The organism is Saccharothrix tamanrassetensis (assembly GCF_014203665.1).
GTDB classification, from domain to species: Bacteria; Actinomycetota; Actinomycetes; order Mycobacteriales; family Pseudonocardiaceae; genus Actinosynnema; species Actinosynnema tamanrassetense.
This window is the reverse complement of sequence record NZ_JACHJN010000004.1, coordinates 114,656-170,682: the sequence shown is the minus strand read 5'-3', so window position 1 is coordinate 170,682 and position 56,027 is coordinate 114,656. Positions and strand designations below refer to the sequence as shown.

At 70.9% G+C, this 56,027-nt stretch carries 60 protein-coding genes (2 of these 60 running past the window's edge); 37 read left to right on the top strand and 23 right to left on the bottom strand.

Going from position 1 to position 56,027, the window contains the following annotated elements:
* A protein-coding gene (locus FHS29_RS13850; protein WP_184691037.1) for an ABC transporter ATP-binding protein crosses the window boundary here: on the bottom strand, positions 1-34 show its 5' portion. It extends 977 nt beyond the left edge of the window; only the first 34 of its 1,011 coding nucleotides appear in the window; its start codon is at positions 32-34; the stop codon falls past the left edge of the window.
* 234 nt (positions 35-268) lie between these two features.
* Positions 269-1,399, bottom strand: a complete 1,131-nt coding sequence (locus tag FHS29_RS13845; protein ID WP_184691036.1) for a LolA family protein — start codon at positions 1,397-1,399, stop codon at positions 269-271.
* Positions 1,400-1,554: 155 nt separating this feature from the next.
* Between FHS29_RS13845 and FHS29_RS13840 the strand changes: the two genes are divergently transcribed.
* Genes FHS29_RS13840 through FHS29_RS13830 form a run of 3 tightly spaced genes read left to right on the top strand, consistent with a single transcriptional unit; the run spans position 1,555 to position 4,380 of the window.
* Positions 1,555-2,277: a response regulator transcription factor gene (locus FHS29_RS13840; protein WP_184691035.1), complete on the top strand. Its 723-nt coding sequence runs from the start codon at positions 1,555-1,557 to the stop codon at positions 2,275-2,277.
* Entirely contained in the window at positions 2,274-3,542 is a 1,269-nt protein-coding gene (locus FHS29_RS13835; protein WP_184691034.1) for a sensor histidine kinase, read from the top strand. The genes FHS29_RS13840 and FHS29_RS13835 overlap by 4 nt, the downstream gene beginning before the upstream one ends.
* 16 nt (positions 3,543-3,558) lie before the next feature.
* Positions 3,559-4,380, top strand: coding sequence for an NUDIX domain-containing protein (locus tag FHS29_RS13830; RefSeq protein WP_312864908.1), 822 nt, complete (start codon positions 3,559-3,561; stop codon positions 4,378-4,380).
* A gap of 172 nt (positions 4,381-4,552) precedes the next feature.
* On the opposite strand, the gene trpS is transcribed toward FHS29_RS13830, so the two are convergent.
* Positions 4,553-5,518: a tryptophan--tRNA ligase gene (trpS, locus tag FHS29_RS13825; RefSeq protein WP_184691033.1), complete on the bottom strand. Its 966-nt coding sequence runs from the start codon at positions 5,516-5,518 to the stop codon at positions 4,553-4,555.
* A gap of 195 nt (positions 5,519-5,713) precedes the next feature.
* Between trpS and FHS29_RS13820 the strand changes: the two genes are divergently transcribed.
* On the top strand, positions 5,714-6,013 hold the full coding sequence (locus FHS29_RS13820; protein WP_184691032.1) for a YciI family protein: 300 nt from the start codon (positions 5,714-5,716) through the stop codon (positions 6,011-6,013).
* 45 nt (positions 6,014-6,058) lie between these two features.
* On the opposite strand, the gene FHS29_RS13815 is transcribed toward FHS29_RS13820, so the two are convergent.
* Positions 6,059-6,205, bottom strand: a complete 147-nt coding sequence (locus FHS29_RS13815) for a hypothetical protein (RefSeq protein WP_184691550.1) — start codon at positions 6,203-6,205, stop codon at positions 6,059-6,061.
* A gap of 162 nt (positions 6,206-6,367) precedes the next feature.
* On the opposite strand from FHS29_RS13815, the gene typA reads away from it, so the two are divergent.
* The 10 genes from typA (at position 6,368) to FHS29_RS13765 (ending at position 18,677) form a co-directional block, all read left to right on the top strand.
* Positions 6,368-8,269: a translational GTPase TypA gene (gene typA, locus FHS29_RS13810; protein WP_184691031.1), complete on the top strand. Its 1,902-nt coding sequence runs from the start codon at positions 6,368-6,370 to the stop codon at positions 8,267-8,269.
* Between the two features lie 232 nt (positions 8,270-8,501).
* A complete protein-coding gene (locus FHS29_RS13805; RefSeq protein ID WP_246440297.1) occupies positions 8,502-10,169 on the top strand; it encodes an ABC transporter family substrate-binding protein in 1,668 nt (555 codons plus the stop codon).
* Between the two features lie 303 nt (positions 10,170-10,472).
* Positions 10,473-12,302, top strand: coding sequence for an ABC transporter family substrate-binding protein (locus tag FHS29_RS13800; RefSeq protein ID WP_184691029.1), 1,830 nt, complete (start codon positions 10,473-10,475; stop codon positions 12,300-12,302).
* A 144-nt stretch (positions 12,303-12,446) separates the two neighbouring features.
* Positions 12,447-13,445 (top strand): ABC transporter permease, encoded by a 999-nt coding sequence (locus FHS29_RS13795; RefSeq protein WP_184691028.1) that lies wholly within the window; start codon positions 12,447-12,449, stop codon positions 13,443-13,445.
* Positions 13,438-14,391: an ABC transporter permease gene (locus tag FHS29_RS13790; protein WP_184691027.1), complete on the top strand. Its 954-nt coding sequence runs from the start codon at positions 13,438-13,440 to the stop codon at positions 14,389-14,391. The genes FHS29_RS13795 and FHS29_RS13790 overlap by 8 nt, the downstream gene beginning before the upstream one ends.
* A gap of 41 nt (positions 14,392-14,432) precedes the next feature.
* Positions 14,433-15,593 (top strand): ABC transporter ATP-binding protein, encoded by a 1,161-nt coding sequence (locus FHS29_RS13785; protein ID WP_184691514.1) that lies wholly within the window; start codon positions 14,433-14,435, stop codon positions 15,591-15,593.
* Positions 15,590-16,642 carry an ABC transporter ATP-binding protein gene (locus FHS29_RS13780; protein ID WP_184691026.1) on the top strand — a complete coding sequence of 351 codons (1,053 nt, stop codon included), beginning with the start codon at positions 15,590-15,592 and terminating at the stop codon, positions 16,640-16,642. Before FHS29_RS13785 ends, FHS29_RS13780 begins: the two co-directional genes overlap by 4 nt.
* Positions 16,643-16,712: 70 nt before the next feature.
* Complete coding sequence (gene mshB, locus FHS29_RS13775) at positions 16,713-17,543, top strand: N-acetyl-1-D-myo-inositol-2-amino-2-deoxy-alpha-D-glucopyranoside deacetylase (RefSeq protein ID WP_184691025.1); 831 nt, start codon at positions 16,713-16,715, stop codon at positions 17,541-17,543.
* On the top strand, positions 17,540-17,929 hold the full coding sequence (locus tag FHS29_RS13770) for a hypothetical protein (RefSeq protein ID WP_246440296.1): 390 nt from the start codon (positions 17,540-17,542) through the stop codon (positions 17,927-17,929). The genes mshB and FHS29_RS13770 overlap by 4 nt, the downstream gene beginning before the upstream one ends.
* Complete coding sequence (locus FHS29_RS13765) at positions 17,913-18,677, top strand: hypothetical protein (protein ID WP_184691024.1); 765 nt, start codon at positions 17,913-17,915, stop codon at positions 18,675-18,677. The genes FHS29_RS13770 and FHS29_RS13765 overlap by 17 nt, the downstream gene beginning before the upstream one ends.
* Positions 18,678-18,810: 133 nt before the next feature.
* Here the strand turns inward: FHS29_RS13765 and FHS29_RS13760 are convergent, their stop codons facing one another.
* On the bottom strand, positions 18,811-19,545 hold the full coding sequence (locus FHS29_RS13760; RefSeq protein ID WP_184691023.1) for a GNAT family N-acetyltransferase: 735 nt from the start codon (positions 19,543-19,545) through the stop codon (positions 18,811-18,813).
* Between the two features lie 146 nt (positions 19,546-19,691).
* On the opposite strand from FHS29_RS13760, the gene fdxA reads away from it, so the two are divergent.
* From fdxA to FHS29_RS13745, 3 genes are read left to right on the top strand one after another with little or no spacing between them, the layout of a single operon-like run.
* Positions 19,692-20,018 (top strand): ferredoxin, encoded by a 327-nt coding sequence (gene fdxA / locus FHS29_RS13755; RefSeq protein ID WP_184691022.1) that lies wholly within the window; start codon positions 19,692-19,694, stop codon positions 20,016-20,018.
* On the top strand, positions 20,015-21,100 hold the full coding sequence (gene dapC, locus FHS29_RS13750; RefSeq protein WP_184691021.1) for a succinyldiaminopimelate transaminase: 1,086 nt from the start codon (positions 20,015-20,017) through the stop codon (positions 21,098-21,100). Before fdxA ends, dapC begins: the two co-directional genes overlap by 4 nt.
* The gene (locus tag FHS29_RS13745) at positions 21,101-21,322 is read left to right on the top strand and encodes a hypothetical protein (protein WP_184691020.1); all 222 of its coding nucleotides are present in this window, start codon (positions 21,101-21,103) and stop codon (positions 21,320-21,322) included. It abuts the gene before it with no gap.
* Here FHS29_RS13745 and dapD read toward each other — a convergent pair whose 3' ends face one another.
* Positions 21,323-22,294 (bottom strand): 2,3,4,5-tetrahydropyridine-2,6-dicarboxylate N-succinyltransferase, encoded by a 972-nt coding sequence (gene dapD, locus FHS29_RS13740; RefSeq protein ID WP_312864907.1) that lies wholly within the window; start codon positions 22,292-22,294, stop codon positions 21,323-21,325.
* A gap of 25 nt (positions 22,295-22,319) precedes the next feature.
* Between dapD and dapE the strand changes: the two genes are divergently transcribed.
* The 3 genes from dapE to FHS29_RS13725 are packed head-to-tail and all read left to right on the top strand — an operon-like array spanning position 22,320 to position 24,713.
* A complete protein-coding gene (gene dapE / locus FHS29_RS13735) occupies positions 22,320-23,387 on the top strand; it encodes a succinyl-diaminopimelate desuccinylase (RefSeq protein WP_184691018.1) in 1,068 nt (355 codons plus the stop codon).
* A gap of 22 nt (positions 23,388-23,409) precedes the next feature.
* Positions 23,410-24,180, top strand: coding sequence for an LOG family protein (locus FHS29_RS13730; protein WP_184691017.1), 771 nt, complete (start codon positions 23,410-23,412; stop codon positions 24,178-24,180).
* Positions 24,177-24,713: an LOG family protein gene (locus FHS29_RS13725; protein WP_221455974.1), complete on the top strand. Its 537-nt coding sequence runs from the start codon at positions 24,177-24,179 to the stop codon at positions 24,711-24,713. The genes FHS29_RS13730 and FHS29_RS13725 overlap by 4 nt, the downstream gene beginning before the upstream one ends.
* 110 nt (positions 24,714-24,823) lie before the next feature.
* On the opposite strand, the gene FHS29_RS13720 is transcribed toward FHS29_RS13725, so the two are convergent.
* Positions 24,824-25,195: a DUF3224 domain-containing protein gene (locus tag FHS29_RS13720; RefSeq protein WP_184691015.1), complete on the bottom strand. Its 372-nt coding sequence runs from the start codon at positions 25,193-25,195 to the stop codon at positions 24,824-24,826.
* Between the two features lie 35 nt (positions 25,196-25,230).
* A complete protein-coding gene (locus tag FHS29_RS13715) occupies positions 25,231-26,721 on the bottom strand; it encodes a CocE/NonD family hydrolase (RefSeq protein WP_184691014.1) in 1,491 nt (496 codons plus the stop codon).
* Positions 26,722-26,889: 168 nt separating this feature from the next.
* Between FHS29_RS13715 and folP the strand changes: the two genes are divergently transcribed.
* A complete protein-coding gene (folP, locus tag FHS29_RS13710; protein ID WP_184691013.1) occupies positions 26,890-27,759 on the top strand; it encodes a dihydropteroate synthase in 870 nt (289 codons plus the stop codon).
* 18 nt (positions 27,760-27,777) lie between these two features.
* On the opposite strand, the gene FHS29_RS13705 is transcribed toward folP, so the two are convergent.
* Genes FHS29_RS13705 through FHS29_RS13690 form a run of 4 tightly spaced genes read right to left on the bottom strand, consistent with a single transcriptional unit; the run spans position 27,778 to position 32,905 of the window.
* Positions 27,778-29,394 carry an amino acid ABC transporter ATP-binding/permease protein gene (locus FHS29_RS13705; protein ID WP_246440294.1) on the bottom strand — a complete coding sequence of 539 codons (1,617 nt, stop codon included), beginning with the start codon at positions 29,392-29,394 and terminating at the stop codon, positions 27,778-27,780.
* Positions 29,391-30,890: a thiol reductant ABC exporter subunit CydD gene (gene cydD, locus FHS29_RS13700; protein ID WP_184691012.1), complete on the bottom strand. Its 1,500-nt coding sequence runs from the start codon at positions 30,888-30,890 to the stop codon at positions 29,391-29,393. The genes FHS29_RS13705 and cydD overlap by 4 nt, the downstream gene beginning before the upstream one ends.
* On the bottom strand, positions 30,877-31,728 hold the full coding sequence (locus FHS29_RS13695) for a cytochrome d ubiquinol oxidase subunit II (RefSeq protein ID WP_184691011.1): 852 nt from the start codon (positions 31,726-31,728) through the stop codon (positions 30,877-30,879). The genes cydD and FHS29_RS13695 overlap by 14 nt, the downstream gene beginning before the upstream one ends.
* Before the next feature lie 13 nt (positions 31,729-31,741).
* Entirely contained in the window at positions 31,742-32,905 is a 1,164-nt protein-coding gene (locus FHS29_RS13690) for a cytochrome ubiquinol oxidase subunit I (RefSeq protein WP_184691010.1), read from the bottom strand.
* Between the two features lie 89 nt (positions 32,906-32,994).
* Here FHS29_RS13690 and FHS29_RS13685 point away from each other — a divergent pair, with 89 nt between their 5' ends.
* From FHS29_RS13685 to FHS29_RS13665, 5 genes are all read left to right on the top strand, one after another.
* Complete coding sequence (locus tag FHS29_RS13685) at positions 32,995-33,333, top strand: PadR family transcriptional regulator (RefSeq protein ID WP_184691009.1); 339 nt, start codon at positions 32,995-32,997, stop codon at positions 33,331-33,333.
* The gene (locus FHS29_RS13680) at positions 33,315-33,998 is read left to right on the top strand and encodes a permease prefix domain 1-containing protein (RefSeq protein ID WP_184691008.1); all 684 of its coding nucleotides are present in this window, start codon (positions 33,315-33,317) and stop codon (positions 33,996-33,998) included. Before FHS29_RS13685 ends, FHS29_RS13680 begins: the two co-directional genes overlap by 19 nt.
* A gap of 85 nt (positions 33,999-34,083) precedes the next feature.
* Entirely contained in the window at positions 34,084-34,395 is a 312-nt protein-coding gene (locus FHS29_RS13675) for a DivIVA domain-containing protein (RefSeq protein WP_184691007.1), read from the top strand.
* Positions 34,382-34,786, top strand: coding sequence for an SRPBCC family protein (locus FHS29_RS13670; RefSeq protein ID WP_184691006.1), 405 nt, complete (start codon positions 34,382-34,384; stop codon positions 34,784-34,786). The genes FHS29_RS13675 and FHS29_RS13670 overlap by 14 nt, the downstream gene beginning before the upstream one ends.
* Complete coding sequence (locus FHS29_RS13665) at positions 34,783-35,337, top strand: DNA-3-methyladenine glycosylase I (protein ID WP_184691005.1); 555 nt, start codon at positions 34,783-34,785, stop codon at positions 35,335-35,337. The genes FHS29_RS13670 and FHS29_RS13665 overlap by 4 nt, the downstream gene beginning before the upstream one ends.
* On the opposite strand, the gene FHS29_RS13660 is transcribed toward FHS29_RS13665, so the two are convergent.
* Positions 35,324-36,103: an enoyl-CoA hydratase-related protein gene (locus FHS29_RS13660; protein ID WP_184691004.1), complete on the bottom strand. Its 780-nt coding sequence runs from the start codon at positions 36,101-36,103 to the stop codon at positions 35,324-35,326. The two genes, FHS29_RS13665 and FHS29_RS13660, sit on opposite strands and share 14 nt — an antisense overlap.
* A gap of 14 nt (positions 36,104-36,117) precedes the next feature.
* Positions 36,118-36,897, bottom strand: coding sequence for a PaaX family transcriptional regulator (locus FHS29_RS13655; RefSeq protein ID WP_184691003.1), 780 nt, complete (start codon positions 36,895-36,897; stop codon positions 36,118-36,120).
* Between the two features lie 262 nt (positions 36,898-37,159).
* Between FHS29_RS13655 and FHS29_RS13650 the strand changes: the two genes are divergently transcribed.
* Positions 37,160-37,327: a DUF3117 domain-containing protein gene (locus FHS29_RS13650; protein ID WP_012783412.1), complete on the top strand. Its 168-nt coding sequence runs from the start codon at positions 37,160-37,162 to the stop codon at positions 37,325-37,327.
* Between the two features lie 91 nt (positions 37,328-37,418).
* A complete protein-coding gene (locus tag FHS29_RS13645) occupies positions 37,419-38,840 on the top strand; it encodes a leucyl aminopeptidase (RefSeq protein ID WP_184691002.1) in 1,422 nt (473 codons plus the stop codon).
* 226 nt (positions 38,841-39,066) lie between these two features.
* Here the strand turns inward: FHS29_RS13645 and FHS29_RS13640 are convergent, their stop codons facing one another.
* A complete protein-coding gene (locus FHS29_RS13640) occupies positions 39,067-40,533 on the bottom strand; it encodes a hypothetical protein (RefSeq protein ID WP_184691001.1) in 1,467 nt (488 codons plus the stop codon).
* Positions 40,534-40,638: 105 nt separating this feature from the next.
* A complete protein-coding gene (glgA, locus tag FHS29_RS13635) occupies positions 40,639-41,799 on the bottom strand; it encodes a glycogen synthase (RefSeq protein WP_184691000.1) in 1,161 nt (386 codons plus the stop codon).
* Positions 41,800-41,903: 104 nt separating this feature from the next.
* Between glgA and glgC the strand changes: the two genes are divergently transcribed.
* Complete coding sequence (glgC, locus tag FHS29_RS13630) at positions 41,904-43,118, top strand: glucose-1-phosphate adenylyltransferase (RefSeq protein ID WP_184690999.1); 1,215 nt, start codon at positions 41,904-41,906, stop codon at positions 43,116-43,118.
* On the opposite strand, the gene FHS29_RS13625 is transcribed toward glgC, so the two are convergent.
* Positions 43,105-43,494 carry a cupin domain-containing protein gene (locus FHS29_RS13625; protein WP_376774428.1) on the bottom strand — a complete coding sequence of 130 codons (390 nt, stop codon included), beginning with the start codon at positions 43,492-43,494 and terminating at the stop codon, positions 43,105-43,107. The genes glgC and FHS29_RS13625 overlap by 14 nt on opposite strands.
* 44 nt (positions 43,495-43,538) lie before the next feature.
* Here FHS29_RS13625 and FHS29_RS13620 point away from each other — a divergent pair, with 44 nt between their 5' ends.
* Positions 43,539-44,504 carry a helix-turn-helix domain-containing protein gene (locus FHS29_RS13620; protein WP_184690997.1) on the top strand — a complete coding sequence of 322 codons (966 nt, stop codon included), beginning with the start codon at positions 43,539-43,541 and terminating at the stop codon, positions 44,502-44,504.
* Between the two features lie 144 nt (positions 44,505-44,648).
* On the opposite strand, the gene FHS29_RS13615 is transcribed toward FHS29_RS13620, so the two are convergent.
* Positions 44,649-45,275 (bottom strand): O-methyltransferase, encoded by a 627-nt coding sequence (locus tag FHS29_RS13615; RefSeq protein ID WP_184690996.1) that lies wholly within the window; start codon positions 45,273-45,275, stop codon positions 44,649-44,651.
* Between the two features lie 207 nt (positions 45,276-45,482).
* Here FHS29_RS13615 and sigE point away from each other — a divergent pair, with 207 nt between their 5' ends.
* The 4 genes from sigE (at position 45,483) to tatB (ending at position 48,866) form a co-directional block, all read left to right on the top strand.
* Positions 45,483-46,055 carry an RNA polymerase sigma factor SigE gene (gene sigE / locus FHS29_RS13610; RefSeq protein ID WP_184690995.1) on the top strand — a complete coding sequence of 191 codons (573 nt, stop codon included), beginning with the start codon at positions 45,483-45,485 and terminating at the stop codon, positions 46,053-46,055.
* Positions 46,052-46,675 (top strand): anti-sigma factor family protein, encoded by a 624-nt coding sequence (locus FHS29_RS13605; RefSeq protein ID WP_184690994.1) that lies wholly within the window; start codon positions 46,052-46,054, stop codon positions 46,673-46,675. The genes sigE and FHS29_RS13605 overlap by 4 nt, the downstream gene beginning before the upstream one ends.
* Positions 46,676-46,868: 193 nt before the next feature.
* Positions 46,869-48,398, top strand: coding sequence for a S1C family serine protease (locus FHS29_RS13600; protein WP_184690993.1), 1,530 nt, complete (start codon positions 46,869-46,871; stop codon positions 48,396-48,398).
* Positions 48,399-48,443: 45 nt separating this feature from the next.
* Positions 48,444-48,866: a Sec-independent protein translocase protein TatB gene (tatB, locus tag FHS29_RS13595; protein WP_184690992.1), complete on the top strand. Its 423-nt coding sequence runs from the start codon at positions 48,444-48,446 to the stop codon at positions 48,864-48,866.
* A gap of 602 nt (positions 48,867-49,468) precedes the next feature.
* Here tatB and FHS29_RS13590 read toward each other — a convergent pair.
* Complete coding sequence (locus FHS29_RS13590) at positions 49,469-50,605, bottom strand: Mrp/NBP35 family ATP-binding protein (RefSeq protein ID WP_376774427.1); 1,137 nt, start codon at positions 50,603-50,605, stop codon at positions 49,469-49,471.
* 135 nt (positions 50,606-50,740) lie between these two features.
* Between FHS29_RS13590 and FHS29_RS13585 the strand changes: the two genes are divergently transcribed.
* Positions 50,741-51,202 carry a MarR family winged helix-turn-helix transcriptional regulator gene (locus FHS29_RS13585; protein ID WP_184690991.1) on the top strand — a complete coding sequence of 154 codons (462 nt, stop codon included), beginning with the start codon at positions 50,741-50,743 and terminating at the stop codon, positions 51,200-51,202.
* 31 nt (positions 51,203-51,233) lie between these two features.
* On the opposite strand, the gene FHS29_RS13580 is transcribed toward FHS29_RS13585, so the two are convergent.
* Together FHS29_RS13580 and FHS29_RS13575 are read right to left on the bottom strand one after the other, a co-directional pair.
* Positions 51,234-51,743, bottom strand: a complete 510-nt coding sequence (locus FHS29_RS13580) for a DUF1003 domain-containing protein (protein WP_184690990.1) — start codon at positions 51,741-51,743, stop codon at positions 51,234-51,236.
* Complete coding sequence (locus FHS29_RS13575) at positions 51,736-52,989, bottom strand: magnesium transporter MgtE N-terminal domain-containing protein (protein ID WP_184690989.1); 1,254 nt, start codon at positions 52,987-52,989, stop codon at positions 51,736-51,738. Before FHS29_RS13575 ends, FHS29_RS13580 begins: the two co-directional genes overlap by 8 nt.
* 118 nt (positions 52,990-53,107) lie before the next feature.
* On the opposite strand from FHS29_RS13575, the gene FHS29_RS13570 reads away from it, so the two are divergent.
* Positions 53,108-53,950, top strand: a complete 843-nt coding sequence (locus FHS29_RS13570) for a PhzF family protein (protein WP_184690988.1) — start codon at positions 53,108-53,110, stop codon at positions 53,948-53,950.
* Here FHS29_RS13570 and FHS29_RS13565 read toward each other — a convergent pair.
* On the bottom strand, positions 53,937-54,803 hold the full coding sequence (locus FHS29_RS13565; protein ID WP_184690987.1) for an aminoglycoside phosphotransferase family protein: 867 nt from the start codon (positions 54,801-54,803) through the stop codon (positions 53,937-53,939). The two genes, FHS29_RS13570 and FHS29_RS13565, sit on opposite strands and share 14 nt — an antisense overlap.
* Positions 54,800-55,135, bottom strand: coding sequence for a hypothetical protein (locus tag FHS29_RS13560; RefSeq protein WP_312864906.1), 336 nt, complete (start codon positions 55,133-55,135; stop codon positions 54,800-54,802). Before FHS29_RS13560 ends, FHS29_RS13565 begins: the two co-directional genes overlap by 4 nt.
* A 113-nt stretch (positions 55,136-55,248) precedes the next feature.
* Between FHS29_RS13560 and FHS29_RS13555 the strand changes: the two genes are divergently transcribed.
* A protein-coding gene (locus FHS29_RS13555; RefSeq protein ID WP_184690986.1) for an HpcH/HpaI aldolase/citrate lyase family protein crosses the window boundary here: on the top strand, positions 55,249-56,027 show its 5' portion. 181 nt of this gene lie beyond the right edge of the window; 779 of the gene's 960 nt are visible here — the first part of the coding sequence; its start codon is at positions 55,249-55,251; its stop codon lies off the right edge, out of view.

The window sequence follows — 56,027 nt, the reverse complement described above, 5'->3', positions numbered from 1 at the left end:
CCGACTCCGCCCGCGCGCTGGTCGAGGTGGTCATGCGGTGTTCTCCCGTGGTCGGTCCGCAGCCTGGTGCGCTGCGGCGCGTGTTCGCCTGTCCTGGCGGGCCATGAAGTCCGTTCCCTGGTGGTCTCGGCGGCGGAAGCCGCGCCGGTGGCAGGCGTTCTGCCCGCGTCGGGAGCCTCGGCGGGCCGTGGTCGTCCACCGGCCCGGCCTGGTGCCCGCCGGAGGAGGGCCGACACCGGGGGTTGAGGCCCGGCGCCGGCCCCGGTGGCTACTTCACCTTGGCGATGGCCTCGGTGAGCACCTGCTCCGGTACCGCGCCGAGGGCCACCCGGCCGTCGTCGGCCAGCAGGACGCCACCCACCTTGGTGGTGATCAGGGTGCCGCTGCCCCAAGGACCGCTGACCTGCTTGCCCAGCTGCTTGAGCAGGCCCTGCACGTCGACGTTCTCCGGGTTGTCGCGGCCTTCCCACTCACGCCCGGACCGCTGCCCCTCGGCCAGGCCGGCCAGGGCGTCGGTCGGGACCTTCGCGGTCAGCACGACGTCCCAGCCCTCACCGTGGGTCTCGGGCTTGGCTTCCGCGAGCGCGCCCTGCGCCAGCGCCTTCTCCTCCTCCGTCGGACCGCCGACCTCGGGCACCTCGACCTTCGCGCCCGGCGGCGGGGTGAAGGCGAACAGACCGGCGTCCTGCGGGCCGACGTTCAGCTCGGTGAAGCCGACCTGCACGGCCGGGTGGTCGGTGCCGTTGGTCAGCACCGCCAGCCGCAGCGGGAGGCGCAGCTCCGAGTCGACGGCGACGCGCACCTCGCGCAGCACCGTCCGCTCGGTCGGCTTCGGGGTCAGCACCAGCTCGTAGACCGACCGGCCCGCCACCCGCGCCGTGCCGTCGACGCTGACGTCGCTGAACTCCTTGATCCGGTCCACGACCTCGCGGGACAGCGACACCGGGTCCGGCGGGGCGGACCGCTGCCCCTCCGGGTCCAGGTCCAGCTTCGGCTCGGCCACCTGGCCGTGCGGCAGCTTCGTCACGGTCTGGTCGGCCGAGTTCCACAGCCAGCCGGTCTGCCCGTCGTCGACGAACGTCCGCTCGGCGTCCCGCGCCGGCAGCTGCACCCGCACCCGGCCCCCGCCGTCGGTCCACATCCGCAGCTTCGACTCGCCGTCGGACAGCTGCGGCAGGCCCGCGATGCCGGGGATGCCCAGGTCGTTGCTGACCTCCACGGCACCGCCGAACGCGGCGGGCTCGGCGGTCAGCACCGACTCGACCAGGGACTCCGCGCTGACGTCCGGCAGGACGGGGGCAGGCCCCGCACCGGCGGGCATCGCGAGCACCCCCAGGCCCGCGGCTCCGGCGATGACGCCGACCGCCGCGGCGGCCACGGTCACCCTTCTCCGGTTCATGTCCCCTCCTCCATGGGCGTCGGCCGACCGGGTGCCGGTCCGACACCACAGACGTTCCTCGGGTCGGGCTGAGATCACGCTGAGAGCGGCGCCGACCCTGAGAACGGACTGAGGATCCCGCGCCGATTGTCCTCCTCACCGGGCATCCTGTGGGCGTGAGGCCACGGGTGCTGGTAGTCGACGACGAGGTGGGCGTGCGGCGCGCGCTGGAACGCGGCCTGTCCGCGGAGGGCATGGAGGTGGTCACGGCCGCCGACGGCCCGAACGCGCTGCGGGTGGCGCTGACCGGGGCGTTCGACGTCGTGCTGCTGGACATCATGCTGCCGGGGCTGAGCGGCTACCGGGTGCTGCAGCGGATGCGGGCGGAGGGGGTGCGGACACCGGTCCTGATGGTGTCGGCGAAGGACGGCGAGGTGGACCAGGCCGACGGCCTGGACCTGGGCGCGGACGGCTACCTGGTCAAGCCGTTCAGCTTCGTGGTGCTGGTGGCCCAGGTCCGCGCGCTGCTCCGGCGCAACCAGGCCGACCTGGCGCGGCGCAAGCTGAAGCTGGGCGACCTGGTGGTGGACCGCGCGGTGCGCGAGGTGAGCTGGGCGGGCGAGCCGGTGAGCCTGTCGCCGCGCGAGTACGCGGTGCTGGACGTGCTGGCCAGCCGGGCGGGCTCGGTGGTGACCAAGGACGAGCTGCTGCGCACGGTGTGGGGCGACGAGCAGGCGGCGACCCGCAACGCGGTCGAGGTCTACGTCGGCTACCTGCGGCGCAAGCTGGACGCGATGGGTGCCGGGGAGGTGGTGCGCACCGTGCGGGGCCACGGCTACCTGGCCTCGACGCCCGACCTCGACGCGGCGCTGGACTCGACGGCCGCCAGGCGCAGGTGAACCCCCGCCGCTGGTGGCTGCGGCGCACGCTGCGGTTCCGGATCACCGTCGTGTCGACCGGCGTGGCGCTGCTGTGCCTGCTCGCGCTGACCCTGCTCGCACCGAGCCTGATCGGCATGGTGCAGGTCAGCGCGGTGGACGCGGAGCTGGACCGCGCGCAGGCGGTGCGCGTGCTGGACACCGCGGGCAACCCGCTGGACGGCGGGCCCCGGCCCGCCCTGACCGCGCAGGACATCCGGCAGCTCAAGGCCGGCGAACGGGTGTTGCGGGTCGACGGCGCCGGCGCCCACCGCTGGGTCGGCCGGGTGGTGTTCGCCGCCGACGGCACCCCGCAGCTGCACGTCGCGGGCGACACCCTGGTCGGCTACGGCGAGGCCAACGAGCTCGGCACGAGGTGGCTGGCGGTGGCGGCGGTGCTGGTCGCGGTCCTGGTCGGCATCGCGACCTGGCTGTCCGTGCGGTCCTCGCTGCGCCCGGTGGAGCGGATGCGGGTCGCGGCGGCCGAACTGCCCAGGGGTCAACGGTTGCCGGTGCCGGCCGCGCGGGACGAGTTGCAGGCCCTCGCCGAGGCCCTCAACGCCCTGCTCGCCCGGCGCGACGAGGCCACCGAGCGGCTGCGCCGGTTCACCGGGGACGCCGCGCACGAGCTGCGCTCCCCGGTCACGTCGGTGCGCGCCCAGGCCGAGGTGGCGGTGGCGCACCCGGACCCGGACTTCTCCATCGAGGTGCTGGAGTCCGTGGTGGAGGAGTCGGAACGGCTGTCCAACCTGGTGGACGCGCTGCTCATGCTGGCCCGCGCGGACACCGGCGAGCTGCCCCGCTCCGAGCCGGTGGACCTGGTGCTCCAGTCCCAGGCCGCGGTCGAGCGGATGAACCGGACCGGGCTGCTGGTGTCGATCCACGCCCCGGTCGGCGCGTGCCTGATCCAGGCCGCCCGCACCGAGGTGGAGCTGGTGCTGGACAACCTGCTCCGCAACGCGACCCGCTACGCGCAGACGTTCGTCCGGATCTCGGTGCTGCCCGCGCCGCGCGAGATCCGGCTGCTGGTGGACGACGACGGGCACGGCATCGCGCCCGAGCACCGGGAGAAGGTGTTCGACCGGTTCTACCGGGTGGAGTCCGACCGGGGCCGGGCCACCGGCGGGTTCGGGCTGGGCCTGGCCCTCGTCGCGCACCTCGTGACGCGCCGCCGGGGCACGGTCCGGGCGGTGGAGTCGCCGGAGGGCGGCGCGCGCCTGGAGGTGCGCTGGCCCGCCTACCGGTGATGGCAGGATCGGACCTGTGCCCGAGCTTCGAGCGACCACGCTGGTCGACGCCCCGCTGCGGACGGTCGCCGCGGCGCTGTTGGACGCCCGACTGCTGGCGCGGTCGATCCGCGGCCTGGGCGTGCGCATCGGCGGTGGGCCGGTGCTGTACGTGGGTGCCGAGCTGGCCGGTTCGGTCGGTCCGGTGAACGGCACGCTGCTGGTCACCAGGGCGGACACCACGGGCGTGTCGGCGGAGCTGGTCGGCGGGCCGCTGCCGAGGTTCGTGCTGATCACGGACCTGCTGCACACCGGGGGCGGCACGATGGTGGTCGACTCGGTGGAGTGGACCAGCCCCGGCGGGCCCTTCGGGCGGCTGGCGGACGTGGTGGTGGGACGCGGGCTGGCGCTGAAGGTGCTCCAGGCGCGGGCCTCGGCGGTGTCCGCGCGGAGTCGGCAGCTGGTGGGCGCGAAGGTGGTCGTGGGCGCGGCGATCGTGCGCGACGGCCTGCTGCTCGCGCAGCAGCGCGGCTACCCGGAGCACCAGGCGGGCTGCTGGGAGCTGCCGGGCGGCCGGGTCGACCCGGGGGAGGACGACCACACCGCCGTGGTCCGGGAATGCGACGAGGAGCTGGGCGTGGCGGTGGTGCCGGGCGAGCAGGTCGGCCCGGACGTCCCGTTGCAGGCCGACCACCTGCTGCGGGTGTTCCGCGCGGACCTGGTGCGGGGCGAGCCGCAGGCGCTGGACCACCGGGCGGTGCGCTGGGTCGGTGCGGCCGAGCTGGACGGCCTGGACTGGCTGCCCGCCGACCGCGTCCTGCTGCCCGCCCTGCACGAGCTGCTGGAACCACGCGACTGACCTGTACGGCACCCCGCGCGACCGGCCCGTCCCGGATCAGGTGACCGGCTCGTCGGAACCACCCGACCGGCTCGTGCCGAACCCGCGCGACCGGCCCGTCCGGGACCGGCTCCGGTCGGACCGGGCCCACGAACCCGGTCACCGGCAGCCGGTCCCGTCCGCCGGGAACCCTTCAGCCGAGGCCGGTCATCCGCAGCGCCGCGTCCAGGCGGTGGCCGGCGCGCTCACGGGACCGTTCCGCGCCGTGCGCCCGCACCCGGTCCAGCTCAGCGGGGTCGTCGAGCAGCGCCTGGGTCCTCTCCCGCACCCCGCGCAGCTCCTCGACCACCGCCTCCGCCGTGGCCTCCTTCAGCTCGGCGTAGTCGGACAGCGACGACGCCAGCTCCTCCGGGTCCTTTGCCGTGCACGCGGCCAGGATCTCCAGCAGGTTCGCCACGCCAGGCTGGGTGTCCGGCGCGTACCGCACGACCCCGATGTCGTCCGTCACGGCCCGCTTGATCTTGCGGCGGACCAGGTCGGGCGTGTCCAGCACGAACACCGTGCCGGCCGCGTCCTTCGCGGTCTTCGCCATCTTGCGGGACGGGTCCGCCAGGTCGCGGACCCGCGCCGCGGTCGGCGGCACCACGGACTTCGGCATCACGAAGACTTCCCCGTAGGTGCCGTTGAACCGCCGCGCCAGCACCCGCGCCAGCTCCACGTGCTGCGCCTGGTCGTCACCGACCGGCACCTCGTGCGCGCCCTGGAGCAGGATGTCGGCCGCCATCAGCACCGGGTAGGTGAGCAGGCTCAGCCGCACCGACGACCGCCCGGCGGACTTCTCCTTGAACTGGATCATCCGCGCCGCCTCGCCGTACGTGCAGGTGCACTCCAGCACCCAGGTCAGCGCGCCCAGCTCGCGGACCAGGTCGGACTGCACCGACACGGACCGCGGATCGACGCCGGCGGCGATGAGCACCGCCAACTGCTCCCTGGTCAACGAGCGCAATCGGGCCGGGTTGTGCGACGAGGTCATGGCGTGCAGGTCGCTGATGAAGTACACGTCCTCGTCGGTGCCCTCGGCGGCCCACCGCCGGATCGCGCCGAGGTAGTTGCCCAGCTGCACGGGGCCGGACGGGGTGATCGCGGACAACCTGATCATGGGGGCTTCCCTTCGAGGTGTGCCCACCCGGACCAGCCCCCGAACGCACGAAGGCCGCCCCGAGCGGGCGGCCAGCGTTCGTCAACGCACAGTTCTCACGGCCGCCGGTAGGCGGACCACCAGAACGGGTAGAAAGTGCGCATAGCCGCGATCATAGCGTGTTTCACCGGTGTGTCGCGGGTCTACGATTTTTCTATGTACGTCGTGCTGCTGGAGTACATCAAGCCACTGGCCGAAGTCGACTACGCACTACCGGAGCACGTGGACTGGCTGAACAAGCAGTACGAAGCCGGTCGCTTCCTCGCCTCCGGGAGGCAGGTGCCCAGGGTGGGCGGGGTGATCATCGTCCGGCCGATGCCGCGCGGCCGACTGGACGCGCTGCTGGCCACGGATCCCTTCGCGCAGCAGAAGCTCGCCCGCTACCGGGTGGTGGAGTTCGAGGCCACCAGGACCGCCCCGGAGCTGGCGAAGGTCAACGAGGCCGTGTCGACCTGAACGGCCGAACGGACCCGCCACCCGGCGCAACCGGGTGGCGCGGGATCAGTCGGCCTTCTTGCGGGCTTTGCGCGCCGCTTTCTCCGCCTTTTTGATCGCCTTCTGGCGTGCTTTCAGCAGCGCGGGCACCGGGCACCGTCGGCAGCGCGGCGTGGACCGGCAGCACTTCTTCTTCACCTTGGCCTTGCCCACGTGATGCCTTCCACTCGTCCGGGTGTCCACACAGTAGGTGAGGCTGACCTCACCCTGCGCTGCTGTGTGGTATTGGCGGCCCGCCCGGTAGGCTGTACAAGGCTGCGCGCGATTCCTGTCCGGCGCCTGCCCATCCTCGACAGACAGCTCTAGGAGTTCCGCGTGCCCACGGCCACCGCGTCGATCAAGGAAACGCTGGTCCGCAACGACCTGCGCAACGTGGCGATCGTCGCGCACGTTGACCACGGCAAGACCACTCTGGTCGACGCCATGCTCCGCCAGTCCGGCGCCTTCTCCGAACGCGCCGAACTCGTCGACCGGGTCATGGACTCCGGCGAGCTGGAGCGCGAGAAGGGGATCACGATCCTCGCCAAGAACACCGCGGTGCGCCGGCGGACGGCGGACGGCGTGGTCACCATCAACGTGGTGGACACCCCCGGCCACGCCGACTTCGGCGGCGAGGTCGAGCGCGGCCTGTCCATGGTCGACGGCGTGGTGCTGCTGGTGGACGCCTCCGAGGGCCCGCTCCCGCAGACCCGGTTCGTGCTGCGCAAGACGCTGGCCGCGGGCCTGCCGGTGATCCTGGTGGTGAACAAGGTCGACCGCCCCGACGCCCGGATCTCCGAGGTCGTCGACGAGGCCCACGACCTGCTGCTGGATCTGGCCACCGAGGTCGGCGCGGACGACTCCGTGCTGGACCTGCCGGTGGTCTACGCCTCGGCGCGGGCCGGCCGGGCGTCGCTCAACCAGCCCGCCGACGGCGGCCTGCCGGACGAGGAGAACCTCGACACGCTGTTCGAGGTGCTGTTCACGCACATCCCCGCGCCGACCGGTGACGCCGACGCCCCGCTGCGCGCGCTGGTGACCAACCTGGACGCGTCCTCGTTCCTGGGCCGGATCGCGCTGTGCCGCATCGAGGCCGGCCGCATCCGCAAGGGCGAGACGGTGGCGTGGTGCCGCGAGGACGGCTCGGTGCAGAAGGTGCGCATCACCGAGCTGCTGATCACCGAGGCGCTGGAGCGCGTCCCGGCCGAGGAGGCGCGGGCGGGCGACCTGGTCGCCATCGCCGGCATCCCGGAGATCACCATCGGTGACACGCTGGCCGACGTGGACAACCCGGAGCCACTGCCCCGGATCACCGTGGACGAGCCCGCCATCTCGATGACCATCGGCGTGAACACCTCGCCGCTGGCCGGTCGCGGCGGCGGCACCAAGCTGACCGCGCGGCTGCTCAAGGCCCGGCTGGACTCGGAGCTGGTCGGCAACGTGTCGGTGCGGGTGCTGCCCACCGAGCGGCCGGACACCTGGGAGGTGCAGGGCCGCGGTGAGCTGGCGCTGGCCATCCTGGTCGAGCAGATGAAGCGGGAGGGCTTCGAGCTGACCGTCGGCAAGCCGCAGGTGGTCACCAAGACCGTGGACGGCAAGCTGCACGAGCCGTTCGAGCGGCTGACCATCGACGCGCCCGAGGAGCACCTGGGCGCGATCACCCAGCTGCTGGCCAACCGCAAGGGCCGGATGGAGAACATGTCCGGCCACGGCAGCGGCCGGATCAAGCTGGACTACGTGGTGCCGTCGCGCGGCCTGATCGGCTTCCGCACCGAGTTCCTCACCGAGACCCGCGGCACGGGCATCGCCAACGCGGTCTCCGAGGGCTACGCCCCGTGGGCCGGCGAGATCCGGACCAGGCACAACGGCTCGCTGGTGGCCGACCGGTCGGGTTCCATCACCGCGTACGCGATGATCCAGCTGGCCGACCGGGGCACGTTCTTCGTGGAGCCGGGCGCGGACGCGTACGAGGGCATGGTCGTGGGCGAGAACCCGCGCGCCGAGGACCTGGACGTGAACGTCTGCCGCGAGAAGAAGCTGACGAACATGCGCACCTCCACCGCCGACGTGATGGAGACGCTGGCCCGGCCGCGCAAGCTGTCGCTGGAGGAGGCGCTGGAGTTCTGCGCCGCCGACGAGTGCGTGGAGGTCGCGCCCGAGGTCGTCCGGGTCCGGAAGGTCATCCTGGACGCCAACCAGCGCGGTCGCGAGCGCAACCGGCTCAAGCTCCGCGGCTGATCACAGCGCTGCTCACCGCCCCGAACGCGCCCCCCGGCATCCTCGCCGGGGGGCGCGTTCGCGTCACGCCCGCAGCGCACCCCATTAATAAGGTGCGACCGGCTCCCGCGAGGACGCGCCGGCGTGCCGACTCGCCGGTGACCGAGCCCACGCCGATGCAGGAGGGGCAGGTCCGACACGCACGACTTCTTCTGGCACGCTCGTGTGCATGACTCGGTCTGGGGGGAACCGCATGCGCGCGGCCGTTGTCGCAGTGGCCGCGCTGTTCGCGCTGTCGGCGTGCTCGGTGACGCCGCCGCCCCCGCTGGTGCCGTCCACGCCGGGCATGACCATCGTGCCGAAGGAGAAGCTGAACGAGGTCGTCGTCGGGGTGGACGACGTGAAGGGCAGCTACAACCCGCACACCCTGGCCGGGCAGTCGACGGTCACCACGGCGCTCTCGTCGCTGCTGCTGCCCAGCACCTTCCGGCCGAACACCGACGGCAGCCCGCGCATCGACCTGGACCTGCTGGTCGGCGCCGAGGTCACCAAAGCCGAGCCGTACACCGTCACGTACACGATCCGGCGGGACGCCTCCTGGTCGGACAGCGCGCCGATCGCCGCCGAGGACTTCGTCTACCTGTGGGAGCGGATGCGCGCGGAGCCGGGCGTGGTCGACCCGGCCGGCTACCGGCTGATCGACGACATCGCCTCCCGCGAGGGCGGCAAGGTGGTGGAGGTCGTCTTCGGCACCCCCTACCCCGGCTGGCGCAGCCTGTTCGCCAACCTGCTGCCCGCCCACCTGCTCAAGGACGCGCCGGGCGGGTGGGCCGCCGCGCTGACCGACAGCTTCCCGGCCACCGCCGGCCCGTTCGCGGTCCGCACGCTCGACCAGCCGCGCGGCGAGATCATCCTGGAGCGCAACGACCGGTTCTGGGAGCGGCCGACCGCGCTCGACCGGGTGGTGCTGCGCCGGGCGAGCCAGCACGACACCGTCGAGGCGCTCAAGACGGTCGACGACCAGGCCGCGCTCATCCGGGCGGACGCGATCGCGTTGAAAGACATCGAGGAGCTGGCCCGGACAACGTCCCTGACAACGTCGGTCGTGCCGCGGCCGGAGGTCGTGCAGGTCCTGGCCCGGCCGGCCGCGCCGCAGATGGCCGACGTCCGGGTCCGGCAGGCGGTGCTGAACGCGCTCGACCGGGACGAGCTGATCGCCATCGGCAGCCACAACGGCCCGAGCGCGCAGCTCAAGGCGGACTCCCAGGTGGTGCCGCCGACCAAGGCCGGCTACCTGCCGACCTACCAGCCGAACCCGACGCCGCCCGGCCGGCTGCTCGCCGAGGCCGGCTACACCCAGCAGAACGGGCAGTGGGTGCGGGACGGCAAACAACTCGTGCTCACCATCGCCGCACCGGCCGGTGTCGAGCCGTATGTGACCATCGCGAGCCAGGTTCAACGTCAGTTGTCATTGTCCGGAATCGCTGGACGCGTCCTTACAACGCCGCCCAATCAGTTGTTCGGACGTGATCTCGCCGGCACCGCGACAACGAGCGCCGAGGTGGTCGACATTGCGGTGGTGCCGCGCGTGGACACCGGTGATTCGGCCGCCACGCTCGCTTCCACATTCGGTTGCCGCACCTCGTCGGGGGATGGCGGTACGCCCATTCCGGCGAATCTGTCGGGTTTCTGCGACCAGTCCGTGCAGACCTCGATCGAGGACGCGCTGACCGGCCGGGTGCTGCTGTCCGACGCCCTCGCGCGGATCGAGCCGGTGCTCTGGCAGCAGGCCGTCGCGCTGCCGTTGTTCCAGGTAGCAGACCTGCTGGTGGCCCTGCCGCAGGCTCAGAACGTGACCGCCGGGGCCCCGTTCGCCGGGCCGCTGAGCGGTGCCGCCACCTGGCGGCGGGAAGGCCGTTGACCGTTAACTGGTCTGATTGAGTGAAGTTCACCCTGGTTCGAGGTGCGTTCCCGGGGCAATATTGACAGTATTCCCGTCGTCCGGTTAACGAACGCTCCCACGCGGTAACGACGGAGTAGCTTGCTGCTACCAGCGTGTCACCCTTTGGTCACGATCGGCCTTGGGGGAGTGACCCTGCTTGCGGCGACTTCTTATCGTGCTGCAACGGTGTGTCGGTTCGGGGCGCGTTTGGCACATCACGGTTATGGGTGGAGTTCGGCGCAAACGCCCGGCTCCAACCCAGTGCTAGGAGGGCACGTGTCGATGAGGAGATCAAAGGCTGTCTCGGCGCTCGCGCTGCTGACCGGCGCCGCACTCGTGCTGAGTGCGTGCGGTGGCGGCGGAGCCGGTGAAGGCGACCAAGGTGGCCAGCAGAACGCCGACCCCGGCAAGATCGGCGGCCAGGACGAGCTGTTCAAGCGTCCCAAGGTGGACGACATCGGTGAGATCGCGGTCGCGGTCGAAGAGGGCTTCCACAACTACAACAACAACATCGGCGCGACGAACAACTTCTCCAGCACCATCGCGCTGTCCAACGTGCAGCCCTCGCCGTACATCACGGACCTGTCGTCCGACGGCAAGGTCATCATCAAGATCGATGGCGACCTGATGGAGTCGATCAAGGTCACGTCGAGCGACCCGCAGACGATCGAGTGGAAGGTCAACAAGGCCGCGGTCTGGTCGGACGGCAAGCCGATCGACTGCGACGACTTCCACCTCAAGTGGCTGGCCGGCAGCAGCAAGGCCACCATCAAGGGCGAGGACGGCTCCGAGGCCTCCATCTTCGACACGTCGCCCACGGGTTACGAGGACGTCGAGAAGCTCGAGTGCTCGAACGACGACAAGACCATCACCACCACCTTCTTCAAGGACAAGCCGTTCGCGGACTACCGCTCGCTGTTCTCGATGGTCGGTAGCGACGGCCTGCTGCCGGCGCACATCCTGGAGGAGAAGTCCGGCGTCACCGACATCACCAAGGTGACCCCGGCGCAGAACGACGACACGGTCAAGAAGGTCGCCGACTTCTACACCAAGGGCTGGCTGGGCTTCGACGCCTCCGTCGCCCTGTCCGGCGGCCCGTACCTGATCGAGTCCACAGACCTGAAGGACCAGACGGTCCTCGTCCGCAACCCGAAGTGGTGGGGCGAGAAGCCCGCCGCGTCGAAGGTCATCCTCAAGACCAACACGGACGCCCAGTCGGCGGCCCAGCAGCTGCAGAACAAGGAAGTCGTCGTGATCGCGCCGCAGGCCGACCCGGCGGTCGCCCAGCAGCTGCGCGGCGACAGCTCGTTCAAGGTCTTCGCGGCCGGTGGCCAGACCTTCGAGCACGTCGACTTCAACATGAGCCGCCCCTTGTTCAAGGACAACAAGGAGCTGCGCCTGGCGATCGCCCAGTGCTTCGACCGCGAGGACCTGGTCGAGAAGCTGGTCAAGGACGTCGACCCGAACGCCAAGCCGCTCGGCTCGCTGGTGTTCATGCCGAACGAGGTCGGCTACGAGGACCACTACAGCGACGTCGGCAAGGGTGACGTGGCCGCGGCCAAGAAGACCCTCGAGGACGCCGGCTGGAAGCAGGGCGCCGACGGCATCTACACCAAGGGCGAGTTCCGGGCGTCCTTCAAGCTGGGCCACAAGATCGTCCAGCGCCGTGCCGACACCGTCCGCATCCTCCAGGACAAGTGCCGCCAGGCCGGTATCGAGATCGTCGACGACCAGGCCGCCGACTTCAACGACAAGCGCCTCCCGACGTCCGAGTTCGACGCGGCGCTGTTCGCGTGGGTCGGCCAGCCCGTCAAGGCCGGTGCGTTCGGCAACTACGCCCAGAAGGAAAAGGGCGGCACGGGCAACTACAACCTCTACGACTCGGCCGTGGTGACCGAGAAGTGGAAGGCCGCCAACGGCCTGCTCGACTTCCAGAAGCGCATCCAGGCGATGAACGACGTCGACAAGCAGATGCGTGACGACATGCACAGCGTGCCGCTGTTCCAGCTGTCCGACTTCGCCGCCTCCACGGCGGACATCTCGCCGATCTCCTACATCGGTGTCGGCGGTGGCGTGACGTGGAACCTGTACGCCTGGCAGATCAAGAAGTAAGTCGAGCTGCCACCAGCTCGCGACGCTAACTGATTCATCCGACCGGGGGGCCGGTGCCACAAGCACCGGCCCCCCGGCCGGCGTCCGCGTCAGGTAGGCTGGCCCGCTTGCGGCGGGGGCGCCTAGGGAGACTAGAGACCTGTCATGTTCCGTTACATACTCCGGCGGTTGTTGATCTCGATTCCGCTGTTGATCGTCGCTTCATTCCTCTGCTTCGGACTCGTCAACGCCATGGGCGATCCCCTGGGCGAGTGGAAGCTCCAGAAGCCCCGGACACAGGCGGAGATCACCGCCGCCTACGATCGCACCGGCTACAACAAGCCGTTCTTCGAGCGTTATGTCACCTGGGCGGGCGACTTCGTGACCGGCGACTGGGGCGAGTCCGTCGTCCCGGGCAACGCGGGCAAGCCCGTGAAGGAGAACGTGCTCGACGCCTTCAGCGTGACGCTCCGGCTGATCCTGGGCGCCGAGATCATCGCCCTGATACTCGGCATCGCGGTCGGTGTCATCGGTGCGGTGAGACAATACTCGATCTTCGACTACACAGCGACCGGAATATCCTTCGCGATGTTCTCGATGCCGCTGTTCTGCGTCGCGCTCGTGCTCAAGGCCGGTGGTATCCAGTTGAACAACTGGCTGGAATCGCTCGGCGCGGACCGCTGGATCATCACCGCCGGACCACCCGGTGACGGTTTCAAGGGCAGCATCGGCGAACAGATCTTCCAGTACTCCGGCGCGTACGTGCTGCCGACCATCTGTCTCGTGGTCATCCAGTTCGCGCTCTACAGCCGCTTCCAGCGCGCGTCCATGCTGGAGACGCTCAACGCCGACTACGTGCGCACCGCACAGGCGAAGGGCATCTCGCAGGGCCGCGCCATCTTCAAGCACGCGTTCCGCAATGCGCTCATCCCCATCATCACGGTGTCCTCGCTCAACATCGGCGCCAACTTCGGTGGCGCGGTGATCACCGAAACCGTCTTCGGCTGGTCGGGCATGGGCAAGTTCCTCATCGAGGCGATCACGAGGATCGAGCCCTACGAGGTGCTCGGCTTCATGATGGTGACGGCCGTGTTCATCATCGTGTTCAACCTGATCGCGGACGTGCTGTACGCGGTCCTGGACCCGAGGATCCGCCTTGACTGAGATCGGTTCCCCCGTGGCCGCGCCCGCCGCGCCGACCACCGGCGGCGAGGTCAGCCAGTTCGACAACACCGCGGCCAAGAAGCAGTGGCAGGTCATCCTCAAGCGGTTCACCAGGCACAAGGCGGCGCTGGTCGGCCTGGTGATGTTCGTGCTGCTGGCGCTGTTCGCGTTCTTCGGCGGGCTGCTCTGGAAGCACCCCTACACCGAGACCGACCGCCGGTACCTCCCGCCCAGCGGCGACCACCCGTTCGGGACCGACCGCCTCGGCTTCGACATGGTCGCGCAGATCATCCGCGGTATGCAGTTCTCGCTCCAGATCGCGATCTTCGTCGCGGTGCTGTCCACGGTCATCGGCGTGGTGCTCGGCGCGCTCGCCGGCTACATGCGCGGTTGGGTCGACGCCCTCATCAGCCGGTTCATCGACCTGATCCTGGTGATCCCCGGCCTGGTCATCGCGGCCGTGCTGGTGCGCAACAGCTTCGTGGCGTCGGTGGCGGGCGGCGGTGGCAGCAACTGGCTGATCGTGGCCCTCTACCTGGGCCTGATCATGTGGCTGTCGATCGCCCGCGTCATCCGCGGCATGGTGCTCTCGCTGCGCGAGAAGGAGTTCGTGGAGGCCGCCCGCGCGCTGGGCGCGTCGACCTTCCGGATCGTGTTCCGGCACATCCTGCCCAACACCGTGGACGTGATCATTGTCAACGCCACGCTGGCCATCGCGCAGGCGGTGCTGCTGGAGGCCGCGCTGTCGTTCATCGGCCTCGGCGTGCAGAGCCCGGACACCTCGCTGGGCCTGATGATCAGCCTGAACAAGAACGAGCTGACGTTGCACCCGTGGCTGTTCTTCACCCCGTTCCTGTTCATCGTGCTGATCTCGCTGTCGGTCAACTTCATCGGTGACGGTCTCCGGGACGCCTTCGACCCGCGTCAGAAGAGGGTGAAGGCATGAGCGAGTTCGACGTTACCGCCGCCGGAGGTGGCAATCAGATCATGGCCGAACCGGAGTTCTCCTTCGACGACGCGGCAGGCGACAAGCTGCTCAAGGTCGAGAACCTGTCGGTGGACTTCCCGACCGACGACGGCGTCGTGCACGCCGTGCGGGACGTGTCGTTCACCCTCGGCGCGGGCGAGGTGCTGGGCGTCGTCGGCGAGTCGGGCTCCGGCAAGTCGGTCTCGTCGATGGCGATCATGGGCCTGCTGCCCAAGACCGCGAACATCGGCGGCTCGATCAAGTTCAAGGGCCGCGAGCTGGTGGGCCTGGACTACAAGCAGATGCAGCCGGTGCGCGGCAACGGGGTCGCGATGATCTTCCAGGACCCCATGACGTCGCTGAACCCCGTCTACACGGTGGGCTGGCAGCTGGCCGAGGCCTACCAGGCGCACCACAACGTGTCGAAGAAGGCCGCGTGGGCCAAGGCGGTCGAGTCGCTGGAGCTGGTGGGCATCCCCCAGCCGGACCGGCGCGCCTCGCAGTACCCGCACGAGTTCTCCGGCGGCATGCGGCAGCGCGCGATGATCGCCATGGCGATCATCAACGACCCGGACGTGATCATCGCCGACGAGCCGACCACGGCCCTCGACGTGACCGTGCAGGCGCAGATCCTGGACACGCTGCTGCGCATCCGGGACGAGACGAGCGCGGGCATCATGATCATCACCCACGACCTCGGCGTGGTGGCGGGCATGGTGGACCGCGTCCAGGTCATGTACGGCGGCACGGTCGTCGAGCAGGGCACCGTGGACGAGGTCTTCGAAGCGCAGCGGATGCCGTACACGGTCGGCCTGCTCGGGTCCATCCCGAACCCGCAGCTGCTGGGCAAGCGGCTGACCCCGATCAAGGGTGCGCCGCCCTCGCTGATGAACCTGCCGCAGGGCTGCTCGTTCACCCCGCGGTGCCCGCTGGCGATCGAGGAGTGCCGGGAGACCGAGCCGGCCCTGCTGGAGACCGACCGGCCCGGCCACTTCGCGCGCTGCCACCGGTCCGCGTACCTGGCCACCCTCGAACACCCGCAGCGGCTGTTCGCGCACGAGGAGATCGGCGTGGTGGAGAACCCCGCGTCGCTCACGATGGCCAACCCGGACATCCCCGTCGCCGAGGACCTCGGCACCGTGGAGGCGCGGCTGCACGAAGAGGAGAGCTCGACCTCATGACCACAACTGACGCGAACCCGCAGGCCGGTGGCGCCTCCCAGGCCGGGAACTCCCCGCTGCTGGAGGTCAAGGACCTGGTCAAGTCCTTCCCGGTGCGCGGCGGCGGGATCATCCCGCGCACCGTCGGGCAGGTGCAGGCGGTGTCCGGCGTGTCGTTCAACCTCCAGGCCGGCGAGACGCTGGGCCTGGTGGGCGAGTCCGGCTGCGGCAAGTCCACCACCGGGCGCGCCATCCTCCAGCTGCACAAGCCGACGTCCGGCTCGGTCAAGTTCCAGGGCCGCGAGCTGACCACGCTGCGCGGCAAGGGGTTGCGCGACGTGCGGCGGAACATGCAGATCGTGTTCCAGGACCCGTACGCGTCGCTGAACCCGCGCTGGCAGATCAACGAGCTGATCTCGGAGCCGTTCAAGATCCACGGCATCGAGCAGGGCGGCGACATCCAGCACCGGGTGAACGAGCTGATGGAACTCGTCGGCCTCAACCCGGAGCACCGCAACCGGTACGCCCACGAGTTCTCCGGCGGCCAGCGGCAGCGCATCGGCATCGCCCGCGCGCTGGCGCTGAACCCGAAGCTGGTCGTGCTGGACGAACCGGTGTCCGCGCTGGACGTGTCGGTGCAGGCCGGCGTGGTGAACCTGCTGGAGGAGCTCCAGGAGCGGCTGGGCCTGGCGTACCTGTTCGTGGCGCACGACCTGTCGGTCGTCCGGCACATCTCGGACCGGGTCGCCGTGATGTACCTCGGCAAGATCATCGAGCTCGGTGACCGCGAGGAGATCTACGCCCGGCCGATGCACCCGTACACGCAGGCCCTGCTGTCGGCGGTGCCGGTGCCGAACCCGAGGCTGGAGCGGCAGCGCCAGCGGATCGTGCTCACCGGTGACGTGCCGTCGCCGGTGAACCCGCCCTCGGGCTGCCGGTTCCGCACCCGCTGCTGGAAGGCACAGGACATCTGCGCCGTGGAGGAGCCCAGGTTGGAGCGCCGCGGCGACGGCGAGGGCACGCTGTCCGCGTGCCACTTCGCCGAGGTGAAGCCGCTGCTGCCGGTGTGACGGTCGTGTCGGGGTCACCTTTGCGGTGGCCCCGACAGCCGTTGTCGGACCAGGTCTCTACGCTGATCCGGTGACGCTGACTGCTCCACCACGGTTGTTGCTGGTACACGCACACCCTGACGACGAGAGCCTGTGGACGGGCGGCACCATCGCCCGCTACGCGGCGAGCGGCGTGCACGTCACCGTGGTCACCTGCACCCTCGGCGAGGAGGGCGAGATCATCCCGCCCGCACTGCGCGAACTGGCCGCCGGCGCCGCCGACCAGCTCGGCGGCTACCGGGTCGCGGAGCTCAGGTCCGCGTGCGCCGCGCTGAGCGTGACCGACCACCGCTTCCTGGGCGGCATCGGCCGCTGGCGCGACTCCGGGATGGCCGGCGTCGAGGCGAACGACCACCCGCGCGCGTTCGTCCGGGGGTCGGCGGACGAGCAGGCGGCCGAGCTGGCGTCGATCATCTCCTCGGTGAAGCCCCAGGTCGTGGTCACCTACGACGAGTTCGGCGGGTACGGCCACCCGGACCACATCCGGGCGCACGAGATCACCATGGCGGCGGCCGGCGAGGTCGACCGGGTGTTCTACGCGGTGACCTCGCGGTCGGCGACCGAGGCCGGCGTCGCGGCGCTGGCCGCCCACGAGGACCTGCCGTGGCGGCTGCCGGCGCCGGGCGAGCTGCCCGTCACCGACGACGAGGCCATCACCACCACCATCGACGTGTCCGAGCACCTGGTGGCCAAGGTGCGGGCCTTGCGCGCACACTCGACCCAGGTCAGCGTGTGGCAGGACGGCGTGGCGTACGCGCTGTCCAACGGCATCGCGCAGCCCGTCGTGCCGTCCGAGTACTACGTGTTGGTGCGCGGCTCGGCCGACGGGGCGCGGACGGACCTGTTCGGAGGGCTCGATTGAGGGAGCGGTTGGCGATCGGGGCGCTGATGGCCCAGGCGTTCGTGCTCGCGGTGCTGGAGCTGTTCTTCCTGCCGCTGCGCCTGGACGGCACCCTGCTGCCCCGGATCGACGACTACCAGTTCCCGGTCACCGCACTGGTGGCGATCATCACCACACCGCTGCTGGTGCTCGCGGCCTCGTGGTACGCCCGGCGCGCCCTGGTCGCCGCCGCGCCGCTGCTGGTGTGGCTCGGCACCTTGCTGTTCTTCGGGTTGTTCGGGCCCGGCGGGGACGTGATGCTGGTGAACGACTGGCGGTCGTTGCTGCTGTTCGCCGGCGGTGCGCTGCCCAGTGCCGTGGCGGTCGGGGCGTTCATGGGGAGGCAGGCCCGTGCCGGCGATCACTGATCGGGACGTGGTTCGTGCGCTGCGGCCGTTCGTGCGCGCGACCGGTCCGCTGCTGGACACGTTGCGGGAGGCCAACCTGCTCGGCCTGCGGGACCGGGCGGTGGAGGACGGCGCGAACCGCGCCCTGGTGGACAAGCTCTGGGACCGGCTGGCGAAGGTGAAGGTGCCGGGTACCGCCGGCTGGGCGGCGATGGGCGTGGCGCAGCGGGACGAGTGGTGGCTCAACCGGGTGGGGCGGCTGGTGTCGCTGATCGCGGCGCTGCCCGGGGTGGGTGGGGCGCTGGCCGACCGGCTGCCCATCCAGTCCGCGCTGGGGACCGCCGGGCAGGGCGTGCTGCTGTCCGCGATGGCGGGGGAGCACGGGTTCACCACCACCGAGGACCGGGTGCGGCTGCTGGCGTTCGTGCTGTTCCAGCGGGAGGTGGACGGGCGGGCGGCGGACGCCTCGACGGAGGAGCGGGCGCGCGAGGACCGGGCCACCGAGGAGCTGACCTCGGAGCTGGAGGGGCGGTCCACGATCCGGGCGATCGGGCGGACCGTGTGGAAGCTCGCGAAGGTGCTGTGGGCTCTGGAGGGCGAGCTGGACAAGCGACCGCAGGGGCGGTTCTACCACCAGGCGCTGGGGATGTTGCCCCTGGTGGGCGTGGTGGGGGACTACTTCGGGGAACGCTCCGCCCTGCGCCGGGTCCGCAAGGCCGCCTACCAGTGGTTCGGCCGCGAGCAGTCCGGGCGGCCCGAACTCCGGTGACGTAGCCGCTCCACCGTTGGCCGGCCGAGCGTGTGCGGCACTCGGCGGATCGCGCGGTTCGGCCCGGGATTCCGGCAGCCGGTGATTCGCCCGCGCTCCGGCCGCTACTGCTCCGGCCGCTACTGCTCCGGGGTCAGGCTGCGGGCTTCCAGTACCGGTAGCGGTGGTGCTCGGTGCAGCCCAAGGACGCGTACAGCCGCAGCGCGGGCTCGTTGTGCGACGCCACCTGGAGTGCGCACCGCGTCGCCCCGTGCTCCAAGCCCCACGACGCCAACGCACCCATCAGCGCCCGCGCCAGCCCCGCGCGCCGCGCCTCCGGCCGCACCGCCAGCCGCGAGACGTGCAGAAGATCACCCACCACCGCACCCCGCACCGCCGCGACCACGGCGCCGCCGTCCACCACCGACCCGAACCCGACCACGTCCCCACTGCCCAGTACATGCCGTTGGGCGGGCGTGGGGTTGTCCTGGGCGGCGAGTTCCCACCATCCGGACGTCGGGACCGCCGAAACGCCCACTTCCCCGGCCTTCGGGGTGGCGAAGGCATCCAGCGGACCGGTCAGCACCAGCGACTCCGCACCACCCGGGTGGTCGACGTCGACCCGCCAGCCGGCCGCCGCCACGCCTTCCTCCGAGAGCGAACCCACCACCACGTGCGCGGCGGGCCCGATCGAGTGGCGGACCGCGAAATCCGCCACGACCCGCAACGCCTCGGGCACCGGCAGGCCGGGATCTCCCGTGGTCAGGGCGCTGTTCGCGCGCCCGGTGAAGCCGCCCGCCGCCCGCAGCCGCCACTGGCCGAGCGGCTCGTCCACCAGCGCCGGCCAGGCGTCCGCGCAGCGCCGTTCCAACTCGACCACCCGATCCACCCCCGCATCGTCCCCCGCCCTGGTAAACGGTGTCTTGTGAGGTGCAGCACGGTGCCGATAAGGCAAGCCTGATCGTTGGACAATCGGATCCGCCGCGTACTCTCCGGCTTGCGCGGTGTGGACCAGAACAAGAGCAGGAGAGCGCAGTGACCTATGTGATCGCCCAGCCGTGCGTGGACGTGCTCGACAAGGCGTGCATCGAAGAGTGCCCCGTCGACTGCATCTACGAAGGCGACCGGATGCTCTACATCCACCCGGATGAGTGCGTCGACTGTGGTGCTTGCGAGCCGGTGTGCCCCGTTGAGGCCATCTACTACGAGGACGACGTCCCGGACGAGTGGAAGGAGTACACGAAGGCGAACGTGGACTTCTTCGACGAACTCGGCTCCCCGGGCGGCGCCTCCAAGGTGGGCAAGGTCAGCGCGGACCCCGGCTTCATCAAGGCTCTCCCCCCGCAGGCGTCGCCCGAGTGACGAAGCGGCTCCCGGACTTCCCCTGGGACTCCCTGGCCGACCACGCCGCCAAGGCGCGCACGCACCCCGGTGGCGTGGTCGACCTGTCCGTCGGCACGCCGGTGGACAGCGTCCCCGAACTCGTCCAGCACGCCCTCTCGACCGTGGCCGACCAGCCCGGCTACCCGACCACGCACGGGTTCCCGGAGCTGCGGGAGGCCGTCGCGGGCGCGCTGGGCCGCCGGCACGGCGTGACCGGCGTCGACCCGCGGTCGGTGCTGCCGACCATCGGGTCCAAGGAACTGGTGGCCTGGCTGCCGTCGCTGCTCGGCCTCGGGCCGGGCGACGTGGTGGCGATCCCCGCCCTGGCCTACCCGACGTACGAGGTGGGCGCGCGGCTCGCCGGCGCGTCCGTGGTCCGGCTGGCCGACGGCGAGCCGCCACCCGAGGGCACCCGGCTGGTGTGGCTGAACTCGCCGTCCAACCCGACGGGTCGGGTGCAGGACGCGGTGGCGCTGGCGCAGGCGGTGGCGGACGCCCGTGCGGTGGGCGCGACGATCGCCTCGGACGAGTGCTACCTGGCGCTGCCGTGGGACGCCTCACCGGTCTCCGTGCTGCGGGACGAGGTCAACGGCGGTGTGCGGGACGGGCTGCTGGCGGTGCACTCGCTGTCCAAGTCGTCCAGCCTCGCCGGCTACCGGGCGGGGTTCGTCACCGGGGACCCGGAGCTGGTCGCGGAGCTGCTCGAAGTCCGCAAGCACGCCGGGATGATCGTGCCCCGGCCGGTGCAGGCGGCGATGACGGCGGCGCTGAACGACGACGGGCACGTGGCCGTGCAGCGCGACCGGTACCGGCGGCGGCGGGAGGTGCTGCTGCCCGCGTTGAAGGCGGCGGGCTTCTCGGTCGACCACTCGGAGGCCGGGCTGTACCTGTGGTCCACGCGGGACGAGCAGGCCTGGGACACCGTGGGCTGGCTCGCGGAACGCGGCATCCTGGCTGCTCCGGGCACCTTCTACGGGCCGACCGGTGACCGGCACGTGCGCATCGCGCTGACCGCCACCGACGAGCGGGTGGCCGCCGCCGCGGAACGGCTCGCCGGCTGAGTGCGGGTCGTCCGACGGGCGCAGGGTGACGAAGAGCTGCTCGACGCGGCGGTTTCGCGGTGCGCCGGAGTGGACCACCGGGTGTTCCTCGCCGCTCCCACCAGGCCGGCCTTCGTGGCGGTGGGCGCCGGCGAGGCGGTGGGCGGTCGGCCGGCGCCGCACGGCGACGCCGGGTTCCGGTGGCGGTCGGGGACGCCCGACGAGCGTCCCCGACCGGCCTGATCAGTCGTTCGAGTGCAGTGCCGCGTTCAGCTCGACGCCGGTGCCCTTGCGGGGCTTGACCTTCACCGCCCCGGTGGTCGAGTCGCGGATGAACAGCAGGTTCGGCACGCCGGAGAGCGCGGAGCCCTTGACCACCGTGCCGTCGTCGGCGGTGATCTTGGTGCCGGCGGTGATGTAGAGGCCCGCCTCCACCACGCAGTCGTCGCCGAGCGAGATGCCGACGCCGCCGTTCGCGCCGATCAGGCAGCGCTCGCCGATGGAGATGACCTCCTTGCCGCCGCCGGACAGCGTGCCCATCACCGACGCGCCGCCGCCGATGTCCGAGCCGTCACCGACCAGCACACCCGCGGAGATGCGGCCTTCGACCATGGACGCGCCGAGCGTGCCGGCGTTGAAGTTGACGAAGCCCTCGTGCATCACGGTCGTGCCGGACGACAGGTGCGCGCCCAGCCGGACGCGGTCGGCGTCGGCGATGCGCACGCCGGTCGGGACCACGTAGTCGACCATGCGCGGGAACTTGTCGACGCCGTACACGGTCACCGGGCCGCGCGCGCGGAGCTTGACGCGGGTCTCCTCGAAGTCCTCCACCGCGCACGGGCCGTAGTTGGTCCACACGACGTTGCTCAGCAGGCCGAAGATGCCGTCCAGGCTCTGGCCGTGCGGCTTGACCAGGCGGCACGACAGCAGGTGCAGGCGCAGGTAGACGTCGTAGGTGTCGGCGGGCGCGTCGGTCAGCGCGCCGATGCCCACCCGCACGCCGACGACCTCCACGTCGCGGTCGGCGTCGAAGCCGAGCTGCTTGGCGGCGGCCTCGCCGAGTTCGGCGGCGACCTCGGCGGCGGACAGCCGGACGGTGCCCGCTTCGGTCGCGCCGAGCTTCGGCGACGGGAACCAGGTGTCCAGCACAGCGCCGGATGAGGTGACGGTGGCGAGTCCGACGCCGTACGCGCCGGTGGGGTCTGCGGTGCTCACGGGTGCCAACGGTAACGTGCCGGGGGTGGCCGACACCTTGCACCTCGCTGCCGATCCCGTCGAGCTGACCGCCGCGCTGGTGGACGTCCCCAGCGTCTCCGGCGACGAAGCGGACATCGCGGACCTGGTGGAACGCTCGCTGCGGGAGCAGACGTCGCTGGAGGTGGTGCGATCCGGCAACGCCGTGCTGGCGCGGACCACCCTGGGGCTGCCCCGGCGGGTGATCCTCGCGGGCCACCTGGACACGGTGCCGGTGAACGACAACCTGCCGTCCCGGCTGGAGGACGGCGTCCTGCACGGCCTCGGCACGTGCGACATGAAGGGCGGCGTCGCGGTGATGCTCAACCTCGCCGCGACCACCGACGACCCCCGCTACGACCTGACCTTCGTGTTCTACGACTGCGAAGAGGTCGAAGCCGTGCGCAACGGCCTGGGCCGCATCGAGCGCGAGCTCCGGCAGTGGCTGGACGCGGACCTCGCGATCGTCTGCGAGCCGTCGAACGCCGCGGTCGAGGCCGGCTGCCAGGGCACCATGCGGATCGAGCTGCGGACCTCCGGCACCCGCGCCCACACCGCGCGCGGGTGGATGGGCGTGAACGCGATCCACGCCGTCGGCGAGGCGCTGGGCAGGCTGGAGGCCTACCAGGCCCGCACGGTCGACATCGACGGCTGCGTCTACCGGGAAGGCCTGCAGGCGGTGAAGATCGCGGGCGGGGTCGCGGGCAACGTCGTGCCGGACGAGTGCGTGCTGACCGTGAACCACCGGTTCGCCCCGGACCGGACACCGGAGCAGGCCGAACAGCACCTGCGCGAGGTGTTCGAGGGCTTCGACTTCACCGTGACCGACCGCTCCGCGGGCGCGTTGCCCGGCCTGCACACCGAGGCCGCGCAGGAGCTGGTCCGGGCCGCCGGCGGCACGCCCGTGGCCAAGCTCGGCTGGACCGACGTGGCGCGGTTCGCGGCGCTCGGGATGCCCGCGGTGAACTTCGGCCCCGGTGACCCGACGCTCGCCCACACCCGGCAGGAGAACGTTCCGGTGAACCAGATCCAACAGTGCCGGGAAGTGTTGCGTCGCTTCCTCAATCACGGCTGACCACGGAGATAGACTCGCGCCAATGAGTGACCAGAACGGCGTCGACGAGCACCCCAGGGAGAAGCAGCGCGGACCGGTCGTCCTGCGCCGCCGACGCCGGGAGGAGTTGACCACCACAGATCAGCGGCTGCTGGACTCGCGTGGCCCGACGGACTGGGTGCACACCGACCCGTGGCGGGTGCTGCGGATCCAGGCCGAGTTCGTGGAGGGCTTCGGCGCGCTGGCCGAGGTGCCCAGCGCGGTGACCGTGTTCGGCTCCGCGCGCACCGGCCGCGACCACCCCGAGTACGAGGCGGGCCGCAAGCTCGGCGGCGCGCTGGCCGAGGCCGGGTTCGCGGTGATCACCGGCGGCGGTCCGGGCGTGATGGAGGCGGTGAACCGGGGCTGTTCGGAGGCGGGCGGGTTCTCCGTCGGGCTGGGCATCGAGCTGCCGTTCGAGCAGGGCCTGAACCCGTGGGTCGACCTGGGCGTGAACTTCCGCTACTTCTTCGTCCGCAAGACCATGTTCATCAAGTACTCGCAGGCGTTCATCTGCCTGCCCGGCGGGTTCGGCACGCTGGACGAGCTGTTCGAGGCGCTGACCCTGGTGCAGACCAAGAAGGTCACCAAGTTCCCGGTGGTGCTGTTCGGCAAGGACTACTGGCAGGGCCTCTACGACTGGGTGAAGAGCTCGGTGCTGGAGAGCGGCAAGGTCGGCGCCAAGGACCTGGCGCTGCTGCACCTGACCGACGACATCGACGACGCCGTGCGGGTGGTCAACGAGGCGCACCAGGCGTGGGCGGACGCGCATTGACCACCGTCACCGTCTACTGCGGATCGCGGCAGACCGTCCCGGAGTCGTACCTGGCGCTGGCCGCCGAGGTGGGTGCGGAGATCGCGCGTCGGGGCTGGTCGTTGGCGTGGGGCGGCGGCCGGACGTCCATGATGGGCGCGCTGGCGACGGCGGCACGGGAGGGCGGCGCGCACACCACCGGCGTCATCCCGCGCGCGCTGGTGGACGTGGAGTGGGCGGACCGGGGCTCGGACGAACTGCTGGTGGTCGACTCCATGCGGGACCGCAAGGCGTTGATGGAGGCGCACGGGGACGCGTTCCTGGCGTTGCCGGGCGGCATCGGCACCTGCGAGGAGCTGTTCGAGGTGTGGACGTCGCGGGTGCTGGCGCTGCACGGCAAGCCCGTGGTGCTGCTGGACGTGGACGGCCACTACCGGGGGTTGTTGGAGTGGCTGGCCGAGTTGCACAGCCGGGGGTTCGTGTCGAGGTTCGCGTTGGACTCGCTGGTGGTGACGGACGACGTGCGGGCGGCGTTGGACGCCTGCGCGGTCTGATCCGGGTGGCTGATCCCAGGTGGCCGATTCCGGGTGGCTGAGGGCTGGTCCGGGTTGACCCGGGGTTCGCCGAGCCCTGCCCGTGGCACGGGGAGGGCTCGGCGGCGAGGTCAGCCCAGCTGGTAGTCCAGGGTGATCAGCTCGTGCTCCAGCTTGACGGTGCCGGTGATGCCGGCCAGTTCGCCGCTGCCGGAGTCCGGGATGATCTTGCCGTAGTTCTCGGCGGTGGTGCCCGAGATGACGCCGGCGTGCTGGAACACGAACGCGCCGGTGCGTCCCTCCAGCGTGCCCTGGAACTTCTCGATGGCCACGTAGCCGGCCGACTCCTCGGTCGGCTGGCAGGTGACCAGCTCGGCCGTGCTGGTGCCCTCGAACGCCCCGGTGTAGGTCTTGTCGACCTGGACGCGACCGAGCTTGGGCTCGGTCTCGTCCGCGATCTTCTCGTCCCAGCGGGTGATGGTGAACGGCGACTGCAATTCCATGCCGCGATCCTGTCAGGAATCCCGGCGGGCTGCGGTCAGCTTCGCGGGACCTGCAGCCAGGAGTCCGCGCCGAACGTGACGCCGGTCCCGATCCGGCTCGTCCCGCCGTAGCGCAGGTCGACGGTGTCCACGACCAGCACCAGGCGGTTGCCGGCGGCCACGTTCCACACCGTCGGCTCCAGGTCCAGGTCGAGCGTGCGGGTGCCCGCGCCGGCCAGCGTCACCGGCTTGTGCGTCACCAGAGCGCCCAGCCCGAGTGCGTTGACCTCGTACAGGTACGCGAACAGCGTGGTCTTGGCGGCCGTGGTGGTGACGTTCAGGTGCACTCGGGGCGTGCCGCCGACGGTCGTGCCGCTCCACTCGACCGGACCGCGCCACACGGACGCCGCACCCCGGTCGACCAGGGGAGTGGAGACACCGGTGGGGATGTTCAGGAAGCCCTGGAGAGCGCCGCTGACCATGACCGTGCCGCTTTCCGCGATGGTCGGCCGACCTGCGCTGATGCGGTCCTCGGTGAGCGCGGTGGTGGAGGTCTTCGTGGTGACGGCCTGCCACGACGGGTAGCCGCGCCAAGCGCCCCCGTTGTTCGGCTTGAGCTGCACCGGGGCTTCCCGGTCGATGCCGTTGTCGACGCCGCGCAGGTGGTGGTCGAACCAGCGGCCGGCGGCGTCCCAGACTTCGTTGGGCAGACCGGCCGCACCGAACAGCTCGGCGGTGGTGTGGTCGCCGGGGGAGAGCATCAGGCGCTTGGGGCCGGTGAGCTGCTGGAAGAAGTCGGTGACCTGACCGGGCGGGAAGAGACCGTCGTTCCAGGCGTTGCCGATCAGCACGGCGGCCTCGATGGAGTCCACCTTGGACGCGGGCGAGCGGGGCGGCGAGATGGGCAGCACGTCGGCGAACCGGTTCTCCCGGTACGCGGCCTCGGCCTCCCGCAGGACCGGGCCGGGGCGCCCGGTGAGGTGGCCCGCCGCGAGCAGCAGCTCCACGCCCTGCGAGCTGACGGTCTCGTTCGGGTAGAGCGAGCGGGCCAGGTCGGTCCACGTGCTCAGCGCCGTCACGGCCTTGATGCGCGGGTCGGCCGCGGCGGCGAGCAGGGACTGCCCCGCGCCGTAGGAGATCCCGCCGACGCCGACCCTGGTGGCGTCACCGCCCGCGTTCGCGATGCCCCAGTCGATCACCCGGCTCACGTCGGCCACGGTGTCCGGCCCGGCGACGTCGATCTCGCCCGCGGAGTCGTAGAAGCCCCGGCTGGTGTAGCTGATCACGGTGTAGCCGGACCGGTAGGCCAGTCTGGCGGCGGCGCCGACGTACTCGATGTTGTTGACGCCCCAGCTGGACGGCAGCACGACCAGCGGGAACGGGCCGCTGCCGCGACCGGTGGGCTCGATGACGAACGCCTTGAGCGGCGTGCCGCCCTGGCCGGGGATGGTCTGGTAGCTGACCGCGAAGCCGGGCGCGGCCTGGGCGGGTGGGGCCGGCACCAGACCGGTGATGGCGATGAGCAGCAGGGTGAGTGTCCGGCGCACGCAGTCCTCCTTGACCGTGACCCCGGGACCTCACCTCGGCCTTGATCTTGGTCGGGGCTTTGGTCGTGACGCGGATCACGTGCGGTGTTGCCGGGGAGTAAATCAGAGCGCTACTCGTGAGTAGCAATGCTGTGTGACGCAGTTCACGGCAGTGTGGGGCGTGCGACGATGGCTCGCATGCGGTTCGGCGAGCGTGACGTGGCCCAAGATCGCGCTCTGGTGATGGCGATCGTCAACCGGACGCGGGATTCGTTCTACGACAAGGGGTCCACCTTCGAGGACGAGGCCGCGATGGCGGCTGTCGACCGGGCCGTGGCCGACGGGGCGGACGTCGTGGACATCGGTGGTGTGAAGGCCGGGTCCAAGGGCGAAGCGGTGGATGCGGCCGAGGAGGCCCGACGGGTCGTGCCGTTCGTGGCGGCGGTGCGGGAGCGGCACCCGTCGCTGGTGATCAGCGTGGACACGTGGCGGCACGAGGTCGGTCGTGCGGTCTGCGCGGTCGGGGCGGACCTGATCAACGACACGTGGGCGGGCGCGGACCCTCGGCTGGCGGAGGTCGCGGCCGAGTTCGGGGTCGGCATCGTGTGCTCGCACACCGGTGGGCTCGCGCCGCGCACCGACCCGCACCGGGTGCGTTACGACGACGTCGTGGCGGCCGTGGTGGCGGAGTTGGTGGAACGGGCGGAGCGGATGGTGGCGCTCGGCGTGCCGCGTGCCGGGGTGCTGATCGACCCGACGCACGACTTCGGGAAGAACACCTGGCACGGGCTGGAGTTGTTGCGACGGCTGGGTGAGCTCGTCGGTACGGGGTGGCCGGTGTTGATGGCGTTGTCCAACAAGGACTTCGTCGGGGAGACGCTCGGCGCGGACGTGGACGACCGGGTGGACGGGACGCTCGCCGCTACGTCGGTGGCGGCGTTCCTGGGTGCGAAGGTGTTCCGGGCGCATCAGGTGCGGCAGACGCGCAAGGTGGTGGAGATGGTGGCGGGTATCGCGGGTACCAGGCCGCCGGTGCGGGCTTTGCGTGCGTTGGCGTGATGTGCGGTGGTCGGGGGCCTAGGTGGGGTGGCTCATCTGGGGTGTGTGAGGGCGTGGGAAGCGTCCAGCGGCGTCGGTTCCGAGGTGTTCGGTACTCCAGCGGTCCTGGTAGTAGCCGGGGGTCGTGGTGAGTTCGGCGTGGGTGCCGCGTTGGGTGATCCGGCCGTCTTCGATGACCACGATCTCGTCGAAGTCTTGTAGTGGTGCGAGGCGGTGCGTCACCAGGACGACGGTTTTCGCGTGGGTCCGGACGTGGCCCAGGACGCGGCTCAGGACCTCGTCGCCGTGGTGGATGGTGAGGCCTTCGACTGGTTCGTCCAGGAGGAGGATGTCCGGGTTGGCGAGTAGGGCGCGGGCCAGCAGGAGTCGCTGCCGTTGTCCGCCGGACAGTTCGTCGCCTTGTTCGCCGACGACGGCGTCCCAGTCGACGTCCAGGTCCACGAGTCGGGCAACGTGGTCGAGTTGTTCCTCGGTTGCGTCGGGGTCGGCCAGTTGGACGTTGACCCGTGCGGTTCGGTGGAAGACGTGCGCGTCGGCCAGTGCTCCCTTCGCTGCGCCGGGGTGTGCGGCTGCGATGCTGCGGAGAAGGGTGCTCTTGCCGGCGCCGCTGGGGCCGACGATGCCGATCCTCTTGCCGGGTTCGATGTGCAGCGGCGGGGGCGTGCGGGCGGGTTCCGGTCGGGGTGTCAGCACTTCCTCGACGCGGGACAGGGAGCCGCGTATCTCGGCCCATCGTTGGGCTGCGGCGGTGAGCGGGATCGTCAGTTCCAGGGTTGCTACTGCGCCCAGCACGATGTGTGCGGGGGAGCCTTGGATCAACAGTGTCAGCGCGGTGCCGAACTGGGTTGCCACAGCGAGGGCGGTCAGTGCGGCCGTGACGATCGATGCGCGCTTTTCACGTGCTGCCAAATCGTCGATGACGGAGGCGGTGCGGGTCAGTTGGTGTTCCATCGCGCCGAAGGCGGTCAGCTCGGCTGCGCCTTCGCGGAGGGTGACGGTTCGGTCGGCCAGGTCGGCGCGTAGCGGGGCCAGGGTCCGAAGGTGTTCGGCTGCCAGGGCGTAGGCGCTCAAGGGAATCAGTAGGACTGCCAGGATCAGGCCCGTGATCAGGGGGAGCGGGAATCCGGTGGCGGCTAGTGCGATCACTCCGACCAGGGTGGCTGTGGCGGCGGGGAGCAGGCATCGGAGGATGGCGTCTTGCAGGGCGTCCACGTCGGAGACCAGGCGGGTCAGGGCGTCGCCGCTGCGCAGTGGGGGTGGACGTTTCACGAGGGAGTCGTAGATCCGGCCGCGGAGTTCCACCATGCCGCGCAGGACCGCGTCGTGGCTGGTCAAGCGTTCGACGTAGCGCAGGGTGCCGCGGGCGATGGCCAGGGTTCGGACGGTGACGATTGCGACTGTCAGTGCGGATAGTGGGGGTTGGTCCGCTGCTCGCATGATCAGCCACACGGCGGTGACCATCAAGCCGATTCCTGCCAGTTCGGCGGCTGTGCTCATGGTTACGGCCGCTATCAGTCGTTTCATTGTGGTGCCTTCGGGGACTGCGAGTGATGATGGTCGTTTTTGCTCAGGCCTGAGAAGAAAAGCGTCCTCGCCGGACGGGCACCTGGTGGTGTGGGTGTGGCGGGTGGTCATCGGAGTTCCACTACTCGGTCCACCTCGGTCAGGAGTGCGGGGCGGTGGGCCACTACCAGGGCTGTTCTTCCTCGGGTCCACTCGCGTGTTGCTCGTAGCACCGTCTCCTCGGTCCGGTTGTCCAGGCGGGATGTCGGTTCGTCCAGTAGCAGCATTCGGGCGGAGTCGCGGGCTATGGCTCGGGCCACGGCGACTCGTTGTCGTTCACCGGAGGACAGCGGGTGGTCGGTGTCGACCAGGTCGTTCAGTCCTACGGCTTGTGCTGCTGCCTGCACGTTCGCTTCGGGGGCGCCCAGGGCGATGTTCTCCGCGACCGTGCCCGGGAACAGGGTTGGTCGTTGGGGAACCCACGCCAGTTGGCGTAGCCATTCGGTCCGATCCAGTTCTCGTAGGTCGGTGTCGGCTATGAGGATTCGGCCGGACGAGGGGTGGACCTCGCCGAGCAGTGCTGCCAGCAGGCTGCTCTTTCCTGCGCCGCTGGGGCCGATCAGTGCGACTCGCTCACCTGGCGCGACTTGTAGGTTGAAGTCGGTCAGGGCTGGTTCGGCGCGGTTCGGGTAATGAATCTCTACGTGGTCGAACGTGATTGAGGATCGTCGCAGGTCGGGGGAACGGCGTTGGATCGCGAGGGGTTTCGGGCGGGTGGTTTTCATCGCTTGTTCCAGGACTGCCAGGCCTTCTGCGCTGGCGTGGAACTGGGCGCCGGCGGCTCGGAGAGGTAGGTAGGCCTCGGGGGCGAGTAGTAGCACCAGGAGAGCCACCTGCAACGTCACGCCGCCGTGCAGTAGTCGCAAGCCGACCGGTACGGCGACCAGGGCGACCGACAAGGTGGCTACCAACTCCAGTACGAGGGCTGACAGGAACGCGACTCGTAGTGTTCGGATTGTCTCGTCCGCGTGGGCTGCGGCCATTGCGCGCACTGTTCGTGCCTGTGCCTCGGCGCGTCCGAAGAGGCGCAGCGTGCTCAGGCCTTGCACGACGTCGAGGAAGTGTCCGCCGACGGCGGCCATCGCGGACCACTGTCGGCGTGTCCGGTCGCGGGTGTGCATTCCCACCAGGGCTGCGAATACCGGGATGAGGGGGAGGGTCAGGGCGATGGTCAGTGCGGAACCCCAGTCGGCGAACGACAAGCGCGCGAGTACTGCCAGGGGGACGGCTACCGAGACCACCAGTTGCGGTAGGTAGCCGGCCAGGTAGGGCTCGATGGCGTCCAGGCCCTTGACCACCAGGGTGGTCAGTTCGCCGGTTGGGCCGGATGAGTTGCGCAGCAAGTGTTTCCGCAGGTCGGCTTTGACCGATGCTGCTTCACGTTGTGTCACAACGCGTCCGGCCCATACGAGGAGGGCCCTGGCTGCGATTGTTGCGATCAGCAGGACCAGGCCGGCGCCGGTGCTGAGTACGGAGGCCAGCAGTTCCGCTTGAGCCAGTACGAGGATTGCGGTGGCGGTCGCCAGGAGGGTCAGGGTGACGACGTATCTCCGGTCAACGTGTCGCACGGGACATCCACCAGGTTGTCCACTGGAACACCAGTACCAGCGGTAGGACTGCCAGGGCGGGCCAGGTCAGCGCTTCCAGCGTCGGTGCGTGCGACATCGTCTCGGTGGTCACCACGGCTTGGGCCCCGAAGACCGCCAGGGCCGGTACGGCGCATGTCGTCGCGGTGCAGAGGAAGGCCAGGAGGTAAAGCCTCCTGCGCAGGGCCGGCCAGGTTCCGCCGAGTAGGAACAGGACGAGGGTGGCGCCGGCCCAACCGTATGTGGGTGCCTGTACCGGGCCGCTGAGAAGCACTGCCGCCACGACGAAAGCCGCGCTGGGTGCGATCAGTACGCGGGCGAGCAGGACGGCTCGTGAGCGCAGGGGACCGTGCAGTCGCCATGTCAGGAAAACGGCTCCGTGCAACAGGAACATCGTCACCAGACCTGCCGCCCACAGGAACGGGGGACCACCCAGCACGTTGCCCAGCAGCACGCCCCAACCGGCGGCCACGATCAGCGCTCCGGCGACCAGTGGCACGTCCCACAACGGATGGGATCGCAGTTGTACCGCGGCGGTGAACATCACCAGACCCACCAGGATCGTGACGAAGGAACCGTGGTGGGCGGACAGCAGTTCTCCCTCCAGGCGGGGGAAAGCGCCGAACAGGACTCCTACGGCGGCGACCAGCCACACCTCGTTGCCCAGGAAGAACGGCGTCATGGTGCGGATCACCCCGGTCCGTTCGGCCTCGTCGCGGCCGACGAAGCGGAACAGCAGCCCGACGCCGTAGTCGAAGCCCGCCAACGCGAAGTAGCCCGCTGTCAGCAGTCCGAGCAGGGCGACCCACAAGCCTTCCACGGCGAACTTCCCTTCACAGAGCCGGAACGAGCGGGGACACGGGAGCCGGCGCGTCCACCGGACCCCGGCGGACCAGGCGGGCGATGAGGATCCAGTCGGCGATCGCCAGCACGGCGAAGACGGCGGTGAACGCGATGAAGGAGAACAACATGCCTTCGCGGCTGACGTCGGACAGCGCGTCCTCGGTGCGCAGCAGGCCGTAGACCAGCCAGGGTTGCCGTCCCAGTTCGCGGAACAGCCAGCCGCCGATGGCCGCGATGAACGGCAGCGGGATGCCGATCACCATCAGGTACAGCGGGAAGCGCATCCGGACCACCCAGTCGCGGAACAGCAGCGGCACGGTCAGCCAGCTCACCAGGAACAGCACCAACCCGATCTGGATCATGAAGCCGAGCCCGGCCCCGCCCGCGCCGGACACGTCCTCCGTCTTACCGGGCTGGAACTCCCCGATGATCGGGAACTGGCCGAAGCCGACCCCGATCAGGAACGGCGTGACGATCGCGGTCAGCACCACGCCCGTGCGCAGCGACCGGCGGAAGAAGTCGACCTCGGCGGTGCGCTTGATGAAGTGGTAGGCGCTGACGCCGGTGAGGAAGACGCCGCCGACGGTCAGCGCGGCCAGCAGGACGTGCAGGAACGCCAGGCCGAACAGCGGGTTGGCCACCAGCGCCGGGAAGTCGACCAGGCGCAGCACGCCGTCGCGCTCCTCGTGGCCGACCGGGTGTTGCAGGAAGGCGTTGGCCACCATGATCCAGAACGCGGACGCGTAGGCGGTCAGCGCCACCAGCCAGATCAGCGCCAGGTGCACCCACTTGCCCAGCCGGTCCCAGCCGAAGATCCACAGCCCCAGGAACGTCGACTCCAGGAAGAACGCCACCAGCGTCTCCACGGCCAGCGGCGCGCCGAACACGTCGCCCGCGTAGTGCGACAGCCCCGACCAGTTCAGCCCGAACTGGAACTCCATCACGATGCCGGTGGCGATGCCCAGGGCGTAGTTCACCACGTAGAGCCGGCCCCAGAAGCGCGTCATCCGGGCGTGCACCGGCTTGTCCGTCAGTGCCGCCCGCGTCTGCATGACCGCCACCACCGTCACCAGTCCCAGCGTCAGCAGCACGAACAGGAAGTGGAAGGACGTGGTGACGGCGAACTGGAGCCGGGCGAGTCCGAGTGCGTCCATGAGTAGCGACCGTATATGTAGGCAGACTACCTCTGTATCCGGTATCTCCCTGATGTGTCCCTGGTTGCCGACCCGTAGAGTGGCTACCTATGAAGTCGGACGCGTTGCGAGGGCATCTCGACGCGCTGCTGCTGGCCACGCTGGACGGCGGGCAGCTGCACGGCTACGCCATCATCGAGGCGCTGCAACTGCGCAGCGGCGGCGCGCTGGACCTGCCCACCGGCACCGTCTACCCGGCCCTGCGCCGGCTGGAGACGGCCGGCCTGGTGGCCAGCGAGTGGAGCACGGTCGGCGGGCGGCAGCGCCGCACCTACCGGCTGACCAAGGCGGGGCAGCGGGCACTGGCCACCGAACGGACCGCGTGGCGGGAGTTCACCGCCGCGATCGAAGGCGTCCTGGGGGGTGGGCCGTGGCCGGCGCAGACGTGATCGACGACTACCTGACCGCGCTGGACCGCCGGCTGCGCGGCCCCGAGCACGTGAAGGAAGACCTGCTCGCGGAGGCCCGGGACAGCCTGGACGACGCGGCGGCGGCCTACCGGGACGGTGGGCTGGCCGCCGAGGACGCCCAGCGCCGGGCGGTCGCCGACTTCGGCCCGGTGAACCGGATCGCCCGCGACTACCAGGGCCTGCTCGCCCTGGCGCACGGCGTGCGCACGCTGTGGACGCTGCTCCTGGTCGTCCCGCTGGCCCGGGTGATGTGGGAGCTAAACCGCAGCTTCTGGATCGGCTCGTGGCCGGCGTTCGACCCCGCCGGCCCGCCGCCGGACTGGTACCTCCTGATCGCCCGGGCCAACGACTCGGCCGCCTGGATCGTGGCCGGCGCAGCCCTGGGCGCGCTGGCGTCCGGCCGCCTGCTGGCCCGTCGGGGGTGGAGCACGGTCAAGCTGGCCCGGCTGTCCGGGCTGGTGGCCGTGGGCGCGGTCGGCGTCAGCCTGTTCGGCAACGTGTCGATCATGATCGCCACTGCCCTGGTGGACGCGGCCCGGCTGCTGATGTCCCCGCCGGTCGGGTTGGCCAGCCTGGTGTCCCTGGTGATCATGCTCCGACTGCTGGTCCTCGCACGGCGCTGCGTGGTGTTCTCCACCATCTGAACCACACCGCGCTGCCGGTCGCCGGAACGCCCTCTTCCGACACTTCCTTACGGCCCTCAAGCGCCGCGTGTGCCACGATCGTCCCGTGACCACCGCGCTCATCTACCTCGTCGTCATGGTCCTCGTGGCGGCCGTGGTGTTCCTGCTGGCCTCTCTCGTCTTCGGACGCGGCGAGGAGCTGGCCCCGCTGCCGCCCGGCGCGTCGCCGACCCGGCTGCCCGCCGACGAGCCGACCCCGGACGACGTGCGTGGACTCCAGTTCCAGCAGGTCTTCCGCGGCTACAAGATGACCGAGGTCGACTGGGCGCTGGACCGGTTGGCCACCGAGGTCGAACGGCTCCGGGCCCGGGTCTCCGAGCTGGAGTCCGAGCGGGAGCCGCAACGTGACCCGGCTTGAGCTGCGGGTCGACGTCGCGGCACCCGCCGAGACGACGTGGGCGGCGGTGACCGACTGGGCGCGCCAAGGCGAGTGGATGCTGTTCACCGAGGTCCGGGTGACCGGCGGCCAGGGCCTCGGCACGGAGCTGTCCGCGTTCACCGGGCTCGGCCTGATCGGCTTCACCGACACCATGCGCGTCACCGCCTGGGAGCCGCCGCACCGCTGCGCCGTCCTGCACACCGGTCGGTTCGTGCGCGGAACGGCCGAGTTCCGGGTCGTCCCGCACGGCGAGCGCAGCGAGTTCATCTGGTCCGAGGACATCCCGAAGGTGCTGGGGCTGGCGTTCGCGCCGGGGGTGCGCTGGTCCCTGCGCAGGTTCGCCGAGTTCGCACGGGAGTACCACCGATGATCCGTTGCCCCTGGGGCGACAGCACGCCGGACTACATCGACTACCACGACAACGAGTGGGGCGTCGAGCTGCACGGCGACGCGGCCCTGTTCGAGCGGATGTGCCTGGAGTCGTTCCAGTCCGGGCTGTCCTGGATCACCATCCTGCGCAAGCGGGAGAACTTCCGGCGCGCGTTCGACGACTTCCGACCGGAGGTCGTCGCCGAGTACGGGCCGGAGGACTTCGACCGGCTGATGGCCGACGCGGGCATCGTGCGCAACCGCGCCAAGATCAACGCGGCGATCAACAACGCCCGCGTGGTCACCGGCCTCGACGTGGGCCTGGACGAGCTGCTCTGGTCGTTCGCCCCGGAGGACCACCGGCGACCGCCGACCGCGGACGACGTGCCGGCGATCACACCGGAGTCGAAGGCGATGGCCAAGGAGCTCAAGCGCCGCGGGTTCGTGTTCCTCGGCCCCACCACCTGCTACGCGCTGATGCAGGCCACCGGCATGGTCGACGACCACATCGCGGCCTGCTTCCGCGCCACCGGGCCCGCTACCGCCCGGTGAACCGGGCCGGCCGCTTCTCCACGAACGCCGCGACCGCCTCGCGGTGGTCCGCCGTCGCACCGGCCTCGGCCTGGGTGCGCGCCTCCACGTCCAGCGCGGCGGCCAGTTCGCCGGAGAACGCCATCGCCTCCTTGATCTTGGCGTAGGCGGTGGTCGGCCCGGCGGCGAACTCGCGGGCCAGCGCCTGGGCGGTGGACAGCGCCTCGCCGTCCGGCACGACCTGGGTGACCATGCCGATGCGCAGCGCCTCCTCGGCCCCCACCGGCTGGGCCAGCAGCATCATCTCCATCGCCCGACCGTGCCCGATCAGCCTGGGCAGCGTCCACGACGCGCCCGAGTCGGCCGTCAGGCCCACGTTCGCGAACGCCATCAGGAACTTCGACGACGACGCCGCGACCCGCAGGTCGCACGCGTAGGCCAGGGCCGCGCCCGCGCCCGCCGCCGTGCCGTTGACCGCCGCGATCACCGGCTTCGGCATCCCCACGACCGCCTTGATCAGCGGGTTGTAGTGCCGTTCCACGGTCTTCAGCGGGGTCGGGTCGCCCGCCTGGAGCAACCCGATGTGCTCTTTGAGGTCCTGACCCGCGCAGAACGCCCGGCCCGCCCCGGTGATCACCACGGCGCGCACCGACTCGTCCTTCGCCGTCTCGTGCACCGCGTCCAGCAGCCGTTCCTTCAACGCGACGGTGAACGAGTTGAACGACTCCGGCCGGTTGAGGGTGAAGGTGCGAACACCGTCGGCGTCGTCGATGAGGAGTTCGGACACGTAGGACCTCCGGTCTAGTCGTTTCCCAGGCTGTCGTCCACGAACCTGCGCACGGCCGGCGCGAGCCGCGCGGTGTGCCGGTCGAAGAACCCCGCCGCCGCCCGCCCCGGCCAGTCCGCCGGCAGCAGGTCACGGGGCAGTCCCGGGTCGCGGAACAGGAACTTCCGCCACGCGTGCAGGAACCGCTGGGACGCGGCGAACGCCGCAGCGGGCGACGAACCGTCCACTGCGGACATCACCGGCTCCCACTCGGCGACGAACCGCGCGTAGTCCGCTCCCAGGGTGTCCAGGTCCCAGGCCCGCGCCGCCAACTCCGCGGCCGGTCCCTCGTGTTCACCGTGGAACGTGCTGGCCGCCACACCGTCGGCGGCCAGCACGTCGGACAGCTCCGGTGAGGGCCGCGGCGCGATCCACGTCACGGGGCCGAGCGCGCCGTAACCGAGCAGTTGCAGCGAGGAGGCGAGCCGGTCGCGGGCCTCCCGCGCGGGCAGTTCCTCCAGCACCACGACGTGCCAGCGACCGTCCCACGTGGACGGCCGGGTCCGGTAGATGCGGGCCGCGGCCTCGTCCAGCCGCCGTTCCGCCCGAGGTGTCATCGCGTAGCCGGGGCCGGATGCCAGCCGAACCGGCTCCAACCAGCCCTGCCGCACGGTCCGCGAGACGGCGGTGCGCACCGCCGGGGCCGCGAAGTCCAGCGGTTCGAGCAGCCGGACGAGGGCAGCGATGGTCGCCGCGCCACCCCGCTCGCGGAGGTGGCCGCCGTAGACGTCGAAGAGCGCGGAACGTGCTCGCACGAGATCCGAGTCTGTCAGGGCGACCCCGCGACACGCCACAGCCCCGGAATCGGTCACGACCAGGTGACGGCGAAAGCGGCGGCCGAAAATCGTTGGGGCACCGCGATCCTGGCGTTGAACAGGGCGTTGGTGAAGATCGTCGGCAAGTCACGGATCGGTTGGAAAGATCGGTTCGGTTTCGCCGTCGAGTCCGCATAGGGGAGAATGGGCGGAGTATCCGGCCCTGGTCGGACGGGGAAGATGTTGACGGAGGGAGCACGCGATGGCGGCCATGAAGCCCCGGACCGGCGACGGTCCCCTTGAGGTCACCAAGGAGGGGCGTGGCATCGTGATGCGCGTTCCACTTGAGGGTGGGGGGCGCCTCGTCGTCGAAATGTCGGCAGACGAGGCCAACGCCCTGGGCGACGCCCTCAAGGCAGCCGCTGGCTGACCCAGCCGGAGCGAGAAATCGTCGAAGCCCCGGTTTCCACAGTGGAACCGGGGCATCACTTCGTCCAGAAAACCCCTGCCGAGGAGTACCAGTGCGCCTGCCCGTGCCCACCCCGCTGGTCGCCGTCGAGGTGGCCGACACCCTCCGGCGCGGTGTGGGCCGGGTGGTCCTGGCCAGTCCCGGCGAACCACCCGTCCTGGGCCCGGGCGGTGCGGACGTGGAGGTGACCGAGGAGGTCACCGGCAAGGCGGGCACGACCCACAAGCGGAACGGGCACTGGGTGCTGGGCGTGGGGGAGGGCAGTCCGGCCGACTGGCGCACGGCAGGCGCGTCCCTGGCGAGGGCGCTGCAGGGCGACGCGGAGGGGGACGGCGGCACGACGTTCGACGTGCGGCTGACCGACACGGCGGACGTCCAGCCGTTCGTCCTGGGCCTGCTCCTGGGTGGCTACCGCTACCGGGTCACCAACGAGGAAGCGCCCAAGCGGCTCAAGTCGCTGCGCCTGGTGGGCGCCCCCTCGCCCGACGAGGTCCGCCGAGCCGTCGACCTGGCCACCGCGACCGCCCTGACCAGGGACCTGGCCAACTCCCCGGCCAACGTGAAGGACCCGGCCTGGCTGGCGACGACAGCGGCCAAGCTGGCCGGGACCGTCCCCGGCCTGGAGGTCGAGGTGCGGGACGAGAACTGGCTGACCCGCGAGGGCTTCGGCGGCGTGCTGGCGGTCGGCAACGGCTCGGCCAGGCCACCACGGCTGGTGCACCTGACCTGGAACGGCGCCCCCGATGCCCCTCACCTGGTGCTCGTCGGCAAGGGCATCACGTTCGACACGGGCGGCATCTCCGTCAAGCCGGCCGACGGGATGCACCTGATGCGCACGGACATGGCGGGCGGCGCGGCCGTGATCGCGGCCGTGATCGCCATCGCCCGCCGAAGCCTGCCGATCAGGGTGACCGGCCTCGTCCCGTGCGCGGAGAACCACGTGTCCGGCACCGCCTACCGCCCAGGCGACGTGATCCGCCACTACGGCGGCACCACCACCGAGGTCACCAACACCGACGCCGAGGGCCGCCTGGTACTCGCCGACGCCATCGCGTACGCGGTGCGGAACCTGAAGCCCGACGCCCTGGTGGACGTGGCGACGCTGACCGGAGCGATGAAGGTAAGCCTCGGCGTACGCACCGGAGGGCTCTTCGCCACCAGCGACGACCTGGCCGCCCAACTCACCGAGGCAGGCACCCGAACCGGCGAGGCATGGTGGCGGATGCCGCTGCCGGAAGATCTCGCCGACGACGTGCAGAGCGACCTCGCCGACCTCCGCCAATGCCCACCGGGACCGGGCGGGATCACGGCAGCCCTGTTCCTGCGGGAGTTCACCAACGGCGTCCCCTGGGCCCACCTGGACATCGCCGGCCCCGCCCGAGCCGACAAGACCTACGCCGAAGTAGTCCCCGGCGCCACCGGCTTCGCCACCCGAACCCTCGTAGCCCTGGCCGAGCACTACCACCAGCCCTAACCCACCACCACACCCCGCCACACCTGCGGTTCAGCCGCGCGCCCCGCGCACACCCCTGCCCAGGGCCTGCGCGCCCCGTGCACACCTCTGCCCTGCGTGTCATCCCCGTATGGCCTGCCCGTCCGGCGAGGACGCCCTTACGCCCTCCAGACCTTGCCCAGCGAGGCCACCCTTCGAGCCACCCCCCCGTCCGGCAAGGACGCTTCGAGGTCACCACCAGCCACCCTCAAAACTCCAACGGAACCGTCACCGGCGCACCAGCCTCGAACCCCGTCTCCCCCAACACCGGCAACGTCACAGGCCCGGACACCACCGACACCCCCACCGAGCGCACGTCCGCCGGCACCTCCACCACCAGCGCCACCGGGAACGTGTCACCCCCGTATCGAGCCCCCACCACCGGTGCCCGCCCGCCGTCGGGCAACGTCACCGCGATCAGGTCCTTGGTGATCGACGCCCCGGCGGTCTGCGGCAACCCCTTGCCCCTCAGCCGCAGCTCCAGCAACGCCCGATCCGGCGCGGACGCCGTCACCAGCGCGTACTGACCGTCCGCGCTGACCGGCCGCTGCCGCCCCAGCCGGACCCGCTCGACCTCCAGCGTCCCCTCCTGCCCGCCCAGCTTCACCCGCTGCGACACGGACGTGCCCGCCGGCCCGACACCCCGCCGCAACACCGCCGGCCCGTCCGTCAGCACCTTCCCGGACGGCACCTCCACCCGCTGCTCCAACGACTTCGCGCCGACCGTGTTCAGCACCAGCTCCTCGGAGCCGCCCGCCTCGGGCACGGTGTAGACCACGAACACCGTCCCCGACTCGGGCAACCGCTCCAGCGGCAGCTGGTGCCGCCGCCCCGGAACCTGCAACGCCAGCTCGGGCGGCTGCGGCACCCACCCGCTCCACGGCGTCTGCCGGAACGCCGAGTCCGTCTCGCGCAACCGCTCCACCTCCAGCCGCAGCACCCGCAACCGCACCCCGTGCTCGGCCCGCAGCTCCCCCTGCTCGGTGCGCCAAGACTCCGGGATCCCGTAGCCGGTGAGCCGCACCGCGAGCTGGTCGTCCCGGATCCACGCGGACGCCTCGCCCAACTGCCGCCCACTCTCCGACGCCTGCCCGTCGGACGCCTCACCCTCCGACGCCTGCCCCTCGGACGCCTCGGATTCCGACTGCTCACCCTCCGACCGCTCACCCGCCACCGCCCCGTCACCCGGCAGCACCGCGAGGAAGTCCGGCCCCGCCTCGCCGACCCCCTGGTCCGCCTCGGCCTCCCGCCCGTCGGTGCGGACCAGCTTGCCCACCGGTGTGCTCCGGCTGCCCAGCTCCGGCACCTGCGGCGGCTGCACCTCCAGCCGGACGCCGGCGTCGCCGCGCTCGACCTCCTTCAGCGGCACCGGCACCCAGTCCGTGGCCGCCGCGGTGCCCGGCACCTGCACCGGACCGCACCACAACCGGCTGTCCACCTCGGACTCCGCGCCGGTCCGGGCGAACCAGCAGTTGACCGCCTCCTGCCCGGCGCGCGCTACGTACCCGAAGCTCAACGTGTAGCTCAGCTCCGCCTCGGCCCGCATCTGAAGCCCCTGCGGATCCACGACCGGGCGACCCTCGAAGGTGAGCGGCACCGGGGCGGACGACCGCACCGGAGCCGCCCCGCACCCGGCCATGGCCAGCACGGCCACCGCGACCACAACCCACCGCATGTGACCCCCAGTAGTTGATCCCCTACTGGTTAAAGGCGGTCACCACCCGATCGGGTTGCTACGACCTGACGTGACGCACATCACATGGTGACGATGAGCGATCACTCAACGCTGTTCGAGGGCCGCCCGGTACACGTCCACGGTCGACGAGGCCACCGAAGCCCAGGAGAACTCCCGCTCCGCCCGCTCCCGGCCCGCCAGCCCGAACGCACGGGCCCGCGCCGGATCACCCAGCACCTCGTTCACCGCGTCCGCCAGCCCGACCCGGAACGCCTCCTCGTCCGTCGCGTCGTAGTGCACCAGCAGCCCGGTCCGGCCGTGGTCCACCACCTCCGGGATGCCGCCGACGTCCGACGCCACGACGGCCGTCCCGCAGGCCATCGCCTCCAGGTTCACGATCCCCAGCGGCTCGTACACCGACGGGCACACGAACACCGCCGAGTGGCTCAGGATCTGCCGCACGTCGGTGGTCGGCAGCATCTCCCGGATCCAGACCACGCCCGGTCGCGCAGCGGCCAGCTCCGCCACCGCGGCCCGGGTCTCCTCGGCGATCTCCGGCGTGTCCGGCGCACCCGCGCACAGCACGACCTGCGCGTCGTGCGAGATCCGGTGCGCCGCCGCGACCAGGTGCCCGACGCCCTTCTGCCGGGTGATCCGCCCGACGAAGGTCACGATCGGCCGCGACGGGTCGATCCCGTACCGCGCCAACGCGTCCGTCTCCGACACCGGGTGGTACATCACCGTGTCGATGCCGTTGCGCACCACGTGCACCCTGGCCGGGTCCAGCGCGGGGTAGCAGTCCAGCACGTCGGCCCGCATCCCCTCGCTGACCGCGATGATCGCGTCCGCCGCCTCGTACGCGGTGCGCTCCACCCACGACGAGATCCGGTACCCGCCGCCCAGCTGCTCGGCCTTCCACGGCCGCCGCGGCTCCAGCGAGTGCGCGGTGACCACGTGGGGGATGCCGTGGAGCAGCTTCGCCAGGTGCCCGGCCAGGTTGGCGTACCAGGTGTGCGAGTGCGCGACCTGCACGCCACCCAGCGCGGCGGCGATCCCCAGGTCCGCCGACAGCACGCCCAACGCGGGGTTCGCCTCGGCCAGGCCCGGAACCGGGTTGTGCGCCAGGGCGTCCGGGCGGGGCCCGCCGAAGGCGTGCACCTCCACGTCCACCAGTTCGCGCAACCTCGGCACCAGGAAACCGACGTGCACCCCCGCCCCGCCGTAGACCTCCGGCGGGTACTCCCGTGTCAGCAGTCCAATTCGCACGTCGCCCACGGTAACCCCGGACCGCCGGGTGTCCGGGTGGACGGCCGGAGTCCGCGCCCGCTCGGCGTTGGTGGGCCGGTGCCCGCCCGGTTAGGGTCGTTGTCGTGAAAGGGCAACCGCACGTACTAGGAATTGTCCTCGCCGGTGGCGAAGGCAAACGGCTGTGGCCGTTGACCGCCGACCGGGCAAAGCCCGCGGTGCCCTTCGGCGGTAACTACCGGCTGGTCGACTTCGTGCTGTCCAACCTCGTCAACGCCGGTTTCGTCCGGCTGTGCGTGTTGACGCAGTACAAATCGCATTCGCTGGACCGGCACATCTCGACCACGTGGCGGCTGTCCAACGTCCTCGGCCAGTACGTCACGCCGGTGCCCGCCCAGCAGCGCCTCGGGCCGCGCTGGTACACCGGCAGCGCGGACGCCATCTTCCAGTCCCTCAACCTGGTCAACGACGAGAAGCCGGACCACGTGGTCATCTTCGGCGCCGACCACGTCTACCGGATGGACCCCGGCCAGATGGTCGACCAGCACATCGCGACCGGCGCGGGCGTCACCGTGGCGGGCATCCGGGTGCCGCGCACCGAGGCCAAGGCGTTCGGCTGCATCGACTCCGACGAGTCCGGCCGGATCACCCGGTTCCTGGAGAAGCCCTCCGACCCGCCGCACGTGCCGGGCGACCCGGACGTCACGTTCGCCTCCATGGGCAACTACGTGTTCACCACCGAAGCTTTGCGGGAGGCGCTGCGCGCGGACGCCGCCAACCCCGACTCCGACCACGACATGGGCGGCGACATCATCCCCATGATGGTCGACCAGGGCCACGCGAACGTCTACGACTTCAGCGACAACGTGGTCCCGGGCGAGACCGACCGCGACCGCGGCTACTGGCGCGACGTGGGGACCATCGACGCCTACTACGACGCGCACATGGACCTGGTGTCGGTGAACCCGGTGTTCAACCTCTACAACCAGGCGTGGCCGATCCGCACCGCCACCCCGCCGCTGCCGCCCGCGAAGTTCATCGCGGGCGGCAGCGCCGAGGACTCCATGGTCGGTCCCGGTTCGATCATCTCCGGCACCATCCACGGCTCGGTCGTGTCTTCGGACGTGGTGGTGGAGAACGGTTCCGTGGTGCAGGGCAGCGTGCTGCTGCCGGGCGTGCGGATCGGGCGCGGCGCGGTGGTGCGGCGGGCCATCCTGGACAAGAACGTGGTCGTCCCGGACGGGGCGCTGATCGGCGTCGACCCGATCACGGACCGGCAGCGCTACACCATCTCGGCGGGCGGCGTCACAGTCCTGGGGAAGGGTGTCACGGCAGCTTGAGGGCGTGCCCGGTGGTCTCGTCCACGTGGTCGGGGACCTCTTCGTGCCGGTCCCCGACGGTCGACGTGCCGGACGGCTCGACCACCAGGACGTGCGCGCCGGACACCGACGACGGCTTGTGCTCGACGCCGCGCGGCACCACGAACACGTCGCCCTTGCCCATGTGCACGGTCCGGTCCCGCAGCGCGATGTCCATCTCGCCGTCGATCACCATGAAGAACTCGTCCGTGTCGGCGTGCGAGTGCCACAGGTGCTCGCCCCGCAGCTTCGTCACGCGGATGTCGTAGTCGTTCACGGTCGTCACGATCCGCGGGCTCCACAGCGCGTCGAAGCTGGCCAGGGCCTTGTCGATGTTCACCGGTTCCATGAGAGCCATCCTGCGGGCTTTGCCGACGACCCGGTGAGTGCTAGGAATCGCACATGTCGCCTGATTCCTCGCACCGGGTCGTGATGATCGTCGACACCGGCTCGAACCCGTTCGAGATGAGCGTGGCCACCGAGCTGTTCGGGCTGGCCCGCCCCGAGCTGGGCGACCGCCCCTGGTACTCGTTCACGCTCTGCGCGCCCGGTCCCGTGACCATGAACGCCGGCTTCTTCACGCTGTCCGGCGTGCCCGACCTGTCGGCGGTGGACGAGGCCGACACGGTGATCGTGTCCAACCGCCCCGACTCGTGGGTCCGCCCGCCCGACGAGCTGCTGGACGCGATCCGCCGCGCGCACGCCCGAGGCGCCCGCCTGGTCAGCTTCTGCACCGGCGCGTTCACCCTGGCCCACGCCGGGCTGCTGGACGGCCGCCGCGCCACCACCCACTGGCAGTGGGCCGACCTGTTCGAGGAGCTGTTCCCGGACGTCACCCTCGTCCCGGACGTCCTGTACGTGGACGACGGCGACATCCACACCGCCGCCGGCAGCGTCGCCGCGCTCGACCTGGGCCTGCACCTGATCCGCCAGGACCACGGGGTGGAGGTCGTGAACACGGTGTCCCGCCGGCTGGTCTTCGCCGCCCACCGCGACGGCGGCCAGCGCCAGTTCGTGAAGCGGCCGGTGCCGCCCGTCCGGGACGCCTCGCTGGCCCCGGTCCTGGGGTGGGCCCGGGAACACCTGGCCGAGCCGTTCACCGTCACCGACCTGGCCGCGCGGGCCGCGATGAGCCCCGCCACCCTGCACCGCCGCTTCCAGCAGGAACTCGGCACGACTCCACTCGCGTGGCTGACCGCCGAACGAGTGGACCTGGCCCGCGTGCTCCTCGAACGGGGCGAGACCCGGCTGGACGTCGTCGCCCGCCGGTCGGGCCTCGGCTCGGCGTCCAACCTGCGAGCACAGCTGCGCCGCCGCACCGGTCTGACGCCCACCGCCTACCGCCAGCGCTTCGGCCCGGCCGCCTGAGATCGGCGCTCCGGCCCATGGGCCGCGTCGAATCGGTGCCGGGGCCTGCCTGCCTCGCGGTCGGCGCGTCGAATCAGCCCTGGAGGCCTGCCCGCTCGATGCTCCGTCGGAGCACCCGACGCCCCGCTGAAAGCGATGCCCCGGTCAGGGGGACTTCGCCGCCACCAGCAGCCCGTCCCCCAGCGGGAGGATCACCGGCACCAGCCGGTCGTCCTCGCGCACCGAGCGGACCACGTCCCGCATCGCCACCGTCTCCGGGTCGCGGTTCGCGGCATCGGCGACCTTCCCGCCCCACAGCACGTTGTCGAACGCGATCACCCCGCCCGGCCGCAGCAGCCGCACGCCCTCGTGCAGGTACTTCGGGTACTCGGACTTGGCCGCGTCCACGAACACCAGGTCGTACGCGCCGTCGGTCAGCCGGGGCAGCACGTCCAGCGCCTGCCCCATGATCAGTCGGGTCCGGGACACCGCGATGCCCGCCTCGGCGAACGCCACGCGGGCCGCCCGCTGGTGCTCCGGCTGCACGTCGATCGAGGTCAGCACGCCCGCCGCGGGCATGCCGCCGAGCAGGTACAGCGCGCCCACCCCGGCACCCGTGCCGACCTCCACCACGGCCTTGGCCTGCAACGCGGTCGCCAGGAACCGCAGGGCCGCGCCGCCGCCGGAGCCGATCGGCACACAGCCCAACTCGACGCCACGCGCCCGGGCGGCCGTGATCACGGCGTCCTCGGGCAGGTAGCGCTCCACGTACTCGCGCACCGGCGCATCCACAGCGAGAGGTTAACGCCGGACGCGGCGGATCGGGTGAATCTCCCGTGCACCGGAATTCTCAGCGTGCTCTCAGCCGACTCTCACGATGGTTATAAGCGGGACCGGCACGCTTGGTGCCACGCAGGACCCCACGGGAACACGCGAGCCGCAGCGAGCGTTGGACCGTGCAGCAGGGCAGACAGCCCACTGGAGGTGCTTCACCGCCCGATGCCAACGCAGCCGTATACCGCCACCGCGCCCATCGACGACACGGAATGGATCGTGCCGACGTGGGACCAGGTCGTCCGCGACCACGCCGACCGGGTGTACCGACTGGCCTACCGCCTCAGCGGGAACCAGCACGACGCCGAGGACCTCACCCAGGAGACGTTCGTCCGGGTGTTCCGCTCGCTCGCGTCGTACCAGCCGGGCACGTTCGAAGGCTGGCTGCACCGCATCACCACGAACCTGTTCCTGGACATGGTCCGCCGTCGCTCCAAGTTCCGCATGGAAGGGCTGCCCGAGGACGCCGAGCGGCTCGCGGGCGATGACCCGAGCCCGGAGCAGGTCTACACCGACACCCACCTCGACCCGGACCTCCAGGCCGCGCTCGACGAGTTGCCGCCGGACTTCCGCGCCGCAGTAGTGTTGTGTGACGTCGAAGGTCTGTCGTACGAGGAGATCGGCGCGACCCTCGGGGTGAAACTGGGTACCGTGAGGAGCAGGATCCACCGGGGCCGACAGGCCCTGCGTGCCGCACTGGAACGCCGTCGGGGTCTGGTTCAGGAGGACTCTGCATGACCGATCTGCGAGGTTGGGGACTGTCCGAGCAGCACCTGCTGCCCGACGCGGTCGTCGCCTTCGTCGACGGCGAGCTGTCGGCTTCGGCCCACGGCCGGGCGTCCGCGCACCTGGCGCGCTGCCCGTTCTGCGCCGCGGAGGCCTACTCCCAGCAGCAGGCGCGCTCCGCCGTGCGCGCGGCCGAGACCCCGTGCGCCCCGGCCGGCCTGCTGGCCAGGCTCGGCGCGATCCCGCAGGAGGTCGACCTCCCCAGCGCACCGGACGGCCTCGCGGTCACCGAGGACGGCCAACTGGTCGCCGTGCAGCGCCCGGACCGCGCCGCGGCGTTCGGCACCGGCCCGGTCCTCGGCCAGAGCCGCCCGTTCGGCACCGGCAGCCGGTTCGGCAGCCGCCGCGCCCGGCAAGGCGCGGGCGTGGTCGTGTCCGGCCTGATGCTCGGCGCCCTCGCACTGGTCGTCCCCGGCAGCGAGGACTCGGCACCCGTGCCGGCCCAGGGCTCCACCCCGCCGCCCACACCCGCCGTCGCACCGCAGCTGGTGGACGACGCGCGCTTGGGCGTGCTGCGTCCGGTCGCCGAGACCGACACCCGGGTCGCCGCGGAACCCCTCCTCGGCCGCTGACGCCGGGACACTCCACCACCGCCCCACCCCCACGCGAGGTCGCGCTCCGACGACCCCGCGGACTTCGCGTGCCGTGACGTCGCTCCGGCGGTCTCCGCCCACCGCACCGGTTCCGGGGTGCTGACGACAACTTCACCGCTCACCGGGCACGATGAGCCGGGCAACACCAGGCAACACCGACGTGCGGGGAGCGATGAGCGAGCCACAGCAGGGCAACGGGACTCCCAGGTCCGGCGTGGACGACGGGGAGCACCGCAGGCTCGCACCACGACCCCTCGACCGCCCGGGCGTGGACCCGGGCCAGGCATCCGTCTTCGGCCGCCCGGACGGCGTCCCCGGTGCGTTCTCGTCCGACCGCCCGCCCCTCAACGGGAGCAACGGCAACGGCGTCCGGTTGGGGCCGCCCCCGCCCGAGGCGTTGAGCACGGCGTTCGGCCGTCCGCAGGGCACGTCCGAGCTGCTCCAGCGCCCGCCGCTGGACCTGCACGGCGAGCCCGAGGCCGAACCGGTGTTCTGGGAGGGCAAGCCCGCCGGCGACGCGTGGCGCGATCCCGGCGCGAGCGCCGTCATCGGCCCGCCCGCGGTCACCGAGGAACCGGCGAAGGCCGACGAGAGCCGCCCCGAACCGGGTCCGCAGCTGAGCGTCCCGGAGCTGCTGTTCGGTCGGCGCGTGAAGCCGATGGGCCTGATCCTGCTCATGGTCGCGGCCCTGGCCGTCGGCACGGCGGGCGGCGTGGTCGGCTGGCTGCTGGGCAAGGTGGGCAACCCGCTGACCGACGGCGGGGTGACCTTGGCCGAGGTCCAGCCCGGCAAGGAGCGCCCGGTCGGCTCGGTGTCCGACATCGCCAAGCGGGTGACCCCCAGCGTCGTGTCCATCGAGTTCAAGGGCGCGAACGTGGCCGGCGTCGGCTCCGGCGTGGTCATCGACGGCGGCGGTTACGTCCTCACCAACGACCACGTGGTCGCTCCGGCCGTGCAGGACACGTCCGCGAAGCTGACCGTGGTCTTCACCGACGGCAAGCGCGCCGTCGCCCAGATCGTCGGCCGTGACTCGAAGACCGACCTGGCCGTGATCAAGGTCCAGGTGGACAACCCGACCGTGCTGCGGTTCGGCAACTCCGACGACCTGGCGGTGGGTGACGCCGTGCTGGCCATCGGATCGCCGCTGTCGCTGTCGAACACGGTCACCGAAGGCATCGTCAGCGCCCTGCACCGCCCCGTGACGGCGGCGGGGGAGAACGGCGGGCCCCAGGTCACCTACGACGCCATCCAGACCGACGCGGCCATCAACCCGGGCAACTCGGGCGGTGCGCTGGTCGACTCGACCGGGGCGCTGGTGGGCATCAACTCGTCCATCCGCACCGAGACCGGTGGCTCGGTGGGCCTCGGCTTCGCCATCTCCGGCAACTACGCCCGCAAGGTGTCCGAGGCGCTCATCCGCGATGGCGAGGTGAAGCACGCGGACATGAACATCAACGTCCGCTCGGCCTCCGCCGAGACCGCCGAGGGCGCGCAGGTGCAGAACGTCCCCGAGGGCGGCGCGGCCGCCGCGGCGGGCATCCAGGAGCGCGACGTGATCACCCGCGTGGGCAACCGGGTGGTGCGCAACGCCGCGGAGTTGACCGTTGCCGTACGGGACCATGAAATCGGCGAAACAGTCCCGGTCGTGCTGGCCAGGGAAGGGCGGGAGCTCACCGTGCAGGTGACGCTCCGGTCCGACTGACGGCTACTCTGGCAAGGGGCGGCAGTCGGCGGAGGTGACAGGCGAGTGTTCGACAGCATCGGCTGGGTAGAGATCCTGATCATCATCGTAGCGGGCCTGTTCATCCTGGGCCCCGAACGCCTACCCTCAGCCGCCGCGTGGGTGGGCAAGACCATCCGCCAAGTCCGCGAATACGCGACCGGCGCGCGGGACCAGTTGAAGCAGGAGATGGGCCCCGAGTTCGACCAGTTGCGCAAGCCCTTGGAAGACCTGAGGGAACTGCGCAACTTCGACCCGAAACGGGCCATCACCAAACATCTGTGGGACGACGTCCCGAACGGCGGCACCACAAAGCCCAACGGCTTCGCGGGGCCAGGCCTGCACACATCTCAGAGCAACCCCACCGGTCCCACCGGCGCCAGGGAACGGGAACGCGAACGCCCCCTGCAACAAGGCGAACGCCCCCCTTACGACCCCGACGCCACTTAACCGACCGATCCCGACACGAAGCGCGCTCCCCGCCCCACGGCCCGGAGCGCGCTTCGCGTTGACCCCGGCGCGCCAGCGCACACCCCTCTTGGGCTGCGTGTCATCCCCGTACGGCCTGCGCGCAGCGAACCGCGCTTGTCCGGGGAGTGCAAGCACGCTTTCCGCTTGCACTCCCCGGACAAGGGTGGTTGTCCTTTGACCAGGCCGTACGGGGATGACACGCAGCCTCGCCCGCAATGCTCGAAGAGCTTTGCCCTCATCCTTGGTGGTCTGCCCGTCCGGCGAGGACGCTCTTCTTCTTTTAGCGGGATCGGTCAGCGACTTGGATTTCGATCGCTTTTGGTTTTCGGACTAAAAGCTAAAAGCGACGCTCGCCGCTTGGCAGGCCTCCGGGGAGGAAAAACGGAAGGGCGTCGTGTTCTCCCCGCATGGCCTGTCAAAGACCACCACGCTTGTCCGGGTAGTGCAAGCGGTGAAGCGTGCTTGCACTACCCGGACAAGCGTGGTTGCCCTGCGGGCAGGCCATGCGGGGAGAACACGAAGACACAAGTCTGTGCGGGCGCACGGCTGGCGGGTAGCCGTGCGCGGTGCGGGGCGTACGCCTAGCGGCCGGCGGGGGAGACGCTGAGGAGTCGGCCTGCGAGGCCGCGAGACCGAACCGTCAGCTTGGTGGCCACCGAAGTCAAAACCTGGGCGGCGGCCGAGTCCGGCGAGGAGAGCACGATGGGGGTGCCGGCGTCTCCCTGCTCCCTCAGGCGCGGGTCCAACGGGACCTGGCCCAGCAGCGGCACCTCGGCGCCGACGGCCTGGGACAGCGAAGCGGCGACGGCCTCGCCGCCCCCGGATCCGAAGACGTCCATCCGCGAGCCGTCCGGCAGTTCCAGCCACGACATGTTCTCGATCACGCCGGCGACGCGCTGCCGCGTCTGCAGCGCGATGGAGCCGGCCCGTTCGGCGACCTCCGCCGCGGCCTGCTGCGGCGTCGTGACGACGAGGATCTCCGCGTTGGGCACCAACTGGGCCACCGAGATGGCCACGTCACCGGTCCCGGGCGGGAGGTCGAGCAGCAGGACGTCGAGGTCGCCCCAGAACACGTCGGCGAGGAACTGCTGCAGCGCTCGGTGCAGCATCGGGCCGCGCCACACGACGGGCGCGTTGCCGGGGGTGAACATGCCGATGGAGATCAGCTTCACCCCGTGCGACTGGGGCGGCATGATCATCTTCTCGACCTGGGTGGGCCGGGCGTCCGTGCCGAGCATCCGGGGGATCGAGTGCCCGTAGATGTCGGCGTCCACCACGCCCACCGACAGACCGCGAGCGGCCATCGCGACGGCGAGGTTCACCGTGACGCTGGACTTGCCCACGCCGCCCTTGCCCGAAGCCACGCAGTAGACCCGGGTCAGCGACCCCGGCTGGGCGAACGGGATGACGGGCTCCTCCACCCCGCCCCGCAACGACTTCCGGAGTTCGGTGCGCTGGGCGTCGCTCATCACGTCCAGCACCACCCGGACCGAGGTCACGCCGTCCAGCGCCTGCACGGCCGACGTCACGTCCGCGGTGATCTTGTCCCGCATCGGGCAGCCGGCCACGGTGAGGTAGACCTCGACGGCCACCACGCCGTCGGCGACGGTCACCGACTTCACCATGCCGAGGTCGGTGATGGGCCGCCGGATTTCCGGGTCCTGGACGCCTGCCAGCGCCTTGCGCACGTCGTCAACGGTGGGAAGGGTCTGCGTCACTGGATCGCCTTCGATCGCCTACTGAGGAGAACGCCATGCTACGGCGGCGCGGCGCACCTCCAAGCTACCGGTTGGTCACCGGGAATTCGGGGCCGGCGCGAAGCCGGTTGCGTGCTTTCCGTAACATTGCAACCCGTGCCGGAAACCGGAAGTGCCCGGTTGCCCACCCGAATCGAGCTCGGTGTGTGGCGATCCTTCCTCCGGGCCCATGCGCGGCTGACTCGGATCCTGGAAGCCGAACTGATCGCCGAGCAACGCCTGTCGCTCGCGGCCTACGACGTACTCGTGCAGCTCGCCGAGGCGCCGCAGTACCGACTGCGGATGACGGAGCTGGCGGACGCGGTGCTGCTGTCGCGCTCCGGCGTGACCAGGCTGGTCGACCGGCTCGAACGCGCCGGTCTCGTGCTGCGGGAACGCGCGGACGGCGACGGTCGGGGAGTGGTCGCCGTGCTCACCTCACTGGGCCTGGACCGCCTGCGCATCGCGTCGGGCACCCACCTGACAGGCGTGGCGCGGCACTTCGCGGAGGTGTTCAGCCACGCCGAACTGGAGGCGTTCGGACGGTCCTGCGACCGCCTCGCCGCGGAAGACCCGTGACGCGGCCGGCGCCGGCTGGCCCGGGGCACGCCTAGGACGGCACGTCGTCCCAGCGCGGGTCGTCCTTGAGCGACCGCTTGCGCTGCTCCCGGAACACCCGGTCCAGCTCGCTGCGCAGGTAGTCGCGGGTGGCGACCTCGCCGATCGCGATCCGCAGCGCGGCCAGTTCGCGCGCCAGGTACTCGGTGTCGGCCTTGGTCTGCGCGGCGCGCGACCGGTCCTCCTCCAGCGACACGCGGTCCCGGTCGTCCTGCCGGTTCTGGGCGAGCAGGATCAGCGGCGCGGCGTACGCGGCCTGGGTGGAGAACGCCAGGTTGAGCAGGATGAACGGGTACGGATCCCAGCGCAGCGACACGGCGACCAGGTTCAGCGTGATCCACACGATCACCACCAGCGTCTGCCAGAACAGGAACTTCCCGGTGCCGAGGAACCGGGCGAGCCGCTCGGAGAACCGCCCGAACGTGTCCGGGTCGAGCTCGAACCGGAACCGGCCCGGCGGGCGCGGCTGGTCGAGCCGGCGGCGTGGCAGCAGCTCAGGCATGGGTCAGCCCCGTTTCCCGCCAGTTGTCCGGCAGCAGGTGGTCCAGCACGTCGTCCACGGTCACCGCGCCCAGCAGGTGGTCCGACTCGTCCACCACCGGCCCGCAGACCAGGTTGTAGGCGGCGAAGTACCTGGTCACGTCGCTCAGCGACGCGTCGGGCGACAGCTTCGCCAGGTCGGTGTCCAACACCCCCGCCACCAGGTCGGACGGCGGCTCCCGCAACAGCCGCTGGATGTGCACGCACCCCAGGTACCGCCCGGTCGGCGTGGCGGTCGGCGGACGGCACACGAACACCATGCTGGCCAACGCCGGCGTGAGGTCCGGGTTGCGGACGTGCGCCAACGCCTCGGCCACGGTCGCGTCGGGTGCCAGCACCACGGGCTCGGGCGTCATCAACCCGCCCGCCGTGTCGAAGCTGTACTCCAGCAGCCGTTTGACCGGCGCGGACTCCGCCGGCTCCATCAGCTCCAGCAGCCGGTCCTTGTCCACCTCGGGCAGCTCGGCGAGCAGGTCGGCCGCGTCGTCCGGGTCCATCGCCTCCAACACGTCCGCGGCGCGCTCGTCGTCCAGGTGGGCCAGCAGGTCCTTCTGGTCCTCCCCGCCCAGCTCCTCGATCACGTCGGCGAGCCGTTCGTCGTCCAGCGCCTCGGCCACCTCGTACCGCCGCTTCACGGGCAGGCTGTGCAGCGCCAACGCGACGTCGGCGGCGCGCATCGTCTCGAAGATCGCGACCAGGTGCTGGGCACCCTGCGGCTGCCCGGCGAGCTCGCTCACCGACAGCCCGGACAGCTCCTCCCACCGCAGCACCTGCACCGGCCCGCGCCGTCCCAGCCGCCCGGTCCGCTCCCGCACGGCGACCCGCGTCATCCGCCAGTCACGGGTGCGCGTCGGCTCCATCGCGGCGTCCACCAGCACGGCCGTCGCGCCCGAGTCCATCCGCACCCGCGCGTCCAGCAGCTCGCCGACGACCAGCACCTCGTTGGTGCGCTGGTGGAAGTGCCGCAGGTTGACCGACCCGGTGGCGAGCGTGACGGCGTTCGGCTCGATCGAGGTGACCCGCAGCATCGGCACGAAGATCCGCCGTCGGGTCGCCAGCTCCAGCACCAGCCCGAGCACCCTGGGGGGCTGCCGGTCCACCCGCAACCCGATGACCAGGTCCCGCACCTTGCCGATGGATTCCCCGTCGGGCCCGAACACGGGCAGTCCGGCGAGTTGAGCGGCGAAAACCCGGTTCACGGCGACCACGCCGTCAGGCTAACCAACAGAACACCCCGCCGCCGCGCTCAGCCGACGCGACCTGCGCCTCACCCGACCCCGCGCCGACACGCCCCGGCCGGGACCTGGCAGGTCTAGGGTCGGTGCCGTGCGCAGCTACGACGTGGTGGACGTGTTCACCGACCGGGCCTTCGCGGGCAACCAGCTGGCCGTCGTGCACGGCTGCGAGGACCTGACCGACGCACAGCTCCAGGCCATCGCCCGCGAGTTCGGCTACTCGGAGACGGCCTTCCCGCTGCCGCCCACCGACCCCGCCGCGGACTACCGGCTGCGCATCTTCTCGCCGTTCGGCGAGATGCCGTTCGCCGGGCACCCCAGCATCGGCACCGCCTGGCTGCTCGGCAGGACCGGCGCCCTGCCGCTCGGCGAGGTCGTCCAGCAGACCGCCCGCGGCCTGCACCGGGTCACCGTCGAGACCGACCGCGCCACCTTCTCCGGCGACGTCCCGACCGTCGGCGACTACCTCGACCCCGCGCCCCTCCTCAACGCGCTGGGCCTGTTCCTGTCCGATGTGGACGGACACGCCGAGGCGGGTGTGGCCGGCGCGGGCCTGGACTTCACGTTCCTCCCGGTCCGCGAGGACGCCGTCGCCCGGGCCCGTCCGCGCGTCGACCTGACGACGGTCGTCACCACCCGCGGCCTGGTCCCGGTGTGCTTCACCGCGGGCGTCGCCCACGTCCGGATGCTCCGCGCCACCGGCGGTGAGGACCCGGCCACCGGGTCCGCCGCACTCGCACTCGGCGTGTGGCTGGTCGACCGAGGTCTGCTCCCGCCCGAAGGCGGGCACGACTACACCGTCCACCAAGGCGGGGAACTCGGCCGACCGTCCACTCTGGACTGCAAGGTCACCGCGGTGGGCGGCGTGGCCACACGCGTCACGGTCAGCGGCCGAGTGGTGCAGGTGGCCGAGGGCAGGATCAGACTCCCTTAGCGCTCAACGTCCGCGCCACGGCCTCGCACACCGCCGCCGCCTCGAACCGCTCCGCGTCCGTGCACCACAACCAGTTGTCCACCGCCCGGTACACGGTCCACCGCCGCGCTCGCTCGACGTCCAGCTCGCCGATGTCGCACAGCGCCGCGAACCGGTCCAGCAGGCCCTTCGCCCCGTCCAGCTCTCGCGCGCGGTTCCACAGCAGCGGGATCACCCCGAACTCGCGGTCCCCGCCGAGCGGCTTGGGGTCGATCATCAGCCACGGCTCACGGTCGCCCCGCAACACGTTGGCGTAGTGCAGGTCCTCGTTGACCAGCGTGTCCCCCGCGCTCGCGGCGAGTTCGCGGCCCAACTCGTCGGCCAGTCGGACGAAGCGGTCGGGCACCGGCTCGCCCAACGCCGCGTTCTCCTCGGCCAGCCCCTCCACCTCCACCCGCCGGAACTCCGGCCCCGCGGGCAGTCGCAGCCGCCGCAGCAGCCCGCCGGTGACCTCCAGCGCCTCCTCCATCGACGTGTCCAGCAACGACCGCGTGTGGTCCAGCCTCTCCAGCAGCAGCGCACCGTGCTCGTCGTCGTTCTCCAGCAGCCGCACCACACCGTTGCCGTCCCACGCCTTGAGCGCCAGCGGTTCCTGCCGGGTCTCGGTGTCCAGCCAGGTCAGCTTCAGCACGGCCGGGTGCCCGTCGGCCCGTCGCACCGGCAGCACGACGGCGACGTAGCCGTTCAGCAGGTCGCCGTCCGGCGCCAGGCCCCAGCGCGCGCAGAACTTCGTCGCCAGGGCCGGCAGGGTCTCCCGCCACGCGAGCGCCTCCTCGCCCAGGTCGACGGCGAAGTCGGCCGGCACGGTGATCACGCGAACTCCAAGCGGTAGACCGATTCCCACTGCGGCGTGGTGTTCAGCCGCGCGGACCGCAGCGCCGCCGCGGTCTCCTCGTCCACCTCGGCCAGGCGGGCGGTGGTCGTGACGTCGGCCAGGTGCGAGTGCGTCGACGGCGAGCGCACGGTCAGCACGCACCGCGCACCGTCCACCAGGCCCGGCACCTCCTGCTCCGTTCCGCCGACCGCGACCAGCACGGTCCCCTCCCGCCACAGCGCCCACACCAGCCGGGGCCCGTGCCCGTCCGGGGCGACCCACACGGCGGCGGCCTTGCGCAGCGCGTTGTCCAGCACGCGGGTGATCTCCACCGGTTCAGCCTGCCACGACCCTGTGAATCGGGACTCACGAAATAGCGGCCGACCACCCCGCGTGCCACCCTTCGCACAACAGGAGTTACCGGCCGGTACGAGGAGGTACCCCAGTGGTCGACCAGCAGCGTCCCCGTCGCTCGTGTCTGGCCGTGCCCGGATCGAGCCAGAAGATGATCGACAAGGCTCGCACGCTGCCCGCGGACCAGGTCTTCCTGGACCTGGAGGACGCCTGCGCGCCGCTGGCCAAGCCGGGCGCGCGCAAGACCATCGTGGCTTCGCTCAACGAGGGCGGCTGGGGTGACAGGGCGCGCGTCGTCCGCGTCAACGACTGGACCACCGAGTGGACCTACCGCGACGTCACCGAGGTCGTGGAGGGGGCCGGCGCGAACCTGGACTGCGTCATGCTGCCCAAGGTGCAGACCGCGGAGCAGGTGCACGCGCTGGACCTGCTGCTCACCCAGATCGAGAAGACCATGGGCTACGAGGTCGGCAGGATCGGCATCGAGGCGCAGATCGAGAACGCGCTGGGCCTGACCAACGTCAACGCGATCGCCACCGCGTCGCCCCGCGTGGAGACCATCATCTTCGGCCCGGCCGACTTCATGGCGTCGATCAACATGAAGTCCCTGGTGGTGGGCGAGCAGCCGCCCGGCTACGACGTCGGCGACGCCTACCACTACATCCTGATGCAGATCCTGATGGCCGCGCGTGCGCACGACAAGCAGGCCATCGACGGCCCGTACCTCCAGATCCGCGACGTGGACGGGTTCAAGCGGGTGGCCGGCCGTTCGGCGGCCCTCGGCTTCGACGGCAAGTGGGTGCTGCACCCCGGCCAGATCGACGCGGCGAACGAGGTGTACAGCCCCAAGCAGGAGGACTACGACCACGC

What these genes read in the sequence shown, in the direction of transcription:
- FHS29_RS13785 (WP_184691514.1), top strand. Translation starts at nt 14,433, where the DNA reads ATGGCCGAACCGGAGTTCTCCTTCGACGACGCGGCAGGCGACAAGCTG.
- FHS29_RS13620 (WP_184690997.1), top strand. Translation starts at nt 43,539, where the DNA reads ATGTCGCCTGATTCCTCGCACCGGGTCGTGATGATCGTCGACACCGGC.
- FHS29_RS13600 (WP_184690993.1), top strand. Translation starts at nt 46,869, where the DNA reads ATGAGCGAGCCACAGCAGGGCAACGGGACTCCCAGGTCCGGCGTGGAC.
- FHS29_RS13720 (WP_184691015.1), bottom strand. Translation starts at nt 25,195, where the DNA reads ATGGAATTGCAGTCGCCGTTCACCATCACCCGCTGGGACGAGAAGATC.
- FHS29_RS13820 (WP_184691032.1), top strand. Translation starts at nt 5,714, where the DNA reads ATGTACGTCGTGCTGCTGGAGTACATCAAGCCACTGGCCGAAGTCGAC.
- FHS29_RS13800 (WP_184691029.1), top strand. Translation starts at nt 10,473, where the DNA reads ATGAGGAGATCAAAGGCTGTCTCGGCGCTCGCGCTGCTGACCGGCGCC.
- FHS29_RS13845 (WP_184691036.1), bottom strand. Translation starts at nt 1,399, where the DNA reads ATGAACCGGAGAAGGGTGACCGTGGCCGCCGCGGCGGTCGGCGTCATC.
- FHS29_RS13605 (WP_184690994.1), top strand. Translation starts at nt 46,052, where the DNA reads ATGACCGATCTGCGAGGTTGGGGACTGTCCGAGCAGCACCTGCTGCCC.
- FHS29_RS13805 (WP_246440297.1), top strand. Translation starts at nt 8,502, where the DNA reads ATGCGCGCGGCCGTTGTCGCAGTGGCCGCGCTGTTCGCGCTGTCGGCG.
- sigE (WP_184690995.1), top strand. Translation starts at nt 45,483, where the DNA reads ATGCCAACGCAGCCGTATACCGCCACCGCGCCCATCGACGACACGGAA.
- FHS29_RS13665 (WP_184691005.1), top strand. Translation starts at nt 34,783, where the DNA reads ATGATCCGTTGCCCCTGGGGCGACAGCACGCCGGACTACATCGACTAC.
- FHS29_RS13780 (WP_184691026.1), top strand. Translation starts at nt 15,590, where the DNA reads ATGACCACAACTGACGCGAACCCGCAGGCCGGTGGCGCCTCCCAGGCC.
- FHS29_RS13795 (WP_184691028.1), top strand. Translation starts at nt 12,447, where the DNA reads ATGTTCCGTTACATACTCCGGCGGTTGTTGATCTCGATTCCGCTGTTG.
- FHS29_RS13705 (WP_246440294.1), bottom strand. Translation starts at nt 29,394, where the DNA reads ATGACCACCCGCCACACCCACACCACCAGGTGCCCGTCCGGCGAGGAC.
- FHS29_RS13685 (WP_184691009.1), top strand. Translation starts at nt 32,995, where the DNA reads ATGAAGTCGGACGCGTTGCGAGGGCATCTCGACGCGCTGCTGCTGGCC.
- FHS29_RS13690 (WP_184691010.1), bottom strand. Translation starts at nt 32,905, where the DNA reads ATGGACGCACTCGGACTCGCCCGGCTCCAGTTCGCCGTCACCACGTCC.
- trpS (WP_184691033.1), bottom strand. Translation starts at nt 5,518, where the DNA reads ATGATCAGGTTGTCCGCGATCACCCCGTCCGGCCCCGTGCAGCTGGGC.
- FHS29_RS13650 (WP_012783412.1), top strand. Translation starts at nt 37,160, where the DNA reads ATGGCGGCCATGAAGCCCCGGACCGGCGACGGTCCCCTTGAGGTCACC.
- FHS29_RS13580 (WP_184690990.1), bottom strand. Translation starts at nt 51,743, where the DNA reads ATGCCTGAGCTGCTGCCACGCCGCCGGCTCGACCAGCCGCGCCCGCCG.
- FHS29_RS13640 (WP_184691001.1), bottom strand. Translation starts at nt 40,533, where the DNA reads ATGCGGTGGGTTGTGGTCGCGGTGGCCGTGCTGGCCATGGCCGGGTGC.
- folP (WP_184691013.1), top strand. Translation starts at nt 26,890, where the DNA reads ATGGCTCGCATGCGGTTCGGCGAGCGTGACGTGGCCCAAGATCGCGCT.
- FHS29_RS13625 (WP_376774428.1), bottom strand. Translation starts at nt 43,494, where the DNA reads ATGGCTCTCATGGAACCGGTGAACATCGACAAGGCCCTGGCCAGCTTC.
- FHS29_RS13730 (WP_184691017.1), top strand. Translation starts at nt 23,410, where the DNA reads ATGAGTGACCAGAACGGCGTCGACGAGCACCCCAGGGAGAAGCAGCGC.